This window comes from Tenacibaculum amylolyticum (assembly GCF_964511145.1).
GTDB lineage: Bacteria > Bacteroidota > Bacteroidia > Flavobacteriales > Flavobacteriaceae > Polaribacter > Polaribacter amylolyticum.
Genome location: NZ_CAZEFZ010000026.1, coordinates 1 through 57,671 on the forward strand (window position 1 = coordinate 1; position 57,671 = coordinate 57,671).

Annotated in this window: 47 protein-coding genes and 1 pseudogene (1 of these 48 running past the window's edge); 30 read left to right on the forward strand and 18 right to left on the reverse strand. The window is 30.9% G+C overall.

Annotated elements, in window-relative coordinates; genetic code table 11:
- The 3 genes and pseudogenes from ACKTTC_RS08340 to ACKTTC_RS08350 form a co-directional block, all read right to left on the reverse strand.
- Positions 1–372: pseudogene (locus ACKTTC_RS08340) on the reverse strand (hypothetical protein); the annotation flags it as partial.
- A 12-nt stretch (positions 373–384) separates the two neighbouring features.
- Positions 385–1,026, reverse strand: a complete 642-nt coding sequence (locus tag ACKTTC_RS08345) for an SPOR domain-containing protein (RefSeq protein WP_408039349.1) — start codon at positions 1,024–1,026, stop codon at positions 385–387.
- 184 nt (positions 1,027–1,210) lie between these two features.
- Positions 1,211–2,398 carry a THUMP-like domain-containing protein gene (locus ACKTTC_RS08350; protein ID WP_408039350.1) on the reverse strand — a complete coding sequence of 396 codons (1,188 nt, stop codon included), beginning with the start codon at positions 2,396–2,398 and terminating at the stop codon, positions 1,211–1,213.
- 87 nt (positions 2,399–2,485) lie between these two features.
- On the opposite strand from ACKTTC_RS08350, the gene ACKTTC_RS08355 reads away from it, so the two are divergent.
- Positions 2,486–3,298: an outer membrane beta-barrel protein gene (locus tag ACKTTC_RS08355; RefSeq protein WP_408039351.1), complete on the forward strand. Its 813-nt coding sequence runs from the start codon at positions 2,486–2,488 to the stop codon at positions 3,296–3,298.
- A gap of 77 nt (positions 3,299–3,375) precedes the next feature.
- On the opposite strand, the gene ACKTTC_RS08360 is transcribed toward ACKTTC_RS08355, so the two are convergent.
- Positions 3,376–4,314 (reverse strand): pentapeptide repeat-containing protein, encoded by a 939-nt coding sequence (locus ACKTTC_RS08360; protein ID WP_408039352.1) that lies wholly within the window; start codon positions 4,312–4,314, stop codon positions 3,376–3,378.
- Between the two features lie 13 nt (positions 4,315–4,327).
- Positions 4,328–5,173 (reverse strand): peptide chain release factor N(5)-glutamine methyltransferase, encoded by an 846-nt coding sequence (gene prmC, locus ACKTTC_RS08365; protein ID WP_408039353.1) that lies wholly within the window; start codon positions 5,171–5,173, stop codon positions 4,328–4,330.
- A 51-nt stretch (positions 5,174–5,224) separates the two neighbouring features.
- On the opposite strand from prmC, the gene ACKTTC_RS08370 reads away from it, so the two are divergent.
- The 13 genes from ACKTTC_RS08370 to ACKTTC_RS08430 all read left to right on the forward strand — a co-directional run bounded on the left by ACKTTC_RS08370 (position 5,225) and on the right by ACKTTC_RS08430 (position 18,597).
- The gene (locus ACKTTC_RS08370) at positions 5,225–5,689 is read left to right on the forward strand and encodes an LEA type 2 family protein (protein WP_408039354.1); all 465 of its coding nucleotides are present in this window, start codon (positions 5,225–5,227) and stop codon (positions 5,687–5,689) included.
- 11 nt (positions 5,690–5,700) lie between these two features.
- Positions 5,701–6,738, forward strand: a complete 1,038-nt coding sequence (gene ribD / locus ACKTTC_RS08375; RefSeq protein WP_408039355.1) for a bifunctional diaminohydroxyphosphoribosylaminopyrimidine deaminase/5-amino-6-(5-phosphoribosylamino)uracil reductase RibD — start codon at positions 5,701–5,703, stop codon at positions 6,736–6,738.
- Positions 6,731–7,342: an HAD family hydrolase gene (locus ACKTTC_RS08380; protein WP_408039356.1), complete on the forward strand. Its 612-nt coding sequence runs from the start codon at positions 6,731–6,733 to the stop codon at positions 7,340–7,342. Before ribD ends, ACKTTC_RS08380 begins: the two co-directional genes overlap by 8 nt.
- Positions 7,339–8,202, forward strand: a complete 864-nt coding sequence (locus ACKTTC_RS08385) for an EamA family transporter (protein WP_408039357.1) — start codon at positions 7,339–7,341, stop codon at positions 8,200–8,202. The genes ACKTTC_RS08380 and ACKTTC_RS08385 overlap by 4 nt, the downstream gene beginning before the upstream one ends.
- Positions 8,202–8,819 carry an IMPACT family protein gene (locus ACKTTC_RS08390; protein WP_408039358.1) on the forward strand — a complete coding sequence of 206 codons (618 nt, stop codon included), beginning with the start codon at positions 8,202–8,204 and terminating at the stop codon, positions 8,817–8,819. The genes ACKTTC_RS08385 and ACKTTC_RS08390 overlap by 1 nt, the downstream gene beginning before the upstream one ends.
- Before the next feature lie 39 nt (positions 8,820–8,858).
- Positions 8,859–10,211, forward strand: coding sequence for a hypothetical protein (locus ACKTTC_RS08395; RefSeq protein ID WP_408039359.1), 1,353 nt, complete (start codon positions 8,859–8,861; stop codon positions 10,209–10,211).
- Positions 10,212–10,407: 196 nt separating this feature from the next.
- Positions 10,408–12,168, forward strand: a complete 1,761-nt coding sequence (gene rpsA / locus ACKTTC_RS08400; protein WP_408039360.1) for a 30S ribosomal protein S1 — start codon at positions 10,408–10,410, stop codon at positions 12,166–12,168.
- A gap of 214 nt (positions 12,169–12,382) precedes the next feature.
- Positions 12,383–13,360, forward strand: a complete 978-nt coding sequence (locus ACKTTC_RS08405; protein WP_408039361.1) for a hypothetical protein — start codon at positions 12,383–12,385, stop codon at positions 13,358–13,360.
- 65 nt (positions 13,361–13,425) lie between these two features.
- On the forward strand, positions 13,426–13,866 hold the full coding sequence (locus ACKTTC_RS08410) for a hypothetical protein (RefSeq protein ID WP_408039362.1): 441 nt from the start codon (positions 13,426–13,428) through the stop codon (positions 13,864–13,866).
- Between the two features lie 100 nt (positions 13,867–13,966).
- Positions 13,967–15,355: a phosphoglucosamine mutase gene (gene glmM, locus ACKTTC_RS08415; protein ID WP_408039363.1), complete on the forward strand. Its 1,389-nt coding sequence runs from the start codon at positions 13,967–13,969 to the stop codon at positions 15,353–15,355.
- 111 nt (positions 15,356–15,466) lie between these two features.
- Positions 15,467–16,954 carry an aminotransferase class V-fold PLP-dependent enzyme gene (locus ACKTTC_RS08420; RefSeq protein ID WP_408039781.1) on the forward strand — a complete coding sequence of 496 codons (1,488 nt, stop codon included), beginning with the start codon at positions 15,467–15,469 and terminating at the stop codon, positions 16,952–16,954.
- A gap of 19 nt (positions 16,955–16,973) precedes the next feature.
- Positions 16,974–18,023 (forward strand): M14 family zinc carboxypeptidase, encoded by a 1,050-nt coding sequence (locus ACKTTC_RS08425; RefSeq protein ID WP_408039364.1) that lies wholly within the window; start codon positions 16,974–16,976, stop codon positions 18,021–18,023.
- A gap of 94 nt (positions 18,024–18,117) precedes the next feature.
- Positions 18,118–18,597, forward strand: a complete 480-nt coding sequence (locus ACKTTC_RS08430) for an Lrp/AsnC family transcriptional regulator (protein ID WP_408039365.1) — start codon at positions 18,118–18,120, stop codon at positions 18,595–18,597.
- Positions 18,598–18,737: 140 nt separating this feature from the next.
- Here the strand turns inward: ACKTTC_RS08430 and ACKTTC_RS08435 are convergent, their stop codons facing one another.
- The 6 genes from ACKTTC_RS08435 to ACKTTC_RS08460 form a co-directional block, all read right to left on the reverse strand.
- Positions 18,738–19,616 (reverse strand): neutral zinc metallopeptidase, encoded by an 879-nt coding sequence (locus ACKTTC_RS08435; protein ID WP_408039366.1) that lies wholly within the window; start codon positions 19,614–19,616, stop codon positions 18,738–18,740.
- Between the two features lie 296 nt (positions 19,617–19,912).
- A complete protein-coding gene (locus tag ACKTTC_RS08440) occupies positions 19,913–22,690 on the reverse strand; it encodes an alpha-amylase family glycosyl hydrolase (RefSeq protein WP_408039367.1) in 2,778 nt (925 codons plus the stop codon).
- 80 nt (positions 22,691–22,770) lie between these two features.
- Positions 22,771–24,597, reverse strand: coding sequence for a SusE domain-containing protein (locus ACKTTC_RS08445; RefSeq protein WP_408039368.1), 1,827 nt, complete (start codon positions 24,595–24,597; stop codon positions 22,771–22,773).
- Between the two features lie 22 nt (positions 24,598–24,619).
- The gene (locus tag ACKTTC_RS08450) at positions 24,620–25,750 is read right to left on the reverse strand and encodes a SusE domain-containing protein (RefSeq protein WP_408039369.1); all 1,131 of its coding nucleotides are present in this window, start codon (positions 25,748–25,750) and stop codon (positions 24,620–24,622) included.
- 18 nt (positions 25,751–25,768) lie between these two features.
- Positions 25,769–27,370: a RagB/SusD family nutrient uptake outer membrane protein gene (locus tag ACKTTC_RS08455; RefSeq protein ID WP_408039370.1), complete on the reverse strand. Its 1,602-nt coding sequence runs from the start codon at positions 27,368–27,370 to the stop codon at positions 25,769–25,771.
- A 10-nt stretch (positions 27,371–27,380) separates the two neighbouring features.
- On the reverse strand, positions 27,381–30,308 hold the full coding sequence (locus tag ACKTTC_RS08460; protein WP_408039371.1) for a SusC/RagA family TonB-linked outer membrane protein: 2,928 nt from the start codon (positions 30,306–30,308) through the stop codon (positions 27,381–27,383).
- Between the two features lie 197 nt (positions 30,309–30,505).
- Between ACKTTC_RS08460 and ACKTTC_RS08465 the strand changes: the two genes are divergently transcribed.
- The 11 genes from ACKTTC_RS08465 (at position 30,506) to ACKTTC_RS08515 (ending at position 46,432) form a co-directional block, all read left to right on the forward strand.
- On the forward strand, positions 30,506–31,519 hold the full coding sequence (locus ACKTTC_RS08465) for a LacI family DNA-binding transcriptional regulator (RefSeq protein ID WP_408039372.1): 1,014 nt from the start codon (positions 30,506–30,508) through the stop codon (positions 31,517–31,519).
- A gap of 132 nt (positions 31,520–31,651) precedes the next feature.
- Positions 31,652–33,028, forward strand: coding sequence for an MFS transporter (locus ACKTTC_RS08470; RefSeq protein ID WP_408039373.1), 1,377 nt, complete (start codon positions 31,652–31,654; stop codon positions 33,026–33,028).
- Positions 33,021–33,677, forward strand: a complete 657-nt coding sequence (pgmB, locus tag ACKTTC_RS08475; protein ID WP_408039374.1) for a beta-phosphoglucomutase — start codon at positions 33,021–33,023, stop codon at positions 33,675–33,677. Before ACKTTC_RS08470 ends, pgmB begins: the two co-directional genes overlap by 8 nt.
- 24 nt (positions 33,678–33,701) lie before the next feature.
- Entirely contained in the window at positions 33,702–36,011 is a 2,310-nt protein-coding gene (locus ACKTTC_RS08480; RefSeq protein WP_408039375.1) for a glycoside hydrolase family 65 protein, read from the forward strand.
- 25 nt (positions 36,012–36,036) lie between these two features.
- Positions 36,037–36,987: an alpha/beta hydrolase gene (locus ACKTTC_RS08485; RefSeq protein WP_408039376.1), complete on the forward strand. Its 951-nt coding sequence runs from the start codon at positions 36,037–36,039 to the stop codon at positions 36,985–36,987.
- Positions 36,987–39,368, forward strand: coding sequence for a glycoside hydrolase family 31 protein (locus tag ACKTTC_RS08490; RefSeq protein WP_408039377.1), 2,382 nt, complete (start codon positions 36,987–36,989; stop codon positions 39,366–39,368). Before ACKTTC_RS08485 ends, ACKTTC_RS08490 begins: the two co-directional genes overlap by 1 nt.
- A gap of 2 nt (positions 39,369–39,370) precedes the next feature.
- Positions 39,371–41,050 (forward strand): alpha-amylase family glycosyl hydrolase, encoded by a 1,680-nt coding sequence (locus tag ACKTTC_RS08495; RefSeq protein ID WP_408039378.1) that lies wholly within the window; start codon positions 39,371–39,373, stop codon positions 41,048–41,050.
- 9 nt (positions 41,051–41,059) lie between these two features.
- The gene (locus ACKTTC_RS08500; protein ID WP_408039379.1) at positions 41,060–43,180 is read left to right on the forward strand and encodes a glycoside hydrolase family 97 protein; all 2,121 of its coding nucleotides are present in this window, start codon (positions 41,060–41,062) and stop codon (positions 43,178–43,180) included.
- A 9-nt stretch (positions 43,181–43,189) separates the two neighbouring features.
- Positions 43,190–44,626 carry an alpha-amylase family glycosyl hydrolase gene (locus ACKTTC_RS08505; RefSeq protein ID WP_408039380.1) on the forward strand — a complete coding sequence of 479 codons (1,437 nt, stop codon included), beginning with the start codon at positions 43,190–43,192 and terminating at the stop codon, positions 44,624–44,626.
- A gap of 275 nt (positions 44,627–44,901) precedes the next feature.
- On the forward strand, positions 44,902–45,693 hold the full coding sequence (locus ACKTTC_RS08510; protein ID WP_408039381.1) for a hypothetical protein: 792 nt from the start codon (positions 44,902–44,904) through the stop codon (positions 45,691–45,693).
- Positions 45,694–45,862: 169 nt separating this feature from the next.
- Positions 45,863–46,432, forward strand: coding sequence for a DUF4251 domain-containing protein (locus ACKTTC_RS08515; RefSeq protein ID WP_408039382.1), 570 nt, complete (start codon positions 45,863–45,865; stop codon positions 46,430–46,432).
- An 11-nt stretch (positions 46,433–46,443) separates the two neighbouring features.
- Here the strand turns inward: ACKTTC_RS08515 and ACKTTC_RS08520 are convergent, their stop codons facing one another.
- The gene (locus ACKTTC_RS08520) at positions 46,444–46,815 is read right to left on the reverse strand and encodes a winged helix-turn-helix transcriptional regulator (protein ID WP_408039383.1); all 372 of its coding nucleotides are present in this window, start codon (positions 46,813–46,815) and stop codon (positions 46,444–46,446) included.
- Between the two features lie 205 nt (positions 46,816–47,020).
- Between ACKTTC_RS08520 and ACKTTC_RS08525 the strand changes: the two genes are divergently transcribed.
- Positions 47,021–47,962 carry an NADP-dependent oxidoreductase gene (locus tag ACKTTC_RS08525; protein ID WP_408039384.1) on the forward strand — a complete coding sequence of 314 codons (942 nt, stop codon included), beginning with the start codon at positions 47,021–47,023 and terminating at the stop codon, positions 47,960–47,962.
- Positions 47,963–48,031: 69 nt separating this feature from the next.
- Here the strand turns inward: ACKTTC_RS08525 and ACKTTC_RS08530 are convergent, their stop codons facing one another.
- Positions 48,032–49,069 carry a bestrophin family protein gene (locus ACKTTC_RS08530; protein WP_408039385.1) on the reverse strand — a complete coding sequence of 346 codons (1,038 nt, stop codon included), beginning with the start codon at positions 49,067–49,069 and terminating at the stop codon, positions 48,032–48,034.
- A 14-nt stretch (positions 49,070–49,083) separates the two neighbouring features.
- A complete protein-coding gene (locus ACKTTC_RS08535) occupies positions 49,084–49,608 on the reverse strand; it encodes a DUF4442 domain-containing protein (protein ID WP_408039386.1) in 525 nt (174 codons plus the stop codon).
- 124 nt (positions 49,609–49,732) lie between these two features.
- On the opposite strand from ACKTTC_RS08535, the gene ACKTTC_RS08540 reads away from it, so the two are divergent.
- A complete protein-coding gene (locus tag ACKTTC_RS08540) occupies positions 49,733–50,614 on the forward strand; it encodes a helix-turn-helix domain-containing protein (RefSeq protein ID WP_408039387.1) in 882 nt (293 codons plus the stop codon).
- 193 nt (positions 50,615–50,807) lie between these two features.
- Positions 50,808–51,584 carry a nuclear transport factor 2 family protein gene (locus ACKTTC_RS08545; protein ID WP_408039388.1) on the forward strand — a complete coding sequence of 259 codons (777 nt, stop codon included), beginning with the start codon at positions 50,808–50,810 and terminating at the stop codon, positions 51,582–51,584.
- A gap of 110 nt (positions 51,585–51,694) precedes the next feature.
- Here the strand turns inward: ACKTTC_RS08545 and rlmF are convergent, their stop codons facing one another.
- Both rlmF and ACKTTC_RS08555 read right to left on the reverse strand, forming a co-directional pair.
- Complete coding sequence (gene rlmF, locus ACKTTC_RS08550) at positions 51,695–52,552, reverse strand: 23S rRNA (adenine(1618)-N(6))-methyltransferase RlmF (protein WP_408039389.1); 858 nt, start codon at positions 52,550–52,552, stop codon at positions 51,695–51,697.
- Between the two features lie 147 nt (positions 52,553–52,699).
- The gene (locus ACKTTC_RS08555; protein ID WP_408039390.1) at positions 52,700–53,269 is read right to left on the reverse strand and encodes a hypothetical protein; all 570 of its coding nucleotides are present in this window, start codon (positions 53,267–53,269) and stop codon (positions 52,700–52,702) included.
- A gap of 215 nt (positions 53,270–53,484) precedes the next feature.
- Here ACKTTC_RS08555 and ACKTTC_RS08560 point away from each other — a divergent pair, with 215 nt between their 5' ends.
- Together ACKTTC_RS08560 and ACKTTC_RS08565 are read left to right on the forward strand one after the other, a co-directional pair.
- Entirely contained in the window at positions 53,485–54,312 is an 828-nt protein-coding gene (locus ACKTTC_RS08560) for a winged helix-turn-helix domain-containing protein (RefSeq protein ID WP_408039391.1), read from the forward strand.
- A gap of 79 nt (positions 54,313–54,391) precedes the next feature.
- On the forward strand, positions 54,392–55,642 hold the full coding sequence (locus ACKTTC_RS08565; protein ID WP_408039392.1) for a cytochrome-c peroxidase: 1,251 nt from the start codon (positions 54,392–54,394) through the stop codon (positions 55,640–55,642).
- Between the two features lie 81 nt (positions 55,643–55,723).
- Here ACKTTC_RS08565 and ACKTTC_RS08570 read toward each other — a convergent pair whose 3' ends face one another.
- Together ACKTTC_RS08570 and ACKTTC_RS08575 are read right to left on the reverse strand one after the other, a co-directional pair.
- A complete protein-coding gene (locus ACKTTC_RS08570; protein ID WP_408039393.1) occupies positions 55,724–56,473 on the reverse strand; it encodes a hypothetical protein in 750 nt (249 codons plus the stop codon).
- A 763-nt stretch (positions 56,474–57,236) separates the two neighbouring features.
- A protein-coding gene (locus ACKTTC_RS08575; protein WP_408039394.1) for an RNA-dependent RNA polymerase family protein crosses the window boundary here: on the reverse strand, positions 57,237–57,671 show its 3' end. Its footprint extends 2,748 nt past the window's final position; the window shows 435 of its 3,183 coding nt (coding positions 2,749–3,183); the start codon falls outside the window, past its right edge; the stop codon is at positions 57,237–57,239.

Sequence of the window (57,671 nt, forward strand, 5' to 3'; positions counted from 1 at the left end):
ACCACCACCATCCGGCGCACTAGCACCGCCACCGCCACCGAAATGTAATCCGGCATCTACAAATAATTTATCTACAATAGTATGTTGTACTCCAGCATTGATTCCTAAAGTAAAAAAACCACCTCTAATACCACCAACAGCTCCATAAAATCCTAAACCAGCATAGCTCCAATCGTTTAACCATGCATTATAATGAATTCCAGTAAAATCCATATTTGCCTCATTTATATCGGGCATTTTAATGGAAAGAAAATCTATTTGAGCAAATCCTTTTTGAGCTTTTTTCTCAGGAATTTCTATTTGTTGCGCATAAAAAAAATGAACGCTTAATGTTAAAACTAACAGTAGCGTTCTGCTTATAGTATGTGTCATTTATTTTATAAACTAGTATGGATTTTGTATTTCTTGTCTTTTTCCGTTTACATATGAAGCAACAAAAGCATCATCGAAACCTAATTTAATTAATTGTTTTCTAAAACTTTGTGCTTCTTTTAAAGTAGTAAATAAACCAACGGAATATCTCAAATAATCATCTTTAGATAGAATACCTGCAATAGATTCAGATAATAAAGGATACCTTTTTTCAGTAAAAGCCCCAATTTGAACAGAATATACCACTTCGTTTTTTATTTTGTTTTTAACAGAGGCAATACCTTGTTCTAGAGATACAGAGCCTTCATCACCACTAGTATCATCTGTAGAAGAATCATCATAATTGTCTGCATATTCATCATTTCCACCAGCATCAGCAATACTATCTAAGACTCTAGTTGCTTCAGTTCTCTTTATTTCATCAATATTAATATTTCCTCCTGGAGATTGTTTTTGAAAAAAGTAAACCGCGGCAGCAATAGAAACTCCTGATAAAAAGCTCAATAAGATATTTCTATTTCTTGCTACACTCTTTATATCACCAATCTCTTCATCTTTTTCAGCTAGTTCGGCTTCAAATTCTTCATTTTTTGAATTTAGATCTTTTATTTCTTGCTGTAAATCTTCGAATTCTTGATCGTTTAAAAAAGGCATGTGTACTGGTCAGTTTTAAATTTAATAGCTAAAATACAAATCTTTTCTATTTATAGCACATATTGTGAAGTAAATGGGGAACTGAAGCCTTGATTATACTCAAGGCTTCCCGTGTTTCCCCCTTAAAACACTTGTAGTAGTTACCTTTTATTTAAGGTTGCAACTATTTCAAATATAGTAAAAACTAATTAATTTTATTATTGATAATCAAAACCTTAGAATTATCTTGGAGTTTGGTGAAAAAAATATAAATTTCCCCACCATCCTTTATTTTTGTTTCTTTTCGTATTTGTGCAACCGTTTTAGGAAAGTTTCTAACAGTAATATTTGCTTTTTTTTCAGGTAAATATTTTAGAAGTTGTTTCTTATTATAAGGCATAATTTTTTCAATCTGAAATTTTCTACCAGGAAAATCATCTATCAAATTATCAGATGTATATAAATGCGTGTGCTCATGTAGTTTTTGCAACTCAAAGATTTGTGGTATTTCATGAAAACCGCCTGATTTTAAGATGGCAGCATTAGGTTCATATAGATATTTCTTTGGGAAAGCATATTCTTTATGTAAAGATTGTTCATTAGAGATTTCAAATTGAAATTCTTGTTTTTTATCTTTTAGTATATTAATCGTTTTAATACGAATATTATCTGTAAAACCTTTTTTTAATACAAATAAAAGCTCTTTAACTTCATTATTTACAGCTACTATATGAATTTCTTTTGTACACGATAATTCATTTATTGTAGATGTTATATCTAAAATAGGAGAGGTCTTTATTATGATATTTTCAGATTTTGAAAAAAGGATATCTAATGTTTCTGGGACATTAGGAGTGCAGTCTTTTAATAAAAAAACTTTGTTTTTCGTTGCATCTCTTCTAGATGGATCTATATAAATATAATCATAAGTTACATCGTTGTCTTTTAAGTATTGAATGCCATCTTCATTTATCAATGTAACATTGTTGGTCTCTAACTGTTTAAAATTATGCCCAACAATCTTCGATAAATCCTTATTTATCTCACAGTGTGTTACTTTCTTTATCTTCTTCGAAAAGTAATAAGTATCTACACCAAATCCACCAGAAAGATCAATAAGAGAATTACCTTCAACTAATTCAGATTTATATAAAGCTGTAATTTCTGAAGATGTTTGTTCAATAGATATTTTTTGAGGGAAATAAATATTGTTTTGATGGAACCAAGTAGGAAGTTTTTTAACGCTTTTCCCTTTTGCTATGATTTGATTAGCGAGTTCCTGAACCGTAATTTCAGGGAAAGGACTCCCTTTAAAAATCATTGCAGAGATCTCTGTATTTAAATTAGATTTTATAAAATCCTGTACTTCAGTTCTTAAAATATTTGGGTTCAAAAAAAAGAAAAATTATTATCGTTTCATATCAAAAGTACTGATAATTTTTATGATTTTCGCGGCCGAATTGTAAACAAAATTTTTATAATGAAAAAAACAATAGTAACATTATTTGCCCTGTGTTCATGCGCTATCGCAAGTGCTCAATTTTATGTTTCTGCTAGTGGAGGATATGCAATTGGAACTAATAAAACAGTTTTAGGTTCTGAGGTTTCTGCTACAGGAATAACAGATTTAAAAGGAAGTTACGGTGAAGGTATGCATACGCAAATCCGTGGAGGATACTTCTTTACAGAAAAAATTGGAGTAGAATTAGGAGTTGGGTATTTATTTGGTTTCGACCAGAAAGTAAGCAGAATAAGTGGAGTACCTACTGCACCAGAAGTAGCAATTGATGCTAGAGGTAGAGCATTTGGAGCTTCTTTATCGGCTGTATACAACTTTACAAAGAACCTTTATGTAAGAGCAGGTTATTTAACTAAGATTGGTGGACAAACTGAAGTTAAAGGAGACGTACAATCTGCAGCTTTAGGTTTAGATTTAAACTTTACTACAGGATTCTTTGGAAAATTCCCTTCTGGAGTAATTGGTGCAGTTGGATACAGATTCCCAATGGGAGATAAGTGGACTTTATTTACAGAATTAGAGTACATGAATATTTCTGTAACAAGAAACACTTCTGAGTTAGAAGAATTTGCAGCAACAATTGCAGGTACAGCAGTAACTAGAGATCAGTTATTAGCTACATTAGCAACTTTACCTGCAGATGCTCAAGCTCAATTCACTAATTTATTACCTTTATTACAAGATAAAGTACAATGGGGAGAAAATGGGTTACCAGCACCAGATGCACCATATTCTTCTTTCGGAATTAATTTTGGAATCACTTATAACTTTTAATTCTTAGTTTTATTCCAAATAAAAAAAGCGACTACTAAACAGTAAGTCGCTTTTTTTATGCTTTTGATATAAATATGTTACAAACCTTTTGCATTTTTCGTATTTGATCGATCAAAGTTCGTGTTTTCAAGATCTGCATCAGTAAAATCAGCACCATTTAAATCTCTTGCACTAGTAATTATTGCATTTGTAAGATTTGCATCTCTAAAAGATGTATTTTTTGCCCAACCGTTTGAGAATTGAATACCTTTAAGATTAGTATCAGTTAAGTCAGCATTGCTTAGATTAGCACTATTTAATTCACAGTTTTCCAAATTAGAATGTGCTAAATTGGCTCCTACTAAATAAGCTCCGGAAAGATTGGTATTTCTTAAATCACAGTAGGTAAATTCGGTATTATCAAAAATAGCCCCTAACTGAGCGTCTGTTAATCTTGAACCTAATAGAAATTGTAATAATTGTGTGCGTTCAGGACTATAATATACTGTTGATTTTCCATCTTCATCTAAATATCTATATGGTTTTAATACATTACAAAGCGAAACAATTCTATTTCTATTTGAGGAATTAAAACCTTTTTCATCTACAGCATCAAACAAACTAGCTAATTGAAAACTATAGGAAGACCTTCTAGAACCTTCAACAAGTAAATTTTGAGTCTCAATTAATTGATTTTGTTTAATTAGAATATAAAGTGAAATTAATGATGGAACTAAAGAAAATAATAATAAGATTACACTCAACATTCGAACGCGAACAAATCTTCTAACCAAAGCGGTTAATAGGTTCGCCGAAGTATCTGGAGATACTCTTTCTTGTGTATGAAACTCTGTAAACCACTTATTAAAATTGGTATTTAAAGACGCGCCTGTAAATAATTTCCAAGTCCATGAAAGCGTCTTTTTAGTTCGTTCTTGTTTACGTTGTTGCTTTAAGGAAGCTTTATCCATTTTACTTCGTAAAGCTTCATTTTCCTTTCTTAATTGTTCTAATTCTTCTTGAAAATTATCTTCCATAGATTAATTTAAATTAAAGATTTGCTTTTATCATTCTGTGGTTACCAAATAAATCTGTTTTTAAAATAACATTCTTAAAACCTTTATTTACTAACATTTCTTGGGTTTCTTCTCCTAAATATTGATTGATTTCAAAGAATAATAATCCATTTACTTTTAATTGTTCTTTTGCCAAATCTGCAATTCTTTTATAAAATATAAGAGGATTATTATCTTCAACAAATAACGCTAAATGAGGCTCATTATTTAGTACATTGTTTTTTATTTCTTCTTTTTCTAATTCTCTTACATAGGGTGGATTAGAAACAATAATATCAAATTTATGTTTAAAATCGTTAGCTTGTAAGATATCTTTTTTTAGAAAAGTAATGGTCGCATTATTTTTATCTGCGTTTTGTTTTGCAACTAACAAAGCTCCCTCAGAAATATCTACAGCTGTAATTATAGGAGCATTCATTTCCTTGTTCAATGTAATAGGAATACAACCAGAGCCTGTTCCTATATCTAAAACATGTAAGGCTTCATGTTCTTTGGTTTCTTCTAGAATCCAAGTAATTAATTCTTCAGTCTCAGGTCGTGGAATAAGTACATTTTTATTAACAATAAAAGGGTATCCATAAAATTCAGTTTCACCCAAAATATATTGAATTGGTTCTTCTTTTTTTAATCTATTAAGAACCTCCTTTAAATCAGTTAAAATATTATCAGTTAATATACTATCTCCTTTAGTAAAAACAGTTACAGGTTGCCAATCTAATAGATGTTCAATTGTTCTAAAAAAGAATGTATCTATTTCTTTTTTAGGATACTTATTAGATAATTCTGTATTAAAATAGGTTCTGAAGTCTTTTAGCTTCATAAGTTCGGTGTAAAAATGCTACTTTTGAAACCTCAAATTTAGATAAAAGAGATGAAGAAATTAATTTATTTCTTAGGTATTGTTTTAATACTTTCAAATTGTACTGTTAAGAAGAAACCTACTTTTATTAAGGTTGATTCTGTAGAGTTTCTTTCTCTTAAAAATGATACGATTCATTTAAGAGCTTTGGCGTATTTCAAAAATGAAAATGATATAGGCGGCAAAATTGCTACAGATGCCATTAATGTTAGTATTAATGGAGCTGATGTAGCAAAAGTATCTTCAGAAGAATTTAAAGTACCTGCTAATAAAGAATTTTCAATACCATTAAATGTAGCAATTCCTGCAGAAAAGATATTTGAAAATAATAAGAATGGAATTTTAGGAGGTCTATTAAGTGCGGTTATAAATAATAGTATTAAAGTACAGTTTAAAGGGAATATTAAATATAAAGTATTAGGCTTTTCTAATGTTTATGAAGTAAATAAAACAGAAGAGATTAAAATTAAACTCTAAACCGAAAGTATTTGAATCACGAAAAATACATGAAACGTTGCCTTGAATTGGCTGCAAAAGGTATTGGAACTACAAGGCCAAATCCTGCTGTGGGAGCTGTTATTGTATATAATGACAAGATTATTGGTGAAGGGTATACGAGTCCATATGGAGGACCGCATGCAGAAGTAAATGCTGTCAATTCTGTAAAAGAAATCTCTCTTTTAGAAAAAGCAACTATATATGTTACTTTAGAACCTTGTTCACATTATGGAAAAACACCTCCTTGTGCCGATTTAATTATTAGCAAAAAGATTCCAAATGTTGTTATTGGTACTTTAGATACACATAGTTTAGTATGTGGCAATGGAATAGCAAAGTTAAAAGAAGCTGGTTGTACCGTAACATTAGGAGTTTTAGAAGATGAGTGTAAAAAACATCACAAACGTTTTTTTACAGTACAGAATAAGAAAAGACCTTATATAATATTAAAATGGGCTGAAACAAAAGATGGCTTTATAGCTCCTATAACAAAAAATGAACAAAAACCTGTTTGGATTTCGAATACCTATTCTAAACAATTAGTGCATAAATGGCGTGCCGAAGAACATGCTATTTTGGTTGGTACGAATACTGTATTAGCAGATAATCCGAAGTTAGATGTTAGAAGTTGGACAGGAAATAATCCTGTTCGAGTAATTTTAGATAAAAACTTACGTATTTCTCAACAAGTAAATGTTTTTGACAAAACGGTTAAAACAATTGTAATTACAGAAAAAGAGCAGGAAAGTACACATGATAATTTAGTATACGAACTAATAAATTTTTCAGAAAGAGTAGGCGTACAAATCTGTAATGTTTTACAAAAACATAAAATTCAATCAGTTATTATAGAAGGAGGAACACGTACATTACAAACTTTTATAGATGGAGATTTATGGGATGAAGCCAGAGTTTTTACTGGTGAAGCTATTTTTAATAAAGGAATGAAAGGGCCTAACTTACCAAAAAAGAATTTTAAAGAACAAACAATTAAAAACGATATTTTAAGAACATATTGGAATGATTAAGAATATCATCTTTGACTTTGGTGACGTATTCATCAATTTAGACAAACAAGCTACGTATAGAGAACTTTACAAATTAGGAGTTCAGGATATTTCTGAGGAAATGATGCAAGTATATTACAATTATGAAATGGGCTTGTTAACAACTGATGAATTTGTGGAGTTTTTTCACAATACTTTTCAGTTAAAGAAAGAAGATTTAATAGCTGCTTGGAATGCTATATTATTAGATTTTCCATTACATAGATTGGCATTTTTAAAAGAATTAGCTAAGAATAAATCATACAGGCTTTTTTTATTAAGTAATACCAATGATTTACATATTTCATGGATTCAAAACGATTGGGGAACAGCATTATATAATGAATTTAAAAGTTGTTTCGAACAGTTTTATTTATCACATGAAATAAAAATGCGTAAACCAAATACTAATATTTTTGAGTTCGTTTTAAAAGAAAATGATCTAATAGCTTCTGAAACAATTTTTATTGACGATACTAGAGAAAATACAGAAGCAGCTCAAAAATTAGGGATTCATGTATGGAACAACAATCCCGAAACAGAAGATGTAGTAGAATTATTAAAAAGAAAAGAATTTAAAGGATGATCTATTTAGTTTTAAGCATTCTTGTTGCTAGTTTATTATTTGTAATATTTAAGTTATTTGATGTATTTAAGGTAAATACACTTCAAGCTATTGTTATTAATTATGCAATAGCATTGTCTTTTGGATTTATAAATTCCGAAGTTTCATTATCAGTAGCAGAAATACCTAATCAACCTTGGTTTATAGGAGCTTTTATTCTAGGTTTTTTATTCATTACAGTTTTTAATGTAATGGGGTTAACAGCACAAAAAAATGGACTTTCTGTTGCTTCTGTTGCAGGGAAAATGTCTGTGGTTATCCCTATAATTGTTGGAATTATAGCTTATAATGAAGGAATTGGTTTTATTAAAGTTATTGGAATTATTTTAGCATTGGTTGCGGTTTATTTATCTTCTGCGAAAAGTGATACTTCACCAGTAAAATTCAAAAACTTATTATTACCATTGCTACTTTTTCTAGGTTCTGGTTGTATAGATGCTGGTTTAAAATTTGTAGAAACCAATTATGTTTCTAAAGAAGCAGTTCCTATGTTTTTAGCAACTATTTTTGGATGTGCATTTATATTAGGTGGCTTTTTTGTTATTTTTCAGGTTATCAAAGGAAACTTTAAATTTCAACTAAAAAATTTAATAGCAGGAATTGTTTTAGGAATTCCAAACTATTATTCAATGGAATTTTTAATAAAAGCATTGCAAACAGAAGGGCTAGAAAGCTCTACGTTATTTACAATAAATAATGTATCTGTAGTAATTTTAACAACCGTATTTGGGCTTTTCTTTTTCAAAGAAAAATTAATTAAGAAGAATTGGATAGGTATCGGACTTGCAATTGTTAGTATTTTATTGGTAGCCTCTGCATAATGAGTGAGATAAAAGATACATATAAAACTATTACCAAACCTTCTGAGGAAACCTTATTTAAAGATCGAAATAGTAAGTTTTTTGGATATGCTTTTCCTGTACAAACAGAAGAAGATATTAAGCAGCGACTAGAAGAACTGAGAAAGTTACATCATACAGCTAGACATCATTGTTATGCATGGCAATTAGGTACAGAAAATATTCGCTTTAGAGCAAATGATGATGGAGAGCCTAATAATTCAGCTGGACAACCAATTTATGGACAAATACAGGCTTTTGATGTAACAAACGTACTTATAGTTTCTGTTCGCTATTTTGGAGGAACTAAACTCGGAGTAGGAGGGCTTATTAATGCATATAAAACTTCTGCTCAATTAGCGCTGGAGGCTTCAGAAATTATAGAAAAAACAATTGATATTCATTATAAATTAACATTTGGCTACGATATGATGAATAAAGTACAGCGAATTATTAAAGAAAGGAAAATTGATATTTTAAATCAGAAGCTTGAGTTAGCGTGTGAATACACTATTTCTATAAGAAAAAATGAAGCATTGGCTATTTTTGAAACCTTTGATAATTTGTATAAAGTAGCCATTAAAAAACTTGAAGAATAAATAGTATCCAAAATTTTACCCCTAGAAATTTTACAACATATGAAATTAAAAATATCATATATAGTTAGTGCCTTTTTAATTGCAACTTCGAGTATTTGTGTAAACTCACAAAACTTTTTATACAATACCGAACAGTTTGGTATACGTGGAGCTATGCTTGGAGGATCTATTACAGCTGGTGCAGATGATGAAAGTATGACATTTTATAATCCTGCAGGAATACACAAAGTTCCATCACAAGTAAGTATCTCTCTTTTTCAACCAGCAGTAAGAACTTTCGGATTTAATAATTTCTGGGGAGCAAATGAGAGTAGTGAAATAAATGAAAACTATGGTTTAAAGCCTTCTTTAATTTCATTCAAATTCAAATTAGATAAATTAGATCTTGCTTTTATAAAAATTAGCAAAAGCCAATTAACTGATTTTTTTAATGCTAAAAGAGAGGTAATGAATAATACTGTTTTAAATACACAGTATTTTGAATACGAATATAAAGGAGAAGATGATTGGTTTGGTGCAGGTACAAGTTTTAAAATTACTCCAGAAATTTATCTAGGAGTTAGTCAGTTTTTAAGCATTTCTACTTTTGAATACAGAAATAAAGTTTTACTTGAGGAACAAGATACAGGTAATAATAGTACTGCAGATAGCTTTTTCAATTCTGAACAAACGAGTAGTTTCGATAATACGGGATTCATTACAAAACTTGGTTTTTTATATGATACGGAAAAACACGATGTTGGAATAACAATAACAACTCCTAAATATTTAAGAATTTTAAAAGACGGATACTATACAAGAACACTAACCAATATAGATAATACTCAAAATATAGGAGAACAAACAATAGATAATAACCTTTCTCCAGCAGTTAGAACACCTTGGGAATTTTCACTAGGATATAGCTATTCATTTAAAAAAGAAAATAAACTATGGTTAAATGCTAGTTATTATTCTGGTATTTCCGATTACAGAGTAGCTACTATAAATTCTGGTGCTGCAGATATTTCTTGGGTAAACGGAAATAAAGCTGTAGTTAATATTGGAGTAGGGTACTCTCATGTAATAAATCCTAATTTAGAACTATCAGGAGGTTTAAGAACAAACAATTTTGCTTATCAAAACAAAGCAGTTACATCTCAACAACTAAGGAATACTATTTTAGATGGAAACCACATACATTTTGTAGTTGGTACTAAGTTTAAATTTAGAAGACATAATGTACTGTTAGGATTAGATTGGGGAACTATTTACGATACTCCAGATGAAATTGGATTTCAATATTTAAGAGACATTGGTAAGTTAACACCTAATTTAAACGGACTTACCAAACAAAATATTAGTATTTTACTTACATATCGATTTATTATTGATGAATTAATTAAGTTATAAAATCAATCTTAAAAAACGTAAAATACTTAAAGTCAAAACATTTTAGGAAATTATAATTGTTTTTTGTAAATTTGCACTCCTTTTTACGAGAACAGATTTATAAAAGGATAATAAATATTATTTTAAGTATAATTTCTCTTGGCGTTAGGATCGTTAAAAATCTGGCTAACAAAAAGATACAAAACTTATTTCAGACATGTCTGAAGAAACAAAAAAAGTAAACCCAGCAGAATTTTTAGCAACATTTAATTGGCATAAATACGAAGAAGGTATTGATGAAGTTGATGAGTCTAAATTAAAAGAATTCGAAAAAGCTTTAGAAGGAACTGTAGGTTTCGTTAATGAGCGTGATGTTATTGAAGGTAAAGTAGTTCGTATTACTGACCGTGATGCTATCATCGATATTAACTCTAAATCAGAAGGAGTTATTTCATTAAACGAATTCCGTTACAACCCTAATTTAGCTGTGGGTGACAATGTAGAAGTATTAGTTGACAAAAGAGAAGACTCTTCTGGTCAATTAGTATTATCTCACAAAAAAGCTCGTGTAATCAAAGCATGGGATAGAGTTAACAATGCACACGAAACTGGAGAAATCGTTAACGGTTTTGTTAAGTGTAGAACTAGAGGTGGTATGATTGTAGATGTATTCGGAATCGAAGCATTCTTACCAGGATCTCAAATCGATGTGAAGCCTATCCGTGATTACGATCAGTATGTAGAAAAAACTATGGAATTCAAGGTTGTTAAAATTAACCACGAATTTAAGAATGTAGTTGTATCTCATAAAGCGTTAATCGAAGCTGATTTAGAAGAGCAAAAACGTGAAATTATCGGTCAATTAGAAAAAGGACAAGTATTAGAAGGAGTTGTTAAGAATGTAACTTCTTATGGTGTATTTGTTGACTTAGGAGGTGTTGACGGATTAATTCACATTACTGATTTATCTTGGTCTCGTATCAACCACCCAAGCGAAGTTGTTGAATTAGATCAAAAATTAAACGTTGTAATCTTAGACTTTGATGATAACAAGTCTAGAATTCAATTAGGATTAAAACAATTATCTGCTCACCCATGGGAAGCTTTAGATTCTAACTTAAAAGTTGGAGATAAAGTAAAAGGTAAAGTAGTTGTTTTAGCTGACTATGGTGCGTTTGTAGAAGTAGAAGATGGTGTTGAAGGATTAATTCACGTATCTGAAATGTCTTGGTCTACTCACTTACGTTCTGCACAAGATTTCGTACAAGTAGGAGACGAAGTTGAAGCTCAAATCTTAACTTTAGATAGAGAAGAGCGTAAGATGTCTTTAGGTATGAAGCAATTACACCCAGATCCATGGACAGACATTACTTCTAAGTATCCTGTAGGTTCTAAGCACACTGGTACAGTTCGTAACTACACTAACTTTGGTGTATTCGTAGAATTAGAAGAAGGTATCGACGGATTAGTTTATATTTCTGACTTATCTTGGACTAAGAAAGTGAAGCACCCATCTGAGTTTGTAACTGTAGGAGACAAGTTAGAAGTTCAAGTATTAGAATTAGATGTTGAAAACCGTAAGTTAAACTTAGGGCACAAGCAAACTCAAGATAATCCTTGGGATGCTCACGCTGTAAAGTATACTATCGGTTCTAAACACGAAGGAACTATTACTGCTAAGAATGACAAGGGAGCTACTGTAACATTTGACGATGGAGTAGAGGCGTTTGCACCAACTCGTTTCTTAGATAAAGAAGATGGAACTAAATTAGCAAAAGGTGATACTACTGAGTTTATGGTAACTGAGTTTAGTGCAGAATACCGTAAAATAGTTGTTTCTCATACTTCAATCTTTAGAGAAGAAGAGCAGAGAAATGTAAAAGCTGCTGCTAAGAAAGCTCAAGAAACTGAAAAAACTACTTTAGGTGATATCGGTGGATTAGCTGAATTAAAGAAGAAAATGGAGCAAGGAAACTAATAAACTCCTTTCTTTATAATATAAAAGGCTGTCTTTTTAGACAGTCTTTTTTTTTATGCTTTTTTATAGATAACGTTAATGAATTTATGAGTTACGTTCATGAGTTTTAGATTGTTTAACATTCACAAATATTCAATATTTACTTTAAATAAATATACTGTAGCTAGCAGACATAAAAAGTAAGTGTCAGTTAAGCTATTATAAAAGAATAAAAATGAAAAAAACAATTAAATTTTTAATACTATTACTTATTACTGCTTCATCATTTGCTCAAGTGAGAGTAGGAAGTTTTAATACTTCAAAATATAAATTTAAAAATCTAAAGAAGAAAAACCTTGAACGATTAAAAGGGAAAAAAGCTATTTTTATTTTACCTGATACTTTTTCAGAAGATGCATATTCTAAAATCTTGAATGATGTATGGACAATAACCACCTTTCAAATTTTAACCTATAAAAATGAAGAAGAAAAAGACAAACTAATTGATAAATATATAGAAAAAGATAATTTTCTAGCATTCTTTGAATCTTATGAAATAAAAAAAACTACAAAAATGAGGATGTTAGTGTCATATGTTTTCAATTTAATAGATTTTCATTTTGTTGATAAAGTGAAAATAAAAAAAGAAGAAAAGAAATGGAGGAGATCTAGATTAGCTAGTATATATTTTACTCCCGATATTGAAATAAGACAACAAATAGAAAGTGGAATGGGAGAAAGAGAGATTAATGGAGAATTATTAAACTACAAGTTGGGATATATAAAAAACTATCTCCAATATATTAATGATCTGATAACAACCAAAGAGTCTCATGATCTCTATGAAGATTACTCTAGCGAAGAGATTAAACATCTAAAAAACAACACACTATATATTGATTCTAATTTTCTATATGGCTACAATCCTTTTGCAATATCAAAAAAGGATGAACCTTCAATCGAAAAGTTAACTAAGAAATATCCTTATGATTATAAGGTTGTTGATTATAAAGAAATAGAAAATAAAATTTTGCAAGACTCTGAAACTTTTTATTATTTAACATGGAATCAGATCAATTCGAATAAAATATTAACAATCATTAATGGTTTAACAGGTAAGATTATTTATCAACAACATACAACAGTATCTTACAATATAAAACCTAAAGATTTTAAAAAATTAGCAAAAAGAATAGATAAGCTTAATAAATAATAAAGTTGTTAATATAATTTATACCTTATATTTGACGTTGAATAACAAATCTAAAAACTGAAAATATGAAAAAAATTGTATTCATTATTGCTCTTATAGCTGTAAGCTTTGGTGCAAATGCTCAAGATGGTAAACTAAGAATAGGAGGGAATATTGGTTTTACTACAGGTAGCGGCGATTCTTCGTTTGTTATTGGTGGAGATGTTGATTATTTATTCAATGCAGATAGTCGATTTGAAGTAGGTGCTGCAACAGGTTTAGCAGTTATTACTACAGGAAACGGAATTATCTTACCTATTGCAGGTGCAGGAAGATTTAGAGCAACAAACGATATTTCTCTTGGTTTAGATATGGGATATGCAATTGGAATTAATAATGCAGGAAACGGGTTTTATTTCAGACCTATTTTTGAGTATAAATTACAACGCAACATTAGTTTAAGAGCTTCTTACTCTGGAATTGATTCAGGAGGATATTTAAACGCAGGTGTTATGTTTTCACTCTAGGAAAAAATATAATCATAGAAGAAACCATTGTTAACAGCAATGGTTTTTTTTATGAATACATATGAGATGTTTATATTTGCTGTAATATCAAAAAACAAACATGACATTAATAAAATCTATATCTGGAATTAGAGGAACCATTGGAGGTCGTACAGGAGATAATTTAACACCAATTGATACAGTTAAATTTGCAGCAGCGTATGGAACATTCATTAAGAATAAGAATGTAGGCAAGAAGAAAATTACCATAGTAATTGGTAGAGATGCGCGTATTTCTGGAGGAATGGTTAGCGGTTTAGTTTCAGATACTTTAGTAGGTTTAGGAATTCATGTAATAGATTTAGGATTGTCTACAACACCAACAGTAGAAATCGCAGTTCCTTTAGAAAAAGCAGATGGAGGAATTATTTTAACAGCCTCTCATAATCCTAAACAATGGAATGCACTTAAGCTTTTAAATGAAAAAGGAGAGTTTTTAAATGGAGAAGATGGAAAAACTATTTTAGAAATAGCAGATAAAGAAGCTTTCGAGTTTGCAGATGTAGATGATTTAGGAAGTGTTAAAAAGAAAAAGAACTACATTAAAAAACACATTAAAGAAGTTTTAAAGCTAAAACTAGTTGATAAAAAAGCTATTAAGAAAGCTAAATTTAAAGTAGTGGTAGATGGTGTAAATTCTACAGGAGGAATTGCCATACCAGCTTTATTAAAAGAATTAGGAGTAAAATGTGTAGAGTTATATTGTGAACCTAACGGACATTTTCCTCATAACCCAGAACCTTTAAAAGAGCATTTAGAAGATATATCTAAGTTAGTCGTTAAAAAGAAAGCTGATTTCGGAATTGTTGTCGATCCTGATGTAGATCGCTTGGCTTTAATTAGCGAGGATGGCTCTATGTTTGGAGAAGAATATACATTAGTTGCTTGTGCAGATTACGTATTAGGAAAAATGAATGGTGGAAATACAGTTTCTAATTTATCTTCTTCAAGAGCTTTAAGAGACGTTACAGAACAACATGGAGGTACGTATACAGCAAGTGCCGTTGGAGAAGTAAACGTAGTTCAAATGATGAAAGATACAGATACTGTAATTGGAGGAGAAGGAAATGGAGGAATTATTTATCCTGCGTCACATTATGGTAGAGATTCTTTAGTTGGAGTCGCTTTGTTTTTATCGCATTTAGCACATAAGAAAATTTCCTGCAAAGAATTAAGAGATAGTTATCCAAGTTATTTTATGAGTAAAAATAAAATACAGTTAACTCCAGAAATTGATGTAGATAAGATCTTAGCAACAATGGCTGAGAAATATAAAGATGAAGATGTAAATACAATAGACGGAGTTAAAATTGATTTTGCTGAAGAATGGATACATTTACGAAAATCAAATACAGAACCAATCATTAGGATATACACCGAAGCAAAATCACAAGAAAAAGCAGATGATTTAGCAGAACGATTTATAACAGAAATTAAAGAAATTATATAAATAAAAATCCCGCATTAACGCGGGATTTTTTATTACCATACAAATTTAGTAGGGTTGTTAAATATTAAACAATCAATACGTCAATTAAAATATTTTACAGAAATTCGTATAATGATGCATATGGAAGCTACAAGTTTAGAAAATTATTTTCAGCAATTTAGAAAGCATATAATAGGTATAGATCAAACATTTGAAACTCCTTATGGAATTAAAAAACTAATTTATACCGATTGGACTGCCAGTGGTCGCTTGTATAGACCTATAGAAGAAAAACTAATAAATCAGTTTGGGCCATTTGTAGCAAATACTCATACAGAAACATCTACTTCTGGAGCTGCAATGACTTTAGCCTATCATGAAGCTAGAAATATTATTAAAAAACATGTAAATGCTTCTAAAGATGATGTACTAATTACAGAAGGTTCTGGTATGACTGGTGTAGTCAATAAATTTCAACGTATTCTAGGTTTAAAAGTTCTAGAAAACTTAAAGGAGCATACGCAAATTCCAGATGAAAAAAAACCAATTGTTTTTGTAAGTCATATGGAGCATCATTCTAATCAAACATCTTGGTTAGAAACTATTGCTGATGTTGAAGTTGTTCCTTGTAATGAAGCTGGTTTAGTTTGTTTAGAAATGTTTGAAAAAACAATTCAAAAATATAAGGACAGACCTATAAAAATAGCTTCTATTATAGCAGGATCTAATGTTACAGGTATAAAAACAGATTATCATAAAGTTGCTGCCCTAATTCACAAATACGGTGGTTTATGTTTTGTAGATTTTGCTTGTTCCGCTCCATATGTAGACATAGACATGCATCCAGAAAATGAAGATGAATATTTAGATGCTATTTTCTTTTCTCCTCACAAGTTTTTAGGAGGACCAGCAACTTCTGGAGTTTTAATTTTTAATAAGAAGTTGTATAAGAACATGGTTCCAGATAATCCTGGAGGAGGAACAGTTAGTTATACAAACCCTTGGGGAGATCATGACTATTTTGACGATGTAGAAACTCGTGAAGATGGAGGTACACCTGCATTTATGCAAACTATAAAAATAGCTTTATGCATGCAGTTAAAAGATCAAATGGGAACAAAAAACATTAAGGATAGAGAAGACGAAATCAATCCTGTTTTATTTGAAACCTTAGAAAGTCTAGATGGAGTTCATATTCTTGCTCCAGAGCATAAAGATCGCTTGAGTATTTTCTCATTTTATTTTGAAAAATACCATTTTAATTTAGTTGTAAAACTATTAAATGATCATTTTGGAATCCAAACGCGTGGTGGCTGTTCTTGTGCTGGTACATACGGACATTTTTTACTAAATGTAGATAAGAAAACATCTAAAGCCATAGAAAGCCAGATTTTAGAAGGATGTAATACAGAAAAACCTGGTTGGGTTCGTTTATCAATTCACCCTACAATTACAACTGAAGAACTTACTTTTATTTGCGGCGCTTTACGTGAATTACATCAGAATATAGAATCTTGGTCACAAGATTATACATACGACCCTATTAAAAACGATTATACTCATAAATCGGTAACACCTATAGAAAAAAAGTTAGTTCAAGATTGGTTTGCCAGTCTATAGAAGAACTTTCCTTAGTTATATGAATACACTAGACATCGCTTTTTTAGAAGAAAATTATCATAAAATAAAAGAAACGAATCTTTACGGAAAATGGATAACATTTAACGATATAGAGCCGTTATTCAAAAAGTTACCTGAAAACGTTTCAGTAAAGTATTTAGGTAATTCCGAAGAGAATAGAGAAATCTATACGCTAAAATTAGGCACTGGAGAAAAAAGAATTTTAATCTGGAGTCAAATGCACGGAAATGAAAGTACAGGAACAAAAGCGGTGTTCGACTTTTTAAAATTCATTGAATTATTTAAAAACGAAGAAATAACAAATTCAATTTTAAATAATTGTACATTATTAATTATTCCTATGCTAAATCCAGATGGAGCATTGGCATATACTAGAATTAATGCAAATGGAGTCGATTTAAACAGAGATGCCGTAGATTTAAAAGCATGCGAAAGTAAATTATTACGAAAAACGTTAGATGAATTCAATCCGCAATTTTGTTTTAATCTTCATGACCAACGAACAATATTTGGTGTAGAAACAACCAATAAACCTGCTACAATATCATTTTTAGCACCTTCTGAAGAAATTACTAGAAAAGTAACAAAGGGTAGAAAGGAAACAATGAATGTTATAGTAGCAATGAATGAATTATTACAACAAATAATTCCAGATCATATTGGTAGGTATACAGATGAGTTTTATCCTACGGCTACAGGAGATAACTTTCAAAAATTAGGACACAATACTATATTAATTGAAGCAGGACATTTTCCAGAGGATTATAATAGGGAAGAAGTGAGAAAATTTAACTTTTATGCACTATTACAAGGAATATATCATATTGCAACTGCTGCTGATTTTTCTGTTTATAAACCCTATTTTGAAATTCCGAACAACGCTAAAATATTTTTCGATGTTATTCATAGAAATAGAAACAAAGAAGATATAGGATACTTATATGTAGATGAAATCATAGGTAATAAACTCACTGCCACATTGAAAAAGGAGAAAGAGGGGGACCTAAAATCATACTTCGGACACCTCGAAATCGTTTTCGAACACTAATTTTTTATTAATTGTTTAATTTTATTAGGTAATTTTTTGCTTTTTTTTAATAATAATTGATATTTTTGCAGGATACTATGAATAAAATATAAAAATGAAGAAATTTGTATTAGATGAAATCGATCATCAGATTTTGGATATTCTAATTGAGAATGCACGTACGCCATTTACAGATATCGCTAAAAAATTATTAGTGTCTGCAGGTACTATTCACGTTCGTGTAAAAAAGATGGAAGACGAAGGTATTATTCAAGGGTCTACGTTAACACTAGATTACGAAAAAATGGGGTATGCTTTCATAGCTCACGTTGGAGTATTTTTAGAGAAAACATCAATGACTCAACACGTGATCGATAATTTACGTCTTATTCCCAATGTTACTGTAGCTTATGTAACAGCTGGAAAATATAATATTTTCTGTAAAGTTCGTGCTAAAGACACTAACAATGCTAAAGATATTATATACAAAATTGATGAAATTCATGGTGTTAATAGAACTGAAACTATGATTTCATTAGAAGAGAGCATCAATGACAAGAAGCGTATGATGCATGCAATTTTTCAAGACTTTTAATTAAATATTAAAAAGTCTTAAGAAAAAAGAGAGGAGTAATATAAATCTATATTACTCCTCTTTTGCGTTTTAATTGGCTTATTTAGGGTTTAAATTTTAAATTAAATGTTAGGGTTTTTAATTATTTTAAAAACTAAGTACTATAAGTTTAAGAATTCTTCTTCAGAAATCTCTCCAGTACTAATTTTGTGTAACTCGTCCATTTTAGACATAATGTACTCGTGTACATCTTCGCTAATTCCTTCTGGTCTTGTGAATTCTGTTTCACCACGTAATGCTCCAGCTAAAACATATTGATCATAGTATCTGAAAAATGAACTATCAAAAGATCTAGCTCCAGGATAAGCATTGTCTCTTAATAACCATCCTAAACGGAAAGCAGAACGACGTTGTGCAGCAGTTCCATGGTGTCCCGGTGAATTTACATTATTGTCACCTAAACTAGCAGAAAATGTATACGCAGGAGCTGCAGTAGTCCAATCTGCATTATAACCATCTGCATGTCCGATATAGAAACCAGCAAAAGCATCAGCTTCTAATTCAGAAGCTCTAGCAGTACTTTCGTTTCTAGAAGGAATATTATTTCTAAATTGTAACTGGTGAGCTACTTCGTGTGCTTGTACCATTGCTACAGATATACGGCCACCATTGTCTAAAGCATAGTTGTATAAAGACTCACCAAAAATAATGTATCCAGCTCCGTAAGAAATAGCATTTAAGGTACCGTTACCAATAGCAAAACCTAATGGTACAGTATTAATGTTAAATAAACTTGCAATGTTTGCATTTTGGCCTACTAAAAAATTCGTTTCAGAAGCATTAATAATTCTAGTAGTGCTTAATTCAGCATTAGAAGGCCAGTTGTTGTCGATATAACCACAGTCTTTGTGAGAAATATGACCACCTAAAGATAATTGGGCATTTTGATTGTTTGAGATTTCAGGGTTTTCATTGTTATCACAACTAGTGATAGAAATAACTACCGCAGTAGTTAACATAAGGGCTTTAAATTTATTCATTTTTTAAATTAGACAATAAACCAATTAAAACGTTAAGTTTTGTTTTAAAAATAGATTACTCAATAATGTAGGGAAAATTGAAAAATAATACTCGTTTTAAAACTTAACGGCTGCGAATATAGTATTAAAAAACAATTTACAATGAATTTTAACTAAAAGTACAATACTTAGTTTTACTATTTTCAATAATAAAAGGGGTTTGTTTATTGATATAGAGAAAACTAAGAATAATGTTAAAAATAGCACAAAAAAAAAGACTCTTATTTAATAAGAGCCTTTTCAAAGTTTAACAGAATTTATTTTACAAGCAATTTTCGTGAAAACAAATTACTCTCGTTCCGCCCCTTTACAAAATAGATTCCTTTTGAAAGGGAATTGATATTAAAAGAATAATTCTTTAAAAATTTTCCTTTGTAATTTAAGACTTTTTTTCCAGATATATTGTAAATCGAAATTTCATCTACTTCCTGATTAATTTTAAAGTAATCATTAGCAGGGTTTGGATAAACACTTAAGAATGAGTTATTAGTTAAAATATCTTCGCTAGAAAGCGTCACTGCTGAACTTCCGTAGATTTTAAATTCTCCTGGTTGTAATGTAATGTTCGAATTTACATTAGAAACGGTAATAGAATTATTAGCATTTAGTAAATCAAACCATGTACCTGTTTTTTGAAATTCTGGATTTATATTCTGAGGAATAATTCCAAAATTCCCAATAATTGTTACATATTGTAAATCATCTGCAGCATTATCGTTAGTTAAATGAATTTTTTTCAAACCTGTTGTTGCAGCAACATTTAAGGTGAAATCTGAAGTTCTAAAAATATCTTCTTGCTTCTTTAAAGCAATCAATTCAGACCAAAGATCGTATATCTTTTTTCGTTCAGCATTATTAAAATATTCCCAACGAATAGGTTTATTTCCTGTACGACCATTAAAATCGATGCTAACATCGTATCCTAACTCTCCAAATTGCCATATCATTTTTGGTCCAGGTACCGTAAAATAGAAAGCTCCAGCAGCAGCAGTTCTTGCTAAAGCTGTATTTAAATCTTTAGCACTGTATGTAGCATTTGTATTTCCAAATTCAAGATTTTTATACATTAAACGTTGCTCATCATGGCTTTCCATGTAAGCAATATTAGCAGGTACTGTCCAACCTCTGTTTTTATAAGAAATCCAAGAGAAATTAGATTTTCCACCATCGTGATACCCCATGGTTGTTTCATTATAATTAGAGTTTAAATTACTCCACATCATAATTCCTTTACCTTCAGCTAATCTATAATTTACCCATTCTGTTTCTTCTTGATTGGTACCTAAATGCTCAAAAATCACATAAAAATTTGGATCAACTTCCCATTGATAATCTGCATATTCCTTTAATACAGCAACTCTATCAGCTTGTAAAGCATTTGTACAACTATCGTCTGAAGCAGAACAATTTTGAGTGAATCCTTTTGTTAAATCCCATCTAAAACCATCTATTTTATATTCTTCGATCCAATATTGAGTAGTTCTTTTTACATAATCTTTAGTTGCTTGTAAACTGTGGTTAAAATCATTAAATACATTAAAAGAGTGTTTAGCCGTTTGATTAAAAAATGGACTATCTGCTGTAGCTTGTCCGCCATAATTTCCATTGTCGGTGTTCCACATTCTATAATATGGATTTTGACCTGTTGCATGATTATAAACAACATCTAAAATAACAGCAATACCTCTTTTATGACATTCATCTATAAATTCTTTAAACGCGTTTTTAGTTCCATAATATTTATCTAATGCCATATGAAATGAAGGATTGTATCCCCAAGATTCATTACCATCAAATTCACTTACAGGCATTAACTCAATAGCATTAATACCTAAACCTTGAATATAGTCTAATCTAGCCTTTAAAGCATCAAAACTATGTAATGCATCAAAATCTCTAATTAAAACCTCATATATAACTAGATCCGTTTTTGCTGGACGGTTAAAATTTGTAACAGTCCAATTAAAAGAAGCTTCACCTGTTTTTAATACTGTAACAGAATGATTTGTTTCTCCAGTTGGATAAGCTGGTAAATTAGGATAGGTAACATCATTTATGAATTGATCATTACTTTCAGTCAAAATTAATGTAGAGTAGGGGTCAGCTACTCTTAATTCACCATCAATTAAGTATTGATATAAATGGTTTTCTTGCGCTGTTAAACCAGAAAGTTCTATCCAAAAACGATCTTTAGCGCTATCTTTTTTCATTAAATAGTTATTGTCTATAGTCCAATTATTGAAGTCTCCAATAACATGTACAAACTCTTTATTTGGGGCATATAAAACTAAGGTAGCTTTTGTAGGATCTGTAGCATCAAGATTTAAACCATCTTTTAATCCATTAGGCAAAGCAGCTTCAACTACAGCTGGCTTTACAATAATTTGGAACGATTGTGTTAAAGTAGTAGCTCCATTAGTAGCTTCTAGTACAAAATTAGTATTCTGTGTTACCGATGTAGTTAAAGAATAGTTAGTCGTGTTATTTTGAGTGTTTACTGAAGTACCATTTGCTTTTAAATTAAAATTAGCTGCAATACTACTAGTAGCCGTAACATTAAAGTTTTCACCAGAATTGACAATAGAAACTGTATTAACTGGCGCAGTAAGATTCAATTGAAACTTACCAACTTCATACTCCTGGTCTTGAGATTTTTTGTCTCCAGTTCCGTCTTTAGCTTTTACTAACATTCCAATTCGACCAATACCAGTTCTATTATAAAATGTTGTTGGCGTAAAGGAAATAGAATATGTTCCATCTCCATTATTAGTTAACTTTTGAGCTTCATTTGAATTGGTCCATGTACCATTAGTAGGAGAGTCCATAGAATTTAAATCCGATGAATCATAAGACCAAGCCCACAAATAAATATCTGAGACACCCCAAGTTGTAGGATTTACATTTGAAACAGTAATTGTTATTTCTTCATCTTCATTAAAAGTAGCTGGACTCACGTCGAAAGTGACATTTTGCTGCTGTGCTGTTGTAACAAAAGCGCATAGGAAGAATATAAGTACTGAAAAGATTTTTTTCATGTATAATAAATTTAAAAAAGCTATTCTACCTAGTTGTAAAACAGATAGAATAGCTTAAAAGAAACTTCTATAATTTTATATTAATTGCTTATAGTAATTGTTTTCGCTATTGTATCCATATACAATGTATATGTACCTGGAGTACCTACAAATCTAAAATTACTATCACCATCATTTGCATTTTCAAAATTGGCATCTATAGTATATCCTTCATTTTGGTAATAAGGAAAGTTTCTACCAGATCCCCAATCGTCTCTTACCGTAAAGAACCTAAATGCATCGTTAGCAAAAGTTACTTGAGCACTATATAATCCTATATCTACACAAGAGAATTCAACAGGAGAAGCCCATCCCCAACCTGCATCAGGAGCACCAGCACCAACAATCCATAAGTCTACAAACTCACAATCTGTATTTTGAGCTTCTAATTTTATTTCTTTGTTTACAGTATCTACTGTTAAGAAATAAGTTCCAGGAGCACCTGTAAATCTGAAATTGCTATCACCATCATTTGCATTTTCGAAGTTGGCATCTATAGTATATCCATCATTTTCGTAGAAAGGGAAGTTTCTACCAGATCCCCAATCATCTCTTACTGTAAAGAATCTGAATGCATCGTTTGTTAAGTTGATATTTCCTTGATACACTCCGTTACCTGTACAACGGATTCTAACTGGAGAAGTCCATCCCCAACCAGCATCAACAGCACCAGCACCAACTACCCAAAGTTGATCGAAGACACAATTTGGTCCAACAACTGGAGGTCCTAATGTAATTGTTTCATTTTCTGTATCAATTTCTATAAAATATTCACCTTCTGCACCAGTAAATAAGAAATTGTTATCACCATCCATTGCATCAGTTAAATTCGCATCGAAAGTATAACCTCTTTCAGCATAGTAAGTATAATTCTGACCAGATCCCCAATCGTCTCTTACAGTAAAGAATCTAAAGTTACCACCATCATTTGGAGTTAATCTAATATTTCCAGAATATGTTCTTCCTTGTAATGCTAATTCAACTGGAGAAGTCCATCCCCAACCAGCATCAGCTGCACCAGCACCAACAACGTATAATGTAGTAGGTAATGCAACACTGTACGGAGTAACTTTAATACTAACAACATCTGAAGTTCTTACTAAATCTCCTGATGCAGTAGTAATGGTAGCAACTACTCTCATATCTATTGAACCTTCTGTTCCTGGAGTTCCTCCAGCAGCTAAAACAAGATCGTTAAAAGCTCCATGTTTCACTTCCATAGAAGTTTCTGATGTTGTACCAACTAATCCTGGTGTAGCAAAACTAGTTCCTGGCTCTGCTATTTCTAAACGATAGCTAACATCGGCTGTGCTATCATTTCCAAGCTCAGAATCTTCCCAAGTTACAGTAGTTACAACCGCCTCAGGATCTACATCTGAAAGTACAGTTGTAAATGTATTATCTGGAGCTGTAATTTCTGGAATTGCAACTGCATAAGTTGTTACTAAAAATAAAATTGAATTACTTGTTTCAGTACCATTTAAAATTCTCATGTACACTGGAATTTGCTCAAAAGAGGTAACTCCAGCAGATTTTAATGCTGTATTGAAATCTTGTACAGACATAGAAAACGTTGAGCCATCTGTAGTTCCCAAAGAAACTGGCGATTGGAAAGTGTTTTCTAATGCCATTTGCACTTCATAAGTACCACTTTGTGAGATTTCATCTTTCCATGAAATTGTAAAAGCAGCATTAGCAGGCAATTCAAAGTTTAAAAAGATATTATTAATACCAGGTGTTTCCAATTCAAATACAGGATCTGGTGATGTAATATTTAAACTTTCTTCTGTATCACAAGAGGCCAGTAAAAATACTGAAGCCAATACAGCAACACATATTTTATTAATTATATTATTTATTTTTTTCATCTTAATACTTTTACATTAAGGTTTATAAATTCAATGGAATAAGAATATACTGACCTGTTAAATCGTTAAACCAGATATCATAATCATCTTCAACAATTACAGGAATCATAACAGAACCTTGTGTTGCTGATCCTGAAAAAGCTGTATCACTTCCCCAAGTATTTCCTCCATCTGTTACAAACTGTAAGCTACCAGGAGTTAACCTAACTGAGTTAGCATACCAAATATGCTCATCAAATGTTAATGCAGTTAATGCTGTAGTTGCCGCTACTGAAGATCCTTGAACTGATAATGTAGCTGGGCTTATAATTCCAGTTGCATCAAAAGGAACAATGCTATAGTCATTTGTTGCAAAATTGATAGTAAATGTATAAAAACCTGTTTGAGTAACTCCAAACCTTCCAGGGTCATCACTTTGAGTCCCTGGGTTTCCTGCTATTTTCCCAGATGTTTCTATTGGATCGCTACCATCAGGATAAGTTGTTCCCCATTGTGGTTGCCATAAACCTAATGTTTCTAGTACTTTGAATCTACCGACTCCTGCATCTGCAGGGTTATCATTTAAAAACCTCCCTGTGTAAGTATATAAATTCTCATCATTAGGGTTTCTAAATAGTGGAGGGTTATTGTTATTGTTGTCCCAATTAGGAGCAGTTGCATTACCTACTAGAAAATAATCTTCAAATACATAGTTAAAGTAAGGGAATACATTCATACTTACTGTATTTGAATTTACTGGTATTCCATTTTGCGTTCCTAATGACGAAACCACTCTTGCATATAGATTAGCCCAAACAAAAGGATTTAAACCAGCATTACCAGCAGCAGAGTTTAATTCTGCCATAGAAAACGTAATACTGTTTTCACCAGTAACTGTAGAGGCAATTACTGGATTTGTAAAAGCTTCATCACTAGAAAATTCAATATTATATATAACAGATGCTTGTAATCCATAATCTGCACTTTCCCAGCTTAAGGTTAAAGCAGGGATTGTTGTATTAACAGGATCTAATTGAATATTAGTAATACTCAAATCCTGTAATACAGCCGCAGTAGGACTATTTGAAACCACAAAAGTTTCAGAATTATCATCACAGCCAATACCTACAAATAGTGTAAGTATTACTAAAAATATATTAACTATTTTTTTCATTTCTTTACTGTTTTTGGTTTAGTATCCTGAGTTTTGATTCAAATTAGGATTTGAAGCTAAACTCGTTGTTGGAATAGGATATACATTTAAGTGACTAGAAATAGAAATTCCATTAGATGCATTTCCTTTCCATGCCCAGTTATAATTTCCTCCTGTAAACTTGTTAAAACGAATTAAATCTTGTCTTCTATGTCCTTCCCAGTGTAGCTCTCTAGATCTTTCATCTAAAATGAAATCTAAAGTAAAATCTGGTGTAGTAATCATTTCTGGGTTATTAGCTCTAGTACGTAATGCATTAACATAATCGATAGCTTGTGTAGTTGTACCACCTGTACCACCACGTAAAACAGCTTCTCCATACATTAAATAAACATCTGCTAACCTGAATAAAGGAAAATCTGTATCTACAAAAGTAGTGCTTGATCCAGTAGCTCCAGTAGAAGAAAGGTTAGAATATTTAGTAATAACATACCCTTGATCTCTATCTGAAATATCTGTAATATTTACATTTCTATCTTGAGTAATTAACGTATTTCTTGTATCTGTAAGGAAAACACCTCCGTTAAAAAGATCAGCAAATTGCTTACGAACTCTTAAAGCTCCTCCCCATCCAGCTTCTGAAACACCTAGAGACAATCCATTTTTCTCTAAACTTCCAACTTCACCATTTACCATAACTGTGGTAGGACCGAAGTTTTGTACAGAGAACCCATCTGATATTAATGGGAATATAATTTCATTTCTAGCAGAATTTGTATTGTTATCTCCCATGAAATTATGTAAATAGTTTGTAGCTAAAGAGTAGCCTCCATTAATAATTCTATTACAATAAGTAATACATTCTGTATATCTATCTTGATCTATATAAACTTTAGCATTTAAATACATTTTAGCTAACACCATCCATGCTACAGCTTTATCAGCTCTACCGTATTCATTCCCTCTAGGATCTGGTAAATCTGACTCAATAGCTAGTAATTCAGACTCGATGTAGTTAAATAATTCTGGTCTTAAAATTTCATTTGGGTTGCTATTGATCTGTGTAGTCTCATCTGCAAAAGGCGCTTTTCCAAATAAATCCATTAAATGATAATAAGCAATAGCTCTAATCAATCTAGCTTCAGCTCTATACGTTACAATCTCATCGCGAGTTGCTTGAGATACGTTTCTTTCATTTAACTTTTCTTCAGTAGTTTCATTCAAAAAGTTATTTGCAAAATTTACAGAAGCTCTAGCTCTTTCAAACATTCCTAAAATAAGAGGATTTTGTGCTGTCCATATAGAACGTTGAATTTCTCTAGTTCCGGGATCGTTTTCGTAAGACCATATCATTTGATCTGCTGATAATGTTTGTAAATACAATAATACACGTCCGTATTGACTTGTACCAGCATCAATCCCTTGTAAATTAGACGATCCTGCACCATCTGTCCCTGTTAAAGAAAAATTAGCATACACTCCAGCCAATACTTCTTTATAAGCACTTTCATTTTCAAACAAATCTTGACTTAAGGTTGTTTGATCATCATTAGGTATGATATTTAAATCCTCTGTACATGAAAATGAAAAAGATAGTACAGTAATGCATACCAATGATTTTATATATTTTTTGATATTCATTGTTAATTTTTTAAAATTTAATGTTTGCACCAACTAAAATATTTCTTGGTCTTGGATAAATAATATTATCAATACCATCAAAAACTTCAGGATCTAAACCAGAATAGTTTGTCCATGTAAAAACGTTTTGCATACCAGCCCAAATACGAACGCTATTTTTAGAAAATTTCTTAATAGGTCTGTCAAATGTATATCCTAACGTAATATTATCCATTCTTAAAAACGATGCATTTTCTATATAAAAATCAGAAAGAATAACATCTGAAGTATTTACAAAATTTGAATTTAATACAGAGGTTGGAATGTTACCTAATACTGAATTATCTTGTAATAGCGCTAATTGTGCTCTTGATGAATTTACATTATTATAAACATAATTTCCAATATTTGCTCTCATATTGAAAGATAAGTCAAATTGTTTATAATTAAAATTCGTTTGGAACCCTAAAATAACATCTGGATCTGGACTTTCTTTTACAATTCTATCATTATCATTAATAATTCCGTCACCATTCACGTCTAAATAAGCTCCTTCAATAGGTGCTCCGTTAGCATCATATAATTGTTTAAATACATAGAAAGATCTTGGTGCTTCTCCAACTCTGTTAATTTGAATTTGATTTCCAGTACCTCCTGAGATTCCTCCAGCTAAAATATCTATTCCTGAAGCTAAATTTGTAATTTCTCTATTAAAGAATGTACCATTAAAGTTGAAGTTTAAGCTAATGTCTTCTTTTTCGATAACGTTTGAGTTTATAGAAAACTCAAGACCTTGAATTTGTAATTCACCTACGTTTTGGATAATTCTGTTTGTAAAGTTTAAAGAAGTAGGTGCGTCAAATAATAAATCCGTAGAATTTTTCTGGAATGCACTTATAGATCCAGAAATACGATCATTAAATAATCCATAATCTACACCAAATTCAATAGTAGCTGTTTCTTCCCATTTAATAGCTTCGTTAATAGCTGAAGGAACATTTGTACCGATTACATTTCCTCCAAAAATATATTGTGAGTTTGGATTACCTGCACGATATCTATTTAAGAAAATATCTTTAGCAGTAATTTCTTGCTGTCCTGTAAGACCATAACTTGCTCTTAATTTTAAACTAGAAATTACTTCAGAATCCTTAAGAAAATCTTCTTCGCTAATTTTCCAAGCTAAAGCAGCTCCTGGGAAATTACCCCATCTATTTTTAGAAGAGAAACGAGAAGTTCCATCTCTTCTGTAATTTAATGTTAATAAGTATTTATCTAAGAAACTAAAATTAGCTCTACCAAAGAATCCTATTAATACAACATCTGGATCTGCAAAAATATCTGGCCTAGCATTTGGGTCTCTTCTGTTACCTGTATTGCTTCCATTAAACTCAAATTTTTGATAAGAATATCCAGCAGTAAAGTCAGCATTTAAATCATCAGAAAAGTTAGTATTGTAGTTTAAATATCCGTCTAATAATTTATTTGTTCTTGTTTGCTCACCAGCCCAATTGTTTCCTATAAATAAATCTCCAACCTGTGAAGGAATTAATAAAGAAGAAACATCTGTTCTACTAGCTTCAGTTCTATCATAACCTAAATTAACAACTGCTTTTAATTCAGGTAAAAAATGAAATTTATAATCAAATTGTAAATTTCCATATTGTCTAAAAGACTTACCTATATTACTTCTTTGTAATAAAGATGCAACTGGGTTTGTAGTACTATTTGTTACCGCACTATTAGGTCCACTTAAATGTTGAAAGAATCCACCAAAAGGAGAGGAGCTATCATATACTGGTTGTGTAGGATCATAACGCAATGCTGCTCCAACTTGACCAGAATCAGCGAATCTACTATTTTCGAAAGCTCTATTATAATTTAAATTAATTTTAAGGTGATCATTAAATAAAGATGGGCTTAACGATAAAGACACATTTCTTCTATTAAAGTTTGAAGTTAAAATTGCTCCTTCTTGATCATTAAAACCTACAGATAATCTAATCGGAACTACATCAAACATAGAACCGCGAACTGTTAAGTTATTGATTCTAGAAACAGTTTTTCTAAACACTTGATCTTGCCAATTAGTATTAGCATTACCTAATATACTAGTGTCTAATGTAGTGCCATTTATTGGTTGTGAATTAATTAAATTTCTGAACTCTTCTGAAGAAAACACATTTACTCTATCACGAATCTCTCCAAAAGTAAGCTGTGTATCGAAATCTAAAGACCAACTAGACTTTCCTTTTTTAGTTGTAATGATAATAACACCATTAGAAGCTCGTGAACCGTAGATAGCAGTAGCAGAAGCATCTTTTAACACAGAGAAAGACTCAATGTCATTAGGGTTTATATTTGCTAAAACACCTCTAGAACCATCTACACCACTATTAGAAATTGGTAGACCATCTATAATAATTAACGGATCGTTTGATGCATTTACAGAAGAACCACCACGAATTCTAATAGCTGATCCTGAACCTGGAGCTCCACTTGTAGTAATACTAACACCAGATACACGACCACTTAATAAGTTTTCTGGAGTTACAATATTACCTCTTGTAAAATCTTTTTCTGTAATAGCTTCTACAGATCCGGTAGCATCTTTTACTGTAGTAGTACCGTATCCAACGACAACGATTTCGTCTAAAACCTGACCTCCATCTTCTAACTGTACATTAATGGTATTAGAAGTTCCAACAGTGATCTCTTGAGTTTTCATTCCTATAAAAGAAAAAACAAGAATATCTGTTGGCTTTACATTTTTGATTTCGTAATTACCATCGAAATCAGTTTCAGCACCTTTTACAGTTCCTTTTAATACAACAGACACACCAGGCAAAGGATCTCCTGTAGACTTTTCAGTCACGGTTCCTTTTACTGTTTGCTGTGCATAACTCAAAAAAGAAAAAAGTACTAGAAATACACTGAATAGTTGTTTATTTTTTTTCATATGTAAATTCTTAAGTAAATAAGTAAATTTGAATTAATTTAATATCAATAATCTTCGTTCTGCGATGTGAATATAGCCATTAAAATGAAGCTCAAGCTACTATCGTTACTACGAAAACGTTTTCGTGTTGATAACTTTTTAACTTTAACTTAACAGATTGATAATATAATCTGATTTTTTTATCAGTTTTGTAAAATATGAAGCCAAAAATTACCATAAAAATAATCGCTAAAGAGCTGGGAGTATCAACTTCCACTGTTTCGAAAGCTTTACGTGATAGTCATGAAATAAGCCACGAAACAAAAGAACGAATAAAAGCCTATGCTAATTATTACAATTATAGGCCTAATAATTTAGCTTTACAATTAAGAAACCAAAAAACAAAAGTGATTGGTATTGTATTGCCTAAAATAGTACACCACTTTTTCTCAACAGTTATTAGTGGAATTGAAAATGTAGCTAATAAAAGAGGCTATAATATTATGGTTTGTTTCTCAAATGAAAACCAAGAAAAAGAGATTGAAACGATTAATGTACTTACTAATGGAAGTGTAGATGGTTTAATTGTTTCTATAGCTAAAGAAACTCTTAGAAACAAGGAATTAGGACATTTCTACAGGTTAATTAGCAATGAAGTTCCATTAGTGTTATTCGATAGAGTACATGATTCTATTAATTGTGATAAAGTAATTGTAGATGATATAGGAGCAGGGTATAAGGCAACAAAACATTTGATAGATAAGGGTTGTAAAAACATAGCTATTATTACAACTCCAGAGCATGTAACAGTAGGTTTAGATCGATATCAAGGTTATGAAAGAGCTTTAAAAGAGTCTGGAATCAAAATAGACAAAAGCCTAGTAGTGAATGTAGATGAGAAAGAAAGTATTTATGACCAAATAGCTCTTTTGTTTTCTCAAAATATTGATGCTGTCTTCGCTGTAAATGAAATCTATGCTGCTATCGCAATTCGAATAGCAAAAGAAAAAGGTATTAAAATACCTGAAGAGCTTTCTGTAATAGGTTTTACAGATGGACTAATTTCTGAATATTCATCTCCATCTATTACGACTATAGTTCAACACGGATTTACAATGGGCGAGCAAGCTGCTGAACTTTTAATAGATAGAATAGAAGGTGCTGAAAATGAAGTTAACCCACAAACAAAAGTAATTTCTAGTAACTTAAAAATAAGAGAATCTAGCAGGTAAAAGTTATTTTTTCAAAAACATAAACAAAAAAACTCTATATTTGGCAACATAAAGACTTATCAATAATTTTCTTTTCTGCACAAAAATGATAAGTCTCAGCGCTTATCGTAGTATTAATTAATAATTACGATAATGAATAAGCGTAAATTAAGTTTCTGGGAAATTTGGAACATGAGTTTCGGTTTCCTCGGTATACAGTTCGGTTTCGCCTTACAAGGCGGATTTATGTCTAGAATTTTTCAAACTCTTGGAGCCTCAAAAGATGATATTCCTTTTCTATGGATTGCAGCTCCACTTACAGGGTTATTAGTTCAACCAATTATAGGATACTTAAGTGATCGTACTTGGAGTCCAAGATGGGGAAGAAGAAGACCTTACTTTCTGATCGGAGCTGTTTTCAGTTCTTTAGCATTATTTTTTGCCCCACATTCTCCTGCATTATGGGTTGCTGTTGGTTTTTTATGGATACTAGACGCTTCTATTAATATCTCTATGGAGCCTTTTAGAGCATTGGTTGCAGATAAACTCCCAAAATCTCAAAGATCTTATGGTTTTGTAGTACAAACATTAATAATTGGTATTGGAACATGGGTAGCAAGTAATTTACCTTGGTTAGTATCTAAATTAGGAGTTAGCGATGCTGCTGAATTAGGTGTTGTACCAATGTCTGTAAAAGTTGCTTTTGCTATTGGTGCTTTTGTTTTCTTAACAAGTATATTATATACAGTGTTTACTACATCAGAATATCCTCCTGAAGATATGGAAGAATTTGAAAAAGAGAAAGCAAAAAAGAATCAGTTTATACCTGATATCTTAAATAATATTGGCAGTATGCCAGCCACTATGAAAAAATTAGGAGTTGTACAGTTTTTTAGTTGGTTTGCATTTTTCACACTTTGGAGTATGGCAAACCCAGCATTAACAGAGCATGTATTTAATGCTCCTGCTCCAATTGAAACTAATTATAACTTAGAAATTCCAGATCAATTAAATGCATACAATACAGCCAACACTGCTTTTCAAAAAGCATCAAATTTAGTTGGTTCATACATGGGAATATATGGTTTATCTTCTATGGTTTTCGCTTTACTTTTAGTTTTATACACTTCACGCAGAAGAATTAATAGAAAGTATGTGCATATGGTTTCTTTAATTTTAGGAGGTTTAGGTTTTTTAATAATGAAATATATTCCTTCACATGAATATTTGGCACTTTCTTTTATTCTTATAGGTTTTGCGTGGGGAAGTATATTATCAATGCCATATGCTATGTTATCCAGCTCTGTAAATCCAAAGAAAATGGGAGTAATCATGGGGATATTTAACATGTTCATTGTTATCCCACAAATTGTTGCTGCTATTGGAGGAGTTGTATTTATATCAAACTTATTAGGAGAAGAAACAATAAACGCTATGACAGTAGCAGGAATTTCGCTAATTCTTGGAGGTCTAGCAAATTTTTTAATTACAAATAAAAAAGCAATTACGTACGAAATAGAAAATGAATAAGAGAGGATTCATATTTGACTTAGATGGTGTTATTGTAGACACTGCTAAATACCACTTTTTAGCTTGGAAGAAATTAGCTAACGATGTAGGAATTGATTTTACAGAAACTCAAAATGAACAATTAAAAGGAGTTAGTAGAGTAAAATCATTAGAGAAGATTTTAAACTGGGGAAACATCACTGTTTCCGAAGAAAAATTCCATCAATTAATGGATCAGAAGAATCAAGACTATCTTTCCTATATTGATACGATGACAGCTAATGAAATCCTAGTTGATGTACCCCGAATTTTACAACATTTAAAACAAGAAAATCAAGGTGTAGCTTTAGGTTCTGCTAGTAAAAATGCAAGAGCTATTTTAAAAAAAGTAGCGTTATACGAAACTTTTGATGCTATTGTAGATGGAACTAATGTTTCTAAGGCTAAACCAGACCCAGAAGTGTTTTTAATAGCAGCTAAAGAGCTAAATATAGCACCAGAACAATGTGTAGTTTTTGAAGACTCTATTGCGGGAATTCAAGCTGCCAATAGTGCAAATATGATTTCTATAGGAATAGGTGAAGAAGATGTGCTTTCGGAAGCAAACTTTGTATTTAAAGATTTTTCCGAAATATCTACAGACTTCATTAACAAATTAATAAACAAATAAACAGCTTCAACAAACAAATTAGAAATGAATCAAGATTATATTATACCAAATGAGTGGTCGATTATTGAGGAAGGATTTGATGATAGTAGAGTAAAATCTTCCGAAAGTTTATTTAGTATAGGTAACGGTGCCATGGGGCAACGTGCTAATTTTGAAGAAAAATATACTGGACAAACTTTTCAGGGAAGTTATATAGCAGGAGTTTATTACCCAGATAAAACCAGAGTTGGTTGGTGGAAAAATGGATATCCTGAGTATTTTGCTAAAGTTTTAAATGCACCAAATTGGATTGGTATTAACGTATTTATAAATTCAGTTGAATTGGATTTAAACACGTGTAAAGAAATTAAAAACTTCAGACGCGAGTTAAATATGCAAGAAGGTTGGTTAGCGCGTAGCTTTACAGCAACTTTACCAAACGATATTACAATTGAAGTAAAAACAAAACGCTTTTTAAGTATCGATATCGACGAAGTAGGTGCAATTGAGTATACAGTAACTCCTATATCTAGTGATGCAACTATTACATACCAACCGTATTTAGATAGTGGTATTCATAACGAAGATACTAACTGGGACGATCAGTTTTGGAATACATTAAATGTAGTGTCAGAAAACAATCAAGCATTTATAGAAGCGCATACAATGAAAACTAATTTTCATACTTGCACTTTTATGCAATCAGAATTCTATATTAATTCTGAAAAACAAAATATTGCCCCAGAAACTAACGCAACAGAAACTAGTGTTTCTTTTAAATATGAAGCACTAGTAAAAGCAAATCAAAGCTTTAGTATTCATAAGTTCGGTGGTTATGTTGTAGACACGAATCATGATAAAAATCAATTAGTAACTGCTGCAAAAAACACTTTAAAACTAGCAACAGATTTAGGCTTTGTGGCTTTATTAGCTCAACAAAAAGAAGCTTGGGCTGCTATTTGGGAAATGGCTGATATTACTATTGATGGAGATGTAAAAGCACAACAAGGTATCCGTTTCAATATCATGCAATTAAACCATACTTATTTAGGTAAAGATGCTCGCTTAAATATTGGACCTAAAGGATTTACTGGTGAGAAATATGGAGGAAGCACGTACTGGGATACGGAAGCATATTGCTTGCCTTTCTATATGGCTACTAAAAATCAAGAAGTAGCAAAAAGCTTGTTAACTTACAGATATAATCAGTTAGATAAAGCCATAGAAAATGCCGAGAAAAACCTAGGATTTAAAAATGGTGCTGCATTGTATCCTATGGTAACTATGAATGGTGAAGAATGCCATAACGAATGGGAAATTACCTTTGAAGAAATTCACAGAAATGGAGCTATTGCTTTTGCCATCTTTAATTACCATCGTTATACTAATGATTACAGCTATATACCAGAAATGGGATTAGAAGTACTTATTGGAATTGCTCGTTTTTGGCATCAAAGAGTAAACTTCTCTGAAGACAAGCAAAAATATGTAATGCTAGGTGTTACAGGACCTAATGAGTATGAGAATAATGTAAATAATAACTGGTATACAAATTATATTGCGAAATGGTGTATCAACTATGCTTTAGAGAATATTGAAATTATTCAAAAAGAATACACAGAAGATTATGAGCGAATTTTAGCAAAAACTAAATTTACAGCAGCAGAATTAGCTGATTGGAAAAAGGTAGCTGATAATATGTATTTCCCTTATTCAGAAAAACATGGAGTGTATTTACAGCAAGACGGTTTCTTAGACAAAGAATTAATCACTGTAGCTAATTTAGATCAAACACAACGTCCTATCAATCAAAAATGGAGTTGGGATCGTATTTTACGTTCTCCTTATATAAAGCAAGCAGATACTTTACAAGGTTTTTATTTCTTCGAAGATCAATTTACTCAAGAAGAATTAGAAAGACATTTTGATTTTTATGAGCCTTTTACAGTTCATGAAAGTTCTTTATCTCCTTGCGTACATAGTATTCAGGCAGCAAAACTAGGAAGAATGGAACAAGCGTATACATTCTACCTAAGGACTTCTCGTTTAGATTTAGACGATTATAACAAAGAAGTAGAAGAAGGACTGCATATTACCTCAATGGCGGGTACTTGGATGAGTATTGTAGAAGGTTTTGGAGGAATGAGAGTTACAAACGGAATGTTAAGCTTTACACCTCAAATTCCAGAACAATGGGATGCTTATTCATTTAAAATAAACTTCAGAAATCAAATTTTAAAAATAAAAGTTTCTAAAAACGGAACTGAGTTTGAATTAGAAGGCAATAATGAATTAGATCTATTGGTTAATAATACAAAGATCACTGTAAAACCTAACAGTTTAGTAACTGTTTAAAATAAAAAGTTCGTTAAATTTAAAGATGAAAAAAGTTCTATACATACTGTTTCTGTTCTTTATAGCAGGACAACTAAGTGCACAACAGAAAAATCAGCAAGCTTTAAAAGCTAAAAAGCTCTCAAAAGCTGTACTTTTTGATGGTACTTTGGAACGTATAGAACTTTTTCCTTCTAAATATATAAAAGAGAGACCTGTAGGTATTTGGCTACCAAAAGGATATTCAAAAGATAAAAAGTACGCAGTACTATACATGCATGATGGCCAAAACTTATTTGATGCAACTACCACTTGGAATAAACAAGAATGGAAAATAGATGAATGGGCTTCGAAACTAATGCAACAGAAAAAAATTAGAAATGTTATTGTAGTAGGAATACATAGCATTTCTGATTTAAGATGGCGCGATTTATTTCCTGAAAAAGCAATTGATTACTTTCCTAAGAAAGCATTAGATACAATGAATGTAAATTCTGAATTAGATAATCTAAGTAAAGGCTTAAAAGGCGATGAATATCTTAAGTTTCTTACAAAAGAGTTAAAACCCTTTATAGATGAAAATTATGCTACATTATCAGATCAACAAAATACGTTTGTAGGAGGTTCTTCTATGGGCGGATTAATGTCTATGTATGCAATCACACAGTATCCAGAAGTTTTTTATGGAGCTGCTTGTTTATCTACACATTGGCCAGGAATTAATCCAATGAAAAAAAATCCTTTTGCAGAAGCTATCTTTAATTATTTAGAAGCTAACATTCCATCGTCCAAAAATCATAAATTTTATTTTGATTATGGTACAGAAACACTAGATCAATATTATTTACAATACGCAATTAAAGTTGATCGTATTTTCAAATCAAAAGGATATACAGATAAAAACTTTGAAAATATAAAGTTTGAAGGAGCAGATCATAGCGAAAACTCTTGGAATAAACGATTAGACATACCCTTACTATTTTTATTACAGAACTAATGAAACGATTTATAATCGCATTTTTATGTACTACTGCGGTAGTATTTGGACAGAATACCAATAGATTTTTTAAAACTGCTGCTATGCAATCAGAAGATGTGTTGCAAGTAGTTGTTTCTGATGGAATCTATAAAATTCGTTTTTTTACTCCTGAAATTATTGAAACTGCATTTATTCCTAATGGTGAATCTTATAAAGAAACATCACATGCAGTAGTTTTACAACCAGAAAAACTAGCTGTAAAATTACGCGAAAGTGAAAATTCACTTGCTTTTAAAACAAAAAAAAGTGCAGTAATCATACAAAAATCGCCTTTTCAAATACAATATTATTACAAAGACATTTTAATTACTTCTGAAAAAGAAGGCTTTTTAAAAAAAGATAAAAATGATGCTATTCAATTCAATCTAAATCCAAATGAAACATTATATGGAGGAGGAGCCAGAGCACTTGGAATGAATAGGAGAGGCAATCGTTTGCAATTATACAATAGAGCACATTACGGATACGAAACACGAGCTGAGTTAATGAATTATGCCATGCCTTTAGTGGTATCGTCTAATAAATACATGATTCATTTCGATAATGCTCCTATTGGTTATTTAGATTTAGACAGCAAAAAAAATAACACACTTACTTACGAAACCATTTCTGGTAGAAAAACTTATCAAGTAATTATGGGAGATTCATGGTATGAATTGATCGATAATTATACGGATTTAACAGGAAAACAGCCGATGATACCACGTTGGGCCTTAGGGAATTTTGCTAGCCGATTTGGATATCACTCAGAAAGAGAAACTCGCAATACAATCAAAGCCTTCAAAAAAGAGAAAATTCCTGTAGATGCTGTAATCTTAGATTTATACTGGTTTGGTAAAGATATTAAAGGAACCATGGGAAATTTAGAAGTGTATAAAGACTCCTTTCCTAATATGAAGCAAATGGTAAGTGATTTAAAAAATCAAGGAGTTAAAACCATTCTAATTACGGAACCTTTTGTACTAACAACTTCAAAAAAATGGAATGAAGCAGTAAAAAAAGATGTTTTAGCAAAAGACTCTTTAGGAAAACCATATACCTACGATTTCTATTTTGGAAATACAGGATTGATAGATATTTATAATCCAAAAGGAAAAAAATGGTTCTGGAATGTATATGACAATTTAAAACATCTTGGTGTAGCAGGAATTTGGGGAGACTTAGGAGAACCAGAAGTTCATCCTTCTCAATTACTACATGCAACAGGAACAGCTGATGAAGTACACAATATTTACGGACACGATTGGGCCCGATTAATTGCTGAAGGTTACGCTAAAGATTATCCTAACGAACGTCCATTTATTTTGATGCGAGCAGGGTATTCAGGTTCGCAACGTTTTGGCCTAATTCCATGGTCTGGAGATGTTAACAGAACTTGGGGAGGATTACAAAGCCAGCCAGAAATAGCTTTACAAATGGGAATGCAAGGTCTTGGATTTATGCATTCAGATTTAGGAGGTTTTGCCGGAGCAAATTTAGACGACGATTTATACATTCGTTGGTTACAATATGGAGTTTTTCAACCTGTTTACAGACCGCATGCACAAGAAGAAGTACCGAGTGAACCTGTATTTAGAAGCGATAGAGCTAAAAAGTTAGCAAAAAAGGCAATTGAATTACGTTATAAATTATTACCATATAATTACAATTTAGTTTTTCAAAATTATAGAACAGGAGCTCCTTTAATGCGTCCATTATTCTTTGAAGAAGATACCTCAGAATTATTAAATAATGCTACGAGTTATTTCTGGGGAAATGATTTCTTAATCACACCAATTGTAAATCCTAATGTAACAGAAAAAGAAGTCTATTTCCCAAAAGATAACTATTGGTTCAACTTTTATACAGATACTATTATTAAAGGTAATGGGGCACAGAAAGTAACTGTTGTAGAAGATCATATTCCTACTTATGTACGTGCAGGAGCTTTTATTCCTATGACTAATAAAAGTATACAAACTACAGAAGAATATACATTTAATGCTTTCGATTTACATTTTTATTATCATCCTTCTGTAGAAGAAAGTAAAACAGAAATTTATAGCGATGATGGTAAAACACGTAATGCTTATGAAAAAGAAGCTTATGAAGTATTACAAATTTCAGCAGAAGTTTCTAAGAAGAAAATAATTATAGACTTTTCTGATCATGTAGGAGAAGAATATATGATTGGAAATAAAAAAATGAATTTAATTATTCATAACATTACTAGTAAGCCCAAAAAAGTAAAACTAAATAGAAAAGCTACTGATTTTAATTGGGATACATCTAAACATCAACTAACTATTCCTTTTAACTGGGATTTAAACAAACGAACTGAATTAACTATAAAACTATAGTAATGAAAAAAATAATTCTATATAGCCTATTAAGTGTCGTAACATTTATTAGCTGTAAACCTAGTAAAGCAGAACAAACTGCAAAGAAAGAAACTAAAGAAAGCTCAAAAACACCATTTGTATGGAATGGAGCTAATTTATACTTCTTATTGACAGATCGTTTTAATAATGGAGATACTTCGAACGACATTAACTTCGATAGAACTAAAGAAACAGCTAAACTTCGAGGTTTTGAAGGAGGTGATTTAAAAGGAATTACACAAAAAATCAAAGATGGTTATTTCGACAAACTAGGAATCAATGCTATTTGGATGACACCAATTGTAGAGCAAATTCATGGTGGAACAGATGAAGGAACTGGTGTAACTTATGGATTTCATGGATATTGGACAAAAGATTGGACAAATATCGATCCTAATTACGGAACAAGCGAAGATTTAAAAGAATTGGTAAAAACTGCACATGAACATGGTATTAGAATTTTATTAGATGCTGTAATCAATCATACTGGGCCAGTTACTGAAAAAGATCCTGTTTGGCCAGAAGAGTGGGTGCGTACAGAACCACAATGTACCTATGATAGCTATGAGAATACCATTACATGTACTTTAGTTAAAAACTTACCAGATATTAAAACGGAAAGCAATGAAGAAGTTGCTTTACCACCACAATTAGTAGCAAAATGGAAAGCTGAAGGGCGTTACGAACAAGAAGTAAAAGAATTAGACGAATTCTTTGAAAGAACTGGATATCCAAGAGCGCCAAGATTTTACATTATCAAATGGTTAACAGACTATATTAAAGAATATGGAATAGATGGATATAGAGTTGATACTGTAAAACATACAGAAGAAAATGTATGGCAAGAATTTAAAAAAGAAAGTGATTATGCTTTTGCAGAATGGAAGAAAAACAATCCAGATAAAGTATTAGATAAGAATCCATTTTACTTAGTAGGAGAAGTATATAATTACGGAATATCTGGAGGGAAAAACTTCAATTTTGGAGACAAAACAGTAAATTATTTTGACAATGCATTCAATAGTTTAATCAATTTTGAAGCGAAATGGAATGCAAAACAAATGTCATTTAAAGACTTTAATAGAAAGTACGATAGTATTTTAAATAACGATTTAAAAGCATATGGAGTATTAAACTATTTAAGTTCTCACGACGATGGACAGCCATTTGATCCTAAAAGAGAACAACCTTTTGAATCAGCTAACAAACTATTATTAGGACTAGGAACTTCTCAAGTATATTATGGAGATGAATCTGCTCGTTCATTAGTAATAGAAGGAACTATTGGCGATGCTACATTACGTTCTTTCATGAATTGGGATGCGATTAACAATGATAAAAAAACACAAGAAGTACTAGCATACTGGCAAAAACTAGGACAATTCAGAAAAAATCATCCAGCTGTAGGAGCAGGAAAAGATCAAACAATAAGTGAAGCTCCATATGTGTTTTCAAGAACCTATAAAACAAACGATTATACAGATACAGTTGTTATTGGAGTAGAATTACCTGAAGGAACAAAAGAAATAACTGTAAGCCCCGTGTTTAAAGACGGTGATGTCGTGAAAGATGCATTTTCAAATACAACACTTACAGTAAAAGATGGTAAAGTTGCTGTACCAGCAAATCAATCAGTAATCTTATTAGAAATAATTAAATAATCATCCCCAATGAAGAATACATATTTATATGTAATTTGTATGTTACTAGCTGTTTCCTGTAAAAAGGAAACAACTAGAGCTACAAATGTAACTTCTCCAAACAAAGTTCTAAAAGTAGCGTTTGGTTTAAATAAAGAGAAACAACCATTTTATCTTGTTAAGAAAGAAGATAAAACAGTTATAGACACTTCTTATTTAGGATTCGAATTTAAAAATGCGAAAGCATTAAAACACGGACTTAAAATTTCAAGTACAAAAGAGACTACGTTTAATGAAACATGGCAAATGCCGTGGGGAGAACAGTTAGATGTTGTTAATAATTACAATGAGTTAAAAGTAGATTTAGAAGAAGAAAATGAGCCCAATCGTAAATTCTCTGTAGTTTTTAAAGTATATAACGATGGAATTGGATTTCGATACGAATTTCCTAAACAACAAGGCGTAGACGAAGTATTAATTACAGAAGAAAATACAGAGTTTAATTTAACCGAAGATTATAAAACATTCTGGATTCCTGGAGATTGGGATATCTATGAACATTTATACAACACAACGTCGCTATCTAAAATAGATGCAATTGCTAAAGCAGATCATGTGAATCTAGCACAAACTAGTATTCCAAATAATGCTGTAAATACACCAGTTACAATGGTAGGTAAAGATGGAACACATCTAAGTTTTCATGAAGCAGCCTTAGTAGATTACTCAGGAATGACGTTAGGTGTAGATACTGAAAATTTAGGATTAAAAAGCATTTTAGTTGGTTCTAAAAGAAACGATTATAAAGTAAAACGTAAACTTCCTTTTAATACCCCTTGGAGAACAATTCAGATTACGAACAATGCACCAGATTTAATTGAATCAAATTTAATAGTTAACCTAAACGAGCCTAATAAATTAGAAGACATTTCATGGTTTAAGCCAATGAAATACACTGGAGTTTGGTGGGAAATGCATTTAGGAAAATCATCTTGGAGTTATGGTATGACCAAAGATGAGAAAGGAAAATGGGTAGATACTGGAAAAGCACATGGAAAACATGGTGCAACTACAGAAAATGTAAAACGTTTCATCGATTTTTCTGCAAAAAACAATATCAAAGGAGTATTAGTAGAAGGTTGGAATACAGGTTGGGAACACTGGATTGGTTTTGAAGATAGAGAAGGAGTATTCGACTTTGTAACACCTTACCCAGATTACGATTTAGACGAAGTTGTACGTTACGGAAAAGAAAAAGGTGTCGATATTATTATGCATCATGAAACTTCTGCTGCTACAGATACCTATACCAAACAGCAAGACACTGCATTTGCGTTAATGAAAAAACATGGAATTCATTCTGTAAAAACTGGATACGTTGGTAAAATCTTGCCAAAAGGAGAATTTCATCATGGACAACACATGGTAAACCATTACAATAATACAGTTGAAAAAGCAGCAAAATATCAAGTAGCAATCAATGCACATGAACCAATTAAAGCTACAGGACTTAGACGTACTTATCCAAATACTATTTCGAGAGAAGGTTTACGTGGACAAGAATTTAATGCTTGGTCTTCAGATGGAGGAAATCCACCAGAACATTTACCAATTGTTGCATTTACAAGAATGTTAGCTGGGCCAATAGACTTTACGCCAGGTATTTTCAATATCAAATTTGATGAGTATAACAAAACCAATCAGGTTAATACAACACTAGCACAACAATTGGCTTTATATGTTGTTATTTATAGTCCAATACAAATGGCTGCTGATTTAGTAGAGCATTATGAAGCAAATCCAACAGCACTTCAATTTATAAAAGATGTAGGAGTAGATTGGATACAAACAAAAGTATTAAATGGTGAAGTTGGAGAATATGTAACTATTGCTCGTGAAGAGCGTGAGACAAATAATTGGTTTTTAGGAGCTATTACAGATGAAAACGCTAGAGAATTGACTATCAATTTCGATTTTCTTGAAGAAGGAGCTACCTATAAAGCTACTATTTATAAAGATGGTGAAAATGCACACTGGGATACAAATCCATTAGATTTAGTTGTTGAGACTAAAGAGGTAACCAATTCAACAAAAATGAACTTAAAACTAGCTGCCGGTGGAGGAGTAGCTATGAGTATTATCAAACAATAAAAACAAAGAATGAAAAAAATAATCCCTATTTTTTTAGCAGCTTTATTAATTGCTTCTTGTAAAACGGAAGCTCCTAAAAAAGGAGAAGAAAAATCTATAGCTGAAGCTAAAGATGAACCAACTCCTACAATTAATGATTACTTGGAAACTGCAGTTATTTACGAAGCTAATATCCGTCAGTATTCAAAAGAAGGTACATTTAACGCTTTTACGAGAGACATTCCTAAATTGAAACAATTAGGAGTAAAAATCATATGGTTAATGCCAATATTCCCGATATCAGAAACGAAAAGAAAAGCTACTGGAGATAAGTTTGCGAGCGATTTTCCTGAAGATGAACGTTCAAAATATTTAGGAAGCTATTATGCTGTGTCAGATTTTAAAAAGATCAATCCAGAATTTGGAACAATTGAAGATTTTAGAAAATTAGTTAAAGTAGCACATCATAATGGAATATATGTGATTTTAGATTGGGTACCTAACCACACAGGATGGGATCATACTTGGATAAAAACGAATCCTGATTTCTATACTAAAAACGACAAAGGAGAAATAACCGATCCTTTAAATGAAGATGGAACTCCAGTAGGTTGGGCAGATGTTGCAGATTTAAATTACGACAATCCTGAATTGAGAAAACAAATGATAGCAGATATGTCATACTGGCTTACAGAAGAAAATGTTGATGGATTCAGATGCGATGTCGCTGGATCTGTACCTACTACTTTCTGGAAAGAAGCAATTCCTCAACTTAGAGATAAAAAAGACATATTTATGTTAGCAGAAGCTTGGGAACCGGAATTATTAGAAGACGGATTATTTGATATGGGATATGGTTGGGATCGTCATCATACCATGAATCATATTGCCAAAGGAGAGAAAAAAGTAGCCGCTTGGGATGAAAATTATGCAAAAGACACAGCAAGATATCAAAAAGATGATATTTTAATGACATTTGTAACAAATCATGATGAAAACTCATGGAATGGAACTGTAGAGGAAAGAATGGGAGATGCTACAGATGTATTTACGGTATTAAGTTATGCAGCTCCAGGAATGCCATTAATCTATTCAGGACAAGAGTATGGTTTAAAACACCGTTTAAAGTTTTTTGAAAAAGATTCTATTCCTAAAACTAAAGGTAAAGAATGGCATTTGTTACAGAAATTAGCTGACTTAAAGCAACATAATAAAGCTTTTAATGGAGGAAAAAAAAGCGCTCCTTATCATAGAATTGGAACTTCAAATGATAATATTTTAGCATTTTCTAGAAAAAAAGAAGGAGATTCATTTACCTTGGTAGCTAATTTATCTAAAGAAGCACAACCGTTTACAAGCGAGTTAAACGGTACTTATAAAGATGCTATTTCTGGAGAAGTTCTTACTTTCTCAGGAACTAAAGAGCATACATTAGAACCTTGGCAGTATTATATTTTAGTAAAATAGAAAATACTTTTTGTGAAGTATTTAAATATAAAAGAGCAACTTATTTAAATAAGTTGCTCTTTTTTTTTTAATCTCAATATAAAAATTGCATAACGAAATTAAATGATTTTTATAACATACTTATAGCTTAAAAAACAGTGCTTTTTCCCCTTTTTAATAAAGAGATTTTACCTTACCATAGATACATCACATCTAAATAGTTTTGTTGATGTCTTTAATAGCTATTCAATCAGACATCATATTTTAAATTAAAAATCAAAACCAAAATTTTAAGGATGAAAATATTTTATAACTGCTTATTATTAGTAATGAGTTTATTAGTTTTTAGTTGTCAAAACAATAATGAAGAAGGAATAGATACTACAACTGAAAGAGACATTGAAGTTAACTCATTATTACAAAAAGAAAGAGAAGCTACTACGATAAACGTGAATCACAGATACAATTATTACGGAAAAGAATTTGAAGTAACCTATGTATTTGACAACGAAACAAAAAAAATAATAGACGCTTACGGAGACGTAGCTATTGCTAAAGAAATTTTCAGTAAAGAAAAAAGCCCAGAAGGATCACTTGTAGTCTCAAAAGAAGAAAATAAAAGGTTTGTAGCTATCAACTTTATGATTTTCGATACCGCTGGTGAAATTGATATTCATTTAGAAAAAACGTCTGGTAAAATCAAAGAAAAAGTACCTTCTTCTTTAAACAGAAATAAATGCTTTAATACTAGTTTATATGGAGAAACGGATGTGCATTTTTACGAAGATACAGGTTACAATAGAGAGTTTCATAATATTAAAGGAATTGATAGAAGAGTTCATGGAATTCAATATTTGAGTACAGAAAATGATAAAATAAGCTCATTCTATATGAATTCACCTAAAAGAGCGCAGCTTCACTTTTATGAGCACAGCTGTTATACAGGAAAAAGATTGACTTTTGATAAAGGTTTTAATTCATTTTATGGTGTAAACGACTTAAGTTTATACACTTTATCAGGTTGGTGGTTCTGGAGAAAATCATGGAACGATCAGGCTTCTTCATTATGGTTAATCCAAAGAAGTTAACAAAAGTTTAATTTGTCAAAAAAGATAATTAAAATCTTTTCCAACTGATAATCAACATTATAAAACACTAAACAACGACGATTTACAATAGTTAAACCGTCGTTTTTTAACATCTCATTATCAGTGTTTTACACAAAAATTTCGTATTTTTGATAGAAAGTCTATTATTATGAGAAATTACGCCCTGTTTTTAATTGCTTTACTTTTTATGGTTGGATGCGCTTCAAATAATCCTGTTGCAACTCAACAGCAACGCGAGGAAGCACAAACCTTTGTTACTACCAAATCTTTTAAAATAGATTCTGAATGGGCTTACCCTAGAGTTACTAGTGCTATGATTAGTTTGCAAAATGCAGGCTTATTTCCAAATAACAGTACCGCAAGCATGATTGATATCTCTGCTCATGATAATTATTTTATTATGGATAAAGATACTGTAGATGCTAAATTACCATACTATGGAGAACGTCAATTTGGAGCTGCTTATGATAGAACGAATGGAGGCGGAATAGAGTTTAAAGGAGTTCCTGAAGATGTTGTTACTACAAAAACTAAAAACGGATATAAAATAAACTTTAGAATTAGAGGAAGTAATGATCGTACAGAAACATATAGAGTTAATATTCTAGTTTACGATAACTTAAGCGCTAAGATTAATATCTTTAGTTCACATAGACTTACTATTGAGTATAGAGGTAAAGTAACAGATATACCTAATGAAGAAGGAGAAGAGAGTTAATTACAGCTTTATTATTGTTCAATTACTTCACCTTTTTCTTTTATAATTTCCATTCCCCAGCTAGCAATAGCATTCAATACTGGAGTTAATGTCTTACCAAATTCTGTAAGCTCGTATTCTACTTTTAGAGGTGGCTTCTTTGTATATACAGTCCTAGTAATTAAACCATCTTTTTCCAATTGTTTTAATTGCAAACTTAATGTACGTTCTGTAATTGTAGAAATTAGCTTTCGTAATTCATTATAACGCTTTTTTCCATCTGTTAAGTAAATCAAAATAACACTTTTCCATTTTCCTCCAATTAACTCCATGGCAACACTTGTACTACAAGAGAACAATTTATCATTATACTTTATAAGTCGTTTAGGATGATTATTTTCCATATTTCTATTAAAAACCACAAATTTAATATACTATATAATTTTATACAACTATCTTTTTTATAGTATAAAAAACAAATTTAAAAACCTATCAAACAGTAGTTTAAAAAACAATGATAGCTACTATCATTTCTAACCGTTATTGTGCAGCATATAATCTATAATTACTTTTATAACTATCATTTTGATAGTATAATTTATAAATAATATGAAAACAATTCTTTTAGAAAAAACTGGAGGAGTGGAAAACTTCTTATATAAAGAAACAGTACAACCTAAAATTTCAGAAAATGAAGTTTTAGTTGCGGTAAAAACTTTGAGTGTAAATCCAGTAGATTATAAAGTACGTGGAAATGAAGCTGTATTAGAAGCTATTTATGGAGAAAAACGACCTTCTATATTAGGCTGGGATATTGCAGGGACCGTAAGTTCAGTAGGAGATAAAGTTTCAAAATTTAACGTAGGAGACCGTGTTTTTGGGATGATTAATTTTCCTGGTCAGGGTGAAGCTTATGCGGAGTATGTAGCTGCTAAAGAAGATCATTTAGCTTTGATTCCAGATACTATTTCTTTTGAAAATGCTGCAGCAACGACATTAGCTGCTTTAACAGCTTTACAAGTTTTAAAAAATAATGTACGAAAGGGAGATCGTGTACTTATTCATGCAGGATCTGGTGGAGTAGGGCATTTTGCTATTCAAATAGCAAAATCAATGGGAGCTTATGTAATTTCTACAAGCTCTGCGAAGAATAAAGAGTTTATAATGTCTTTAGGTGCTAATGAACATATAGATTATAGAACACAAGTATTTCAAGAAATATTAACAGACATTGATTTTGTTTTCGATATGTTTAATGGTGAAACTTTATTAAACTCTGTAAAAGTAGTTAAGCAAGGAGGAAAAATAGTATCTATTCCAACACCTGAATTTTCTGAAGAAGTAATGAGTTTAGCTAATCAAAAAAACATTTCTGTTGAATTTTTAATGGTACAATCTAATGGGGAAGATATGAATAGACTTAAAAATTTATTAGCCGAAGGAACTATAAAACCACATATCTCTAAAACATTTGCATTTAATGAAATGGATAAAGCTCATGAGCAATTAGAAAGTGGAAGAACAATTGGAAAAGTTGTTGTAACAGTTTAACTTTTTTAAGAGTTAATTCATTTAATAAGGTTTAGCGTTCTATCTAAACCTTATTAAATTTTAGTAATGTTATAATAAAACATTATTTTTTGCTTCAATAGGCTTTGGTAAGTCTGTTTCACCAAGCATTTCTCTTAAATCTATTTCTATAGTTCTACATAAAGAAAGCATTGGAATATCATTTCCTAAACCTTCAAAAGGATTTTCAGAATAATCTCCTACTAATTCCATCATTAAAAATACCCAACCTACCACAACTGTAAATGGAATTGACAACCAAATACCAAATTCACCTAACTTAGTAAATTCAGAAACCATTCCAAAGGGTAGCATAAAAATAAAAATGCTTATAAAAAGAAAACTTGTACTAGCATATTGCCTAGGCAATGGAAACTTTTTAATACGCTCACATTTTCCTTGATGTGTATAAAATAAATTCAGTAATTGCTGTAACTCTACATGTCTAAAATCATCTATAACATCATTAGCTCTCAGTTTATTAAGCTCTGTTGCCTGACTTGCAATAATTTGTGTAGCCGTGTTTTTACAATTAATTAAATAGTTGTATTGTTCTTTAGGTAAAAACTCTTGTAAACATACCTCTGAATATTCATCTTTATACAAACCAACACCAAACTGCTGTAAACGTTTTTTAGCCAATTTACTAACGTGTTTTCCTTGACTAACATGTTCCCAAGGTGTTGGTATTAACAATTGACTTCTTAGTGCATACAGCCAGCCAATGTGCGTATATATAAGATTCTTCTTAATTCCTGCTAACTCAGCATCTGATAAATTCTCATTTCTAAATTGATTAGAAATATAGCCTGTAACACTAGCAGCCCAACTTCTACTGTCGTTTACAATAGCACCCCAAATTTTACGAGCTTCCCATAAACGATCGTATGCGTTGTTATTTTTAAATCCAACATAAAAAGCAACTGCTGTACCTATTAGGGAAATAGGCAACCAAGGCAATGAAAAAATTTGAGAGTTGGTGTACTTATATAAAAGTACCACTAATAAAGACCATAAAGTTAACCATACTAAATGACCGCCTGTAAAGTTTAAAATACTTCTTAAACTGAAATTCTTTTTTACATACATAGAATTATGTTGTTTTAACCTTTCTTTTGCTTTCGTTTATTTTTATAGAAAGATTTTTCTGCAATATAAATGGTCTTTTTTACTTCACAAAAAACAACAGTTTTATCTTTATTAGTAAGTTGTGTCGATTTTATAATTTCTATTTCCTTTTCTTTTGCAACTCTAGTTTTAATAGCTTCTAATTCTTCTTCTGTATAAATAAACTCAGCATAGGTGTGTTCTTTTGCAGGTCGTTTGAAAGAAATCTCAGCATATTTATCCCAAACTACATATTCGTCTCCAATTAAATTAATTAACTGCACCATTGGTATAGGATCTACTGCAGAGAATAAACTTCCTCCAAAAATTGAATTCACATAATTTCTATTCTTATAACTAATAGGCAATTTTACCTTTACATATAATAAATCTTTAGAAACTTCTTTAATTCTACCCGTACTTCTACGATACATTGGAGATAGATTGAAACCATATTTGAATAGTTTAGACTTACCAATGTATTTTGAACCTACACTAGCTATTTTTTGATAAATTGACATTCCTTAAAAAACTTTATTACGTTTATTTCCTATTTATGATTGAAATATCCAAAGTTAAAATTATTAATTTTAGTGATCTCAACAGAAACGTTTATATTGAGTTCAATATTACTGTAAATCTTTTATGAGTACTGAAAAAATTCCTCAAATAGCTTTTAATCCAAAAAAGAATAAAGTTCTTGGTGTAGAAATTATTTCTATTGAAAATTTAATGTCTCGTAATCAAAAAACAGATCATAGTCCAGAGAAAGCACATGTTTTAAAATTTAACATGATTGTATTATTTACAGGAGGAGAAAGCGAGCAATTAGTAGACTTCGTATGGCATAAAGTTTCTAAAAACACAGTAATTTATCTAACTAGAGGGCAAGTTAATGCTTTTAAATTCAATAAAAATCTAAAAGGCTATTTGATTTTATTTACTAATAAATATCTCGAAAAGCAATTGAATGCATTACCTCAAACAACAACTATAAGACTTTTAACGTCTCATTTGTTTTCTCCTAAAATTGAAATACCTAAAGACTTATTTATTAAAAAGTACTTTCATTTATTCTATAAAGAGTTTTATAAAGCAAATGAAACACACATAGATACTTCAACAATACATCACTTATTTGTTATTCTATTTAATAAATTAGAACGTCTTAAAACCAATCAGCTTCCACAAATAAAAAATACTGAGCGATTTTCTATTTTTCTAAAATTTAAAGAGTTATTAGAAAGTGAATACGCTAAGAACAGGAATGCCGATTATTACGCTAAAGAGCTCCATATTACTTATAAACATTTGAATATTATTTGTAAAGAAGTGGTACATGCAACTGCCAAACAATTTATAGATGATTTCATTATACTTCAGGCAAAAAGAGCGTTAATTAACTCTACAGACAGAAGCTCAAATATTGCTTATGCTATGGGATTTGAAGAACCAACCAACTTCATCAAATATTTTAAAAAGCGTACAGGATATACTCCTAATGCTTTTAAAAAGATACATTCCTAGTTCTAATTGGTTCGATATTTACCTTTTTTATCATTGCTTTCACCTTTTTAAAACTGTAGGTCTATTATAGTTTTGCATTGGATTTTTAAATAACTGTTAGATGAAAAATTTGGCGTACGTATTTGTAATACTCTTGCTAAGTATCTCTTGTAAAACAACAACTCAAAAAGACAATCATAAAACAACACAGAAAATGGAAATATCAAACAAAGAAAAAGCAACAGCTTTATTAACAAGTTTAGAAACTGGAGACAAAACGCCTATTGGTTATATTAACCCTAATAAATACATTCAACATAATTTAGCTGTTAGCGATGGATTAGCTGGGTTTGGCGCTGTAGTACAAAATGCTCCTGAAGGAGGTTTTAAAGCGAATGTAGTACGATCATTTCAAGATGGAGATTATGCTTTTACACATACTATTTACGACTTTTTTGGGCCAAAAATTGGTTTTGATGTATTTCGATTCGAAGATGGAAAAATCGTTGAACATTGGGATAATTTGATAGCTATTTTCCCTGCAAATCCTAGTGGACATACACAAACTGATGGGCCAACAAAAGCTGCTGATTTAGATAAAACTGATGCTAATAAAGCTTTAGTAAGCGATTTTATCGATACAATTTTAGTAAAAGGTGAAATGGATAAAATTGGAAATTATATTGATAACGAACAATACACTCAACACAATCCACAAATCGCAGACGGTTTAGCTGGTTTAGGAAAAGCCTTAGAAGAACTAGGAAAACAAGGTATTCATATGGTGTATACTAAGAATCATAAGATTTTAGGGGAAGGAAACTTTGTGTTAACCATTAGCGAAGGTACATTTGGTAATCAGCCTACATCTTTCTATGACTTATTTAGAGTAGAGAATGGTAAGATAGTTGAGCATTGGGATACAATAGAAACCATTATACCTGAAGCTGAAAGAAAGAACACAAACGGCAAGTTTAATTTCCCTAGTTAAATCTTTCAAGTAAAGAAAATTACAAATTTATAATCCCTTAAGCTGTCTATTTTGTGTAAGAATAGACAGTTTTTTATTACAAAGAGGCTTAATACTATTAAAAAAAACTTTTATAGATCATTCATAAAAGACCAGACTAAAATTCTTGTTTTCTTATTTCCATGTTCCATAGGAATTACCTTAAAAGAAGCTTTTAATTTAGACAGTTGTTTCTCTACTTTGGTTAGTGTTTCCTTTTTAGAAATTAAGCTCGTGAAATATCCCACTTGTTTTTTAAACAACACACTTTGCTTAATCATTCTCTTAAGAAACAATGCTTCACCACCATTACACCACAATTCGTTTGCTTGTCCACCAAAATTAAGCTCATTCCCTTTTATTTGAAGGTTTTTCAGCTTTCTTTCTGTTCCTTTCATAGCTTCTTTTTCTGATGTATGAAAAGGAGGATTACACATGGTAAAATCGTAAAAATCTGATTCTTTTATGATTCCAGTAAAAATGCTTGCATTATCAGTTTGGTGAATAATAGATACTTTTTCTTGTAACGCAGGTGTAAAGCTAATGTTTTTCTTTGCTGCAGTAATACTGGCTAAATTGATGTCACAACCTGTCATATTCCAATCATATACTTGTGCACCTAGCATAACATAAATAGCATTCGCTCCAGTTCCTATATCTAATCCTCTACGATTTTTATGCTCTGGAAATAAATCTGCAATATGATGAACATAATCTACTCGGCTTGGAATAGGAGGGCACAAGAAACCTTCAGGCAATTCCCAATCTATAACATTATAATACACTATTAATAACGCTTTATTTAAAGCAATTACAGCCTTAGGATTTGCAAAATCGATTGTTAAAGAACCATGTGAGTTTGTAAAAACATATTCTTTTAAACCTGTATAAGCTAGCTGTAATTCCTTAAAACTATAAGAAGTTTCTCGATGTAAGTTTCGTGTGTGCATGTGGTTCAAAAGTACTTAAAACCTTTCAAACATAAAATGAAATAATTACCATCTAGAAACTAAAAAACTATTAAACCAAGGGACTAAAAGCCCCTTGTAGAGTACATTCTTTTAGAAAGAAAATTACTTTTAAATATTCGATATATATTAACACCCATCATTCTGCATGATCCACATTTTCCCTTTTTCGTAAGTAATTATAAAAGGAATTTCTTCTAATGTACAACGAGGTTCTATAACAAATCGAACAACACCACCTACTTTAAAATCTTTATCAGAAGTACGCAAAAAGAATTGTTTATAATTTGTATTTACTTTAACCCAATTTACATACCCATTCACAAATGGATGTGGATCGAATACTTCCTGAGAAAGTGGTGTTTCAATCAATTCAGAAACACTTTCTATAGCATTGTTTTCTTCTATGTCTATTCTAAACTTTCCTTTAAAATCTCGTTCAGAATTAGGAGAAACAAAAAATGAACCATCTCGTAATAACATCTGAATATCTAAACTATAAATATTCTTTTTCTCTCGATCCATTTTTATAGCAATATCATATGGATTATAAGAAAGATCTACCATAGGTCCTTCAATCAAATTTACAATTTTAGGTACTGAAGTTTCAGTTTTTGCAATTGTCTTTACTGTTTTTTTTTCAGAACTGCATCCTAATAACAAAAATACAGTTAAGATACTTGTTATATATATTCTCATTTTTTATACATTTAGTTATGAATTACTTATGAAATATGGTAACGCGTTATGTCTATTTCAAGAACAATGTAAAACTAAAACAAGCGGTTTATAAAAGTGTCAAAAGAGTGTAAAAGAAGTGTCAACGCCTGTAAAAAGTCATTAAATTATATGTTATTTGCCCTATGAAGTATTATAAAGTAAAAAAGGAATGTTTCTTTTCTCTGATTTTTATTTTGTGTTTAATAATAATCACATCGTGTAAACGTCAACAAAACAAACAGGCTTCAGAAATAACAAAAGTAGCCCTGCGTAATGTTGGTCATGAATTGTTAATAGCGAATGATGATTTTACTTCTTTAGTGCTTCCTGTAAAAGAAATAGAAAACTCAAAATATCAAATTGCTTTTGCTACCGATTTAGTAATTGAACCAAGTCAATTAGTAACTATTATAAAAAAGAACTTTGAAAAAGGAGCTCTTTCAGAACAGTATCTTGTAGAAGTAAGACAGTGTTTAGATAAAGAAATAGCATATAGTTATGTTATGGATGAGCAAATTGAAGAACAACTCATTCCGTGTGCTGGGAGAAATTTACCTAAAAAATGCTACACAATTACAATTGAATTTAGGAATAATAAAGAGCAAATAACTGCTGACTACAGGAATTATATCATATTAATTCTTCTTATACTATTTGCAATACTTTTGTATCTCTTTAAGCTCAAAAAAATAAAAAATCAACAAACGATTTCTATAAAACAACAAGGAATCCCTCTTGGTAATTTTGTATTTTATCCAGAGCAAAACAGCATTGTTTTTAAGGAAATAGAAAAAAGTTTATCTAAAAAAGAATGTGAGTTGTTAGCTATTTTTATAGAAAGTCCAAATCAAACTATAAAGCGCGAAATACTAATAAAAAAAGTATGGGAAGATAATGGAGTAGTGGTAGGTAGGAGTTTAGATACTTATATCTCTAAATTACGAAAAAAATTAAAAGAAGACGACAGAATACAACTTATTAATATTCATGGAGTTGGATATAAGTTAACTATAGATAATTAAAAATAAAGCAAAAAATTTAGTCTGTAATTAAACCTTTTAAGGTTTTTAGGGTCATACCTTTAACTTTAATTCAACATATATGCGCAGATTATTTTATTCTCTATTTTTTGTAGCTTTTTTATACTCTTGTGGAACTGATACTAATGATGATTATGTTCCAATTGAAAATCCAGATACTGGTACAGATACAGCTCCAACAGATCAGGAAATAATCGGTGAAATATTAGATATTAATTTAGATAACTTATTAAACTACGCAAACCAAAGCATTCCTAATTATATAACTAAGGATAATACACAGGGAAATGTTATTACAGATATAGGAGCCACTCTTGGAAGGGTTTTATTTTACGATAAAAACTTATCTATAGACAATACAATTTCTTGTGCAAGCTGTCATCAACAAGAAAATGCTTTTAGCGATGTTGCTGCTTTTAGTGAAGGTGTGGCAGGGAATACGGCTAGACATTCTATGCGTTTAATTAATGCTCGATTTGCAGAAGAAGATAATTTCTTTTGGGATGAACGTGCAGGAACTTTAGAAATACAAACCACAATGCCTATTCAAGATCATGTAGAAATGGGTTTTAGTGGCACAGATGGAGATCCTGACTTTACTAATTTAATAGATAAATTAGGCGATTTAGATTATTATAAGGTGCTTTTTAGACATGTGTATGGTGACGAAACAATTACAGAAAATCGCATTCAGAATGCATTAGCCCAATTTATTAGAAGTATTCAATCTTTTGATTCTAAGTTTGACGAAGGAAGAGCTCTAGTAAATACTGATGGAGCAAACTTTCCAAATTTTACAGCAGAAGAAAATGCAGGTAAAAATCTATTTTTAAGAAGACCCGAATTTCAAGCCGATGTTATTAATTTTAATGGGCAAAATTATAATGCGTCTAGACGTGTTTCAGGAGGAGTTGGTTGTGCAGCTTGTCACAGACCTCCAGAGTTTGATATTGATCCGAATTCAAGAAATAACGGATTTATTACAGGAAATACAGCAGCGGGTGTAACTATTGATATAGATGTAACAAGAGCACCTACTTTAAGAGATTTGGTAAAAACCAATGGAGAAACCAATGGAGGTATGATGCATGATGGAAGTATGGCAGAATTACAAACAATTATAGCCCATTATAATTTTAATCCTGTAGCAGCTAACAATACAAATTTAGATAATCGCTTAAGACCAGGAGGAGCTCCACAATGGTTGAATATGACAGATGAAGAACAGCAACAGCTAATTGCTTTTTTAAGAACTTTATCTGGAACAGATGTCTATACTAATGAAAAGTGGTCTGATCCTTTTAGTGAGTAAACAAACCTTTTTTAAAATATCATAAAACAGTAATTGCAATATCTTTTATAGGTATTGCAATTACTTATTTAAAACTACTTGTTACTTTTTGTTTGGCCAAGAACTTATTACATTTCCTTTATCATCATAAGCCTCAAGTTTTACTTCATTGTTCTGATCGATACAGAATTTAGCTCTAGGTTTTCCATTTTCATCAAACAAATACAATCCTTTACTTTCTACAAAATTTCCTAAAGCTACTCTAGGAGTATGTGTCGATAACAATCCTTTTTTCTTGTATTCTTCGTATTTAACTCTGCGTTCTTTTGGATCTTTAATAGCTGCTAACTCTTGGTTTAACTTCTCATTTTCTTCTCGAGTGACATTATCTCCTTGATCGTTAAATACCAATACACTTGTTTTATTTCTTCTACCATTAATTTTGTTATCAGTAGATAATAACTGCATTACTTGATCTCCATCGTACTGATCGTATGTTAATGATAAACCAGCTGCATGTCCATTTGCTGTTTTTTCGCCATCGTAAATAAAGCCTCCACATTCTTTTCCGTCTTCAGTAAAAAATAACATTCCTGCTCTTTTTTTACGTTTATGATAAACTCTCCCGTTTATAGAATCTCCTTTTCCTGGGAAATGTGCTGCATTAGTTATGGCCATTTTTACCGTACCATCTTTTTCTACAATATTGATACGTTCTACATCAATGGTTCCAAATTTTTGGTGAAATGGGTTTCCTTTTTTAAAAGAATACGATAGAAAAGCAAATAATCCTATAACTACTGTTACTGCAAATGTTCTTAAAAACACTAATTCTCTTTGTTTATTTTTCATGATATATATGTTTTAGTAATTGTTTCTGAAGCCAAAACTAGGAGGGAAGTAGGCTCTTAAAAACATGATTATCATGAATTAAGGAAAATTTCATTTAAATAGAGGAATTTTAAAACTCTTTAGGTATTGTACTTTTTGTTGCAAAACGATGTACGAGTGCATAATTTTTAAAAAAACTATTTTATAACATTTTAACTCTATAACAATTAATATTATGTTAAATAGATTATGCCTATAGAATTCTGTGAGTAATTAATTATCAAAAAAATTATTTTGTTTGGTTATTGAATACTTGTGATAAGTACTATTAGTTTTTAGTTTAAAAAAAGCTCTTTAAACATTATAATTCATGTAATGGTCCTAAAAGTAGTCGAATTTTTAAGTTTTATGAATTTTAGAAGAGAATAGAGGTTTTTAAATATTCTATTTAACATAATATTAATTATAGTTCAAATATATAGTAATTTATGTATAGCCGTTTTTCAGGCTATTTACACATAATTGTAGATATAGTGCCTTTAGGACTTATAATTAATTCACTTTTTAAATGATTAATTGTTTGATTAAGTTATTTTTTCATTTTTTAATAATATTCTTTTTCATAGAAATAATAATGCTTATAGAAGAATTTTGTGATTTTATTTTCAATTTTAAAATTCACACTAACCCTCCCATTTAGTTTTTTAATCAACTTTAAATCAATAATGCTGATTAATTCAGATTTAATAAACTCTTGTATGACAATTTATTTTTCCACAGAATGCTATAAGATTGATTTATTCTCCATTCTTTTAATAACATTCTCTACATTAAAGTCTGGTGGTAAGGGTTTATAATTGACTGAATCTTTTGAAAAAGCAAATTTAGTTCTTTGAAACTCTCTAAGGCTTTCTATATTTATCTGTGCTATTAATATAGCGTCATTATCTCCTCCTTTTAACCTTAAAATATCTTTAATTGCCGATTTAGAGGGGCGAGTTAGTCTTGTATCCCCAAAATGTGATGTATTAACTTGTGCAAAATATGAATGAATATCTCTAGATGTTGCTTCAACAATATTTGAAAAATAAGGAGTGTCTTTATTCCATTCTATACCAATCATTAAATCAATTTTACTTTTCATTAAAGACCTATGGTATACGTTTGCAAGTTCAAAACAATAAAAAATAGAAAAATAGATATTGTTCCAGTTAATTAT

What these genes read in the sequence shown, in the direction of transcription:
- ACKTTC_RS08435 (WP_408039366.1), bottom strand. Translation starts at nt 19,616, where the DNA reads ATGAATAAATTTAAAGCCCTTATGTTAACTACTGCGGTAGTTATTTCT.
- ACKTTC_RS08430 (WP_408039365.1), top strand. Translation starts at nt 18,118, where the DNA reads ATGAAGAAATTTGTATTAGATGAAATCGATCATCAGATTTTGGATATT.
- ACKTTC_RS08500 (WP_408039379.1), top strand. Translation starts at nt 41,060, where the DNA reads ATGAAGAATACATATTTATATGTAATTTGTATGTTACTAGCTGTTTCC.
- ACKTTC_RS08370 (WP_408039354.1), top strand. Translation starts at nt 5,225, where the DNA reads ATGAAGAAATTAATTTATTTCTTAGGTATTGTTTTAATACTTTCAAAT.
- ACKTTC_RS08505 (WP_408039380.1), top strand. Translation starts at nt 43,190, where the DNA reads ATGAAAAAAATAATCCCTATTTTTTTAGCAGCTTTATTAATTGCTTCT.
- ACKTTC_RS08385 (WP_408039357.1), top strand. Translation starts at nt 7,339, where the DNA reads ATGATCTATTTAGTTTTAAGCATTCTTGTTGCTAGTTTATTATTTGTA.
- ACKTTC_RS08360 (WP_408039352.1), bottom strand. Translation starts at nt 4,314, where the DNA reads ATGGAAGATAATTTTCAAGAAGAATTAGAACAATTAAGAAAGGAAAAT.
- ACKTTC_RS08545 (WP_408039388.1), top strand. Translation starts at nt 50,808, where the DNA reads ATGGAAATATCAAACAAAGAAAAAGCAACAGCTTTATTAACAAGTTTA.
- ACKTTC_RS08510 (WP_408039381.1), top strand. Translation starts at nt 44,902, where the DNA reads ATGAAAATATTTTATAACTGCTTATTATTAGTAATGAGTTTATTAGTT.
- ACKTTC_RS08465 (WP_408039372.1), top strand. Translation starts at nt 30,506, where the DNA reads ATGAAGCCAAAAATTACCATAAAAATAATCGCTAAAGAGCTGGGAGTA.
- ACKTTC_RS08555 (WP_408039390.1), bottom strand. Translation starts at nt 53,269, where the DNA reads ATGAGAATATATATAACAAGTATCTTAACTGTATTTTTGTTATTAGGA.
- ACKTTC_RS08425 (WP_408039364.1), top strand. Translation starts at nt 16,974, where the DNA reads ATGAATACACTAGACATCGCTTTTTTAGAAGAAAATTATCATAAAATA.
- ACKTTC_RS08540 (WP_408039387.1), top strand. Translation starts at nt 49,733, where the DNA reads ATGAGTACTGAAAAAATTCCTCAAATAGCTTTTAATCCAAAAAAGAAT.
- ACKTTC_RS08410 (WP_408039362.1), top strand. Translation starts at nt 13,426, where the DNA reads ATGAAAAAAATTGTATTCATTATTGCTCTTATAGCTGTAAGCTTTGGT.
- ACKTTC_RS08485 (WP_408039376.1), top strand. Translation starts at nt 36,037, where the DNA reads ATGAAAAAAGTTCTATACATACTGTTTCTGTTCTTTATAGCAGGACAA.
- ACKTTC_RS08440 (WP_408039367.1), bottom strand. Translation starts at nt 22,690, where the DNA reads ATGAAAAAAATCTTTTCAGTACTTATATTCTTCCTATGCGCTTTTGTT.
- ACKTTC_RS08450 (WP_408039369.1), bottom strand. Translation starts at nt 25,750, where the DNA reads ATGAAAAAAATAGTTAATATATTTTTAGTAATACTTACACTATTTGTA.
- rlmF (WP_408039389.1), bottom strand. Translation starts at nt 52,552, where the DNA reads ATGCACACACGAAACTTACATCGAGAAACTTCTTATAGTTTTAAGGAA.
- ACKTTC_RS08570 (WP_408039393.1), bottom strand. Translation starts at nt 56,473, where the DNA reads ATGAAAAATAAACAAAGAGAATTAGTGTTTTTAAGAACATTTGCAGTA.
- pgmB (WP_408039374.1), top strand. Translation starts at nt 33,021, where the DNA reads ATGAATAAGAGAGGATTCATATTTGACTTAGATGGTGTTATTGTAGAC.
- ACKTTC_RS08405 (WP_408039361.1), top strand. Translation starts at nt 12,383, where the DNA reads ATGAAAAAAACAATTAAATTTTTAATACTATTACTTATTACTGCTTCA.
- ACKTTC_RS08380 (WP_408039356.1), top strand. Translation starts at nt 6,731, where the DNA reads ATGATTAAGAATATCATCTTTGACTTTGGTGACGTATTCATCAATTTA.
- ACKTTC_RS08470 (WP_408039373.1), top strand. Translation starts at nt 31,652, where the DNA reads ATGAATAAGCGTAAATTAAGTTTCTGGGAAATTTGGAACATGAGTTTC.
- ACKTTC_RS08445 (WP_408039368.1), bottom strand. Translation starts at nt 24,597, where the DNA reads ATGAAAAAAATAAATAATATAATTAATAAAATATGTGTTGCTGTATTG.
- ACKTTC_RS08455 (WP_408039370.1), bottom strand. Translation starts at nt 27,370, where the DNA reads ATGAATATCAAAAAATATATAAAATCATTGGTATGCATTACTGTACTA.
- ACKTTC_RS08420 (WP_408039781.1), top strand. Translation starts at nt 15,467, where the DNA reads ATGATGCATATGGAAGCTACAAGTTTAGAAAATTATTTTCAGCAATTT.
- ACKTTC_RS08395 (WP_408039359.1), top strand. Translation starts at nt 8,859, where the DNA reads ATGAAATTAAAAATATCATATATAGTTAGTGCCTTTTTAATTGCAACT.
- ACKTTC_RS08495 (WP_408039378.1), top strand. Translation starts at nt 39,371, where the DNA reads ATGAAAAAAATAATTCTATATAGCCTATTAAGTGTCGTAACATTTATT.
- ACKTTC_RS08515 (WP_408039382.1), top strand. Translation starts at nt 45,863, where the DNA reads ATGAGAAATTACGCCCTGTTTTTAATTGCTTTACTTTTTATGGTTGGA.
- glmM (WP_408039363.1), top strand. Translation starts at nt 13,967, where the DNA reads ATGACATTAATAAAATCTATATCTGGAATTAGAGGAACCATTGGAGGT.
- ACKTTC_RS08480 (WP_408039375.1), top strand. Translation starts at nt 33,702, where the DNA reads ATGAATCAAGATTATATTATACCAAATGAGTGGTCGATTATTGAGGAA.
- ACKTTC_RS08390 (WP_408039358.1), top strand. Translation starts at nt 8,202, where the DNA reads ATGAGTGAGATAAAAGATACATATAAAACTATTACCAAACCTTCTGAG.
- prmC (WP_408039353.1), bottom strand. Translation starts at nt 5,173, where the DNA reads ATGAAGCTAAAAGACTTCAGAACCTATTTTAATACAGAATTATCTAAT.
- rpsA (WP_408039360.1), top strand. Translation starts at nt 10,408, where the DNA reads ATGTCTGAAGAAACAAAAAAAGTAAACCCAGCAGAATTTTTAGCAACA.
- ACKTTC_RS08460 (WP_408039371.1), bottom strand. Translation starts at nt 30,308, where the DNA reads ATGAAAAAAAATAAACAACTATTCAGTGTATTTCTAGTACTTTTTTCT.
- ACKTTC_RS08355 (WP_408039351.1), top strand. Translation starts at nt 2,486, where the DNA reads ATGAAAAAAACAATAGTAACATTATTTGCCCTGTGTTCATGCGCTATC.
- ACKTTC_RS08525 (WP_408039384.1), top strand. Translation starts at nt 47,021, where the DNA reads ATGAAAACAATTCTTTTAGAAAAAACTGGAGGAGTGGAAAACTTCTTA.
- ACKTTC_RS08520 (WP_408039383.1), bottom strand. Translation starts at nt 46,815, where the DNA reads ATGGAAAATAATCATCCTAAACGACTTATAAAGTATAATGATAAATTG.
- ACKTTC_RS08530 (WP_408039385.1), bottom strand. Translation starts at nt 49,069, where the DNA reads ATGTATGTAAAAAAGAATTTCAGTTTAAGAAGTATTTTAAACTTTACA.
- ACKTTC_RS08535 (WP_408039386.1), bottom strand. Translation starts at nt 49,608, where the DNA reads ATGTCAATTTATCAAAAAATAGCTAGTGTAGGTTCAAAATACATTGGT.
- ACKTTC_RS08565 (WP_408039392.1), top strand. Translation starts at nt 54,392, where the DNA reads ATGCGCAGATTATTTTATTCTCTATTTTTTGTAGCTTTTTTATACTCT.
- ACKTTC_RS08490 (WP_408039377.1), top strand. Translation starts at nt 36,987, where the DNA reads ATGAAACGATTTATAATCGCATTTTTATGTACTACTGCGGTAGTATTT.
- ACKTTC_RS08345 (WP_408039349.1), bottom strand. Translation starts at nt 1,026, where the DNA reads ATGCCTTTTTTAAACGATCAAGAATTCGAAGATTTACAGCAAGAAATA.